Source organism: Mycobacterium sp. IDUB_19, from assembly GCF_055419445.1.
The window spans coordinates 125,275-182,945 of the sequence record NZ_JBVAXR010000006.1 but is presented as its reverse complement, the minus strand read 5'-3'; the positions used below and the strand labels follow the sequence as shown (position 1 = coordinate 182,945).

Below are 57,671 nucleotides of genomic sequence, written 5' to 3'. Positions count from 1 at the left end.
CAGCTCAACGGCGTTGTCGATGTAGATCTGGTTCGCCACACCGAAGTCGGTCAGCCGGGGATAGCGCTCCAGCGGGATGACCAGATGGCGGCTGTTGACTTTGGCGCTGCTGTGCAGCTGCCGAACGATGTCTTCGTAGTCCTCAAAACCCGGAATGCTCAGGAAAAAGTCGGTGAGTTCGCGCTGCGAATAGCGATACGGCGGCAACGCACCGAACACGCCTGCGATGACGCTCATTTTGGTCCCACCCCTTGGTGACGAACATGCAGGTCGACCGGTTCAACCCTAGATGGCTTCGAGCTGCGAGTTTAGTCTGCTTGCGCGGGCCGCGCCGCAATATGCCGCTGACCTGAGACAATGACCACAGCAAACCGGAGTTCCGCGGCGCGAGTCACCTTTGGAATTGTTCGCGCAGTCGCACCCGCAGCCGTTCACAGCTGTCCAGGACGCCACGCAATTGGTCGGCGACTTGGCTGGGCGCGGTGCCCCCGCGGGCGTCGCGCGAGGACACCGAGCCTTCGATGGTCAGCACCGCACGGACCTGGGGCGTCAGCTCGGGGCTGATGGCCGCCAGCTCGTCGTCGGTCAGCTCCTCGAGCCCGACACCGCGGCCCTCGGCGGCGCGCACGGCCGCACCCGCGGCCTCGTGTGCCGACCGAAATGGCACTCCCGCGCGGACAAGCCATTCGGCGATGTCGGTGGCCAGGGTGTAGCCGGCCGGGGCCAACGCCGCCATCCGTTCGACGTCGAACGTCAGGCTGCCCACCAGCCCGGCCATCGCCGGCAACAGCAGCTCCAGCTGCGCCACCGAATCGAACACCGGCTCCTTGTCTTCCTGCAGGTCACGGTTGTAGGCCAGCGGCTGGGCCTTCAACGTGGCCAGCAGCCCGGCCAGGTTTCCGATCAGCCGCCCGGACTTGCCCCGGGCCAGCTCGGCGATGTCGGGGTTCTTCTTCTGCGGCATGATCGAGCTGCCGGTCGACCAGGAATCGTGCAACTTGACGTAGCCGAACTCCGTTGAGCTCCAGATGATGATGTCCTCGGCCAGCCGGGACAGGTCGACGCCAATCATGGCCAAGACGAAGGCCGCCTCGGCAGCAAAGTCCCGGGCGGCAGTCGCGTCGATGGAATTGGCGGCGGCGGCCGCAAAACCCAGGTCCGCGGCGATCGCGTCCGGATCCAGGCCCAGCGACGAGCCGGCCAGCGCCCCCGATCCGTACGGCGACACCGCGGCGCGTTTGTCGAAGTCCGCGATGCGATCCACGTCGCGCAGCAAGGGATGGGCGTGCGCGAGCAGGTGGTGGGCCAGCAGGACCGGCTGGGCCGACTGCATGTGGGTCTTGCCCGGCATGATCGCCGTCGGGTGGGCTTCGGCCTGGGCGGCCAATGCGCCGACGACGTCGAGCGCTCCGGCGGCGACCCGTCGCACCGCGTCGCGAAGCCACATCCGGAACAGCGTGGCCACCTGGTCGTTGCGGGACCGGCCGGCCCGCAGCCGGCCGCCCAAATCCGGCCCGACCCGGTCGATCAGTCCGCGCTCGAGCGCGCCGTGCACGTCCTCGTCGGTCACCAGCGGGCCGAAACTGCCGTCGGCGATGTCCTCGGCGAGGCTGTCCAACCCAACCAGCAGCCCGTCGCGCTGTTCCTCGGTGAGCAACCCGGCCCGGAACAGCACGATGGTGTGCGCCCGCGACGCGATGACGTCGTAGGGAGCCAGCACCCAGTCGAAGTGGGTGGACTTGCTCAGTGCGGCCAGCGCCTCAGACGGCCCGTCGGCGAACCGCCCGCCCCACAGTGATCCCTCGTTGGTGCTCACGTTTCGTCGGAGGCCAGGTCCCGGCGGGCGGCCAACTTCGACGACAACCCGTGCACGTAGACGAAGCCCTTGGCGGCCGACTGGTCGAAGCTGTCGCCCTCGTCGTAGGTGGCCAGGTTGAAGTCGTAGAGCGACTCGGCGCTGCGGCGGCCGTTGACGGCAATGTGCCCGCCGTGCAACACCATCCGGATCTCCCCGGACACGTGCTCCTGGGTCTTGGCGACGAAGGTCTCCAACGCGACCTTCAGCGGCGAATACCACAGCCCGTCGTACACCAATTCACCCCAGCGCTGGTCGGTCTGCCGCTTGAACCGGGCCAGCTCGCGCTCCAGCGTGACGTGTTCGAGCTCGGTGTGGGCGGTGATGAGCACCATCGCGCCCGGAGCCTCGTAGATCTCGCGGCTCTTGATGCCCACCAGCCGGTCTTCGACGACGTCGAGGCGCCCGACGCCCTGGGCCCCGGCGCGACGGTTGAGTTCCTCGATGGCCTGCAGCATCGTCGCCGGCTTGCCGTCGATCGACACCGGGACGCCGCGTTCGAAACCGATGATCACCTCGTCGGGTGTGCTCCAGTTGAGGGTGGGGTCTTCGGTGTAGTCATAGACGTCCTTGGTGGGCGCGTTCCACAGGTGTTCCAGGAAGCCGGTTTCCACCGCGCGACCCCACACGTTCTGGTCGATGGAAAACGGCGAACGTTTGGTGACGTTGATCGGGATGGCGTTCTCCTCGGCGAACGCAATCGCCTTCTCCCGCGTCCAGGCGTAATCGCGAACCGGCGCCAGCACCTCCAAATCCGGTGCCAGCGAAGCGAATCCGACTTCGAATCGGACCTGGTCGTTGCCCTTACCGGTGCAGCCGTGCGCGACGATGCTGCCGCCGTGTTCGCGCGCGGCAGCGACCAGGTGCTTGACGATCAGCGGCCGGCTGATGGCCGACACCAGCGGGTAGCGGTCCATGTACAGCGCGTTGTTCAACACCGTCGGCAGGCAGTAGCCCTCGGCGAACTCGTCGCGGGCATCGACGACGACGGCCTCGACCGCACCGCAGTCCAGGGCGCGCTGGCGGATGACGTCCATGTCCTCGCCGCCCTGGCCGAGGTCGATCGCGACCGCCACGACCTCACGGCCGGTCTCCTTGCCTATCCAGCTGATCGCCACCGAGGTGTCCAGACCGCCGGAATACGCCAGGATGACGCGTTCTGACATGAATCAATCTCCAATCGAAAGTCTATTTGAGGTTTTCCAGAGTTCTGGCCAGCTCGGCGCCGGTCATCGGCTCCCGGGCAGCCACGAAGAGAGTGTCATCGCCGGCGATGGTGCCGACGACGTACGGTAACGCCGCCCGATCGATTGCGCTGGCCAAATAGTCAGCTCCGCCCGGCGGAGTTCGCAGCACAGCAAGGTTGGCGCTGGCATCGGTGGACACCAGCAGCTCGCTCAGCAGCCGCGACAGCCGTGCGGTGCCGCCCGATACGCCGCGCACCGGGCTGCCGTCTTCCGGGACGACGTAGACCCCGACGCCGCCGTCGGCTCCGCGCAGCTTCACCGCACCGAGCTCTTCGAGGTCGCGCGACAGCGTGGCCTGAGTGACGTCGACGCCCTCGTCGGCCAGCAGCCCCGCCAGTTCGCCTTGGCTGCGCACCGGCGCCGACGACAGGATCGCCACGATGCGCGCCTGACGACCGGCGCGGGTGATGTCGGAGGCGTTGCGAGTCATCGGGACCGCTCCAGCAGCCACACCAGCAGCGCCTTCTGGGCGTGCAGCCGGTTTTCGGCCTCGTCGAAGACCACGCTGGCCGGGCCGTCCATCACCTCATCGGTGATCTCGTCGCCGCGATGCGCCGGAAGGCAGTGCAGCACAATGGCTTCCGAGTCAGCCAGGCCCAGCAGCCTGGTGTTGATCTGAAACGGGCGAAACGGTTTGACCCGGTCGAGCCCATCGGCCTCTTGCCCCATCGACGTCCAGGTGTCGGTCACCAAAACGTCGGCGCCGGCGGCGGCCGCGTCGGCGTCGGTGGTCACGGTCACCGAGGCACCCGTGTCCGCCGCGCGTTGCTCGGCGGCGGCCAGCACGGCCGGGTCGGGCGCGAAGCCCGCCGGGGCGGCGACCGTGACGTGGATGCCGGCGGTTACCGCGCCGAGCATCAGGGAGTGCGCCATGTTGTTGGCGCCGTCGCCGAAATACGACATCGCCAAACCGTTCAGCGACCCCTTGTGTTCGGCGATGGTCTGCAGATCGGCCAGCACCTGGCAGGGATGGAACTCATCGGAGAGCGCATTCACCACCGGCACCGTCGCGGTCGCGGCCATGGCGTCGAGCCGGTCTTGCCCGAAGGTCCGCCACACGATGGCGTCGACATAGCGGGACAGCACCTGCGCGGTGTCCTGCAGCGTCTCGTCGCGGCCCAGCTGGGTGCTGCCGCTGTCGACGACGACGGGATGCCCGCCCAGCTGCGCGATGCCCACCTCGAAGGAGAACCGGGTGCGGGTGGAGTTCTTGTCGAAAAGCACCGCAACGCCGCGCGGCCCGTCCAGGGGACGACGGCTGAACGGGTTCTTCTTCAGCTCGGCGGCCAGCTCGAGGACCTCGGCCTGTTCGGCCGGGGACAGGTCGTCGTCGCGCAGGAAGTGTCTAGGCATGTGCGCCCACCGCGTCGAGAACACCGGGCAACGCGGCGAGGAAGCTGTCGATCTGGGCTTCGGTGATCACCAGCGGCGGCGCCAGCCGGATGACGTTGGGCGTGGCCGCGTTGACCAGGAACCCGGCCTCACGCGCGGCGGCCTCGACGTCCTTCGCGCGCGGCGCGGTCAGCACCACTCCGCACAACAGCCCGCGGCCGCGCGTGTGGTCGATCAGCGGGTGGCCCAGCGATTCGATGCCCTGGCGCAACGACTTGCCCAGCACCTCGGCCTGCCGGATCAGGTCGTCGTCGACCAGCACCCGCAGCACCGCCCGCGCTGCCGCGGTGCACACCGGGTTGCCGCCGAACGTGCTGCCGTGCAGGCCGGGTGTCAATAGTTCGGCCGCCGGCCCGACCACCAGCACCGCGCCGATCGGCAGTCCGCCGCCGAGCCCCTTGGCCAGCGTCACCACGTCGGGAGTGATGCCGTCGTGCTGGTGGGCGAAAAATGCTCCGGTGCGCCCGATTCCGGTTTGCACCTCGTCGAGCACCAGCAGGGCGCCGTGCCGTGCGGTGATCTCGCGCGCCGCCGCCAGGTAGCCCGGGGGCGGGACGACGACGCCGCTCTCCCCCATGATCGGCTCGAGGAATACCGCCGCGGTGTCGTCATCGACGGCGGCGGCCAGCGCGTCGGCGTCGCCGTAGGGCACGTGCGTGACGTCGCCCGGCAACGGCTCGAACGGCGCCTGCTTGGCCGGCTGGCCGGTCAGCGCCAGCGAGCCCATCGTGCGGCCGTGGAAACCCTCTTGCGCGGCAACCAGTTTCGTGCGACCGGTGAGCCGGGACAGCTTGAACGCCATCTCGTTGGCTTCGGTGCCCGAGTTGCAGAAGAACACCCGGGTCGTGGTGTCGGTGCCGAGCAGGGCAACCAGTTCCTCGGCCAGCGCGATCCCCGGTTCGGTGGCATACAGGTTCGACGTGTGACCGAGCGTCGACATCTGCTGCGTGACGGCCTCGATGAGGGCCGGATGGCCATGCCCGAGCACGTTGACCGCGATGCCAGCCAGCAGATCGACGTAGCTCTTGCCGTCCACATCGGTGACCACGGCGCCCTCGCCACTGGCCAAAGCCAGCGGCGGGGTGCCGTAGTTGTTCATCATCACGGCTTCCCACCGCTGCCGCATGGTGTCGGTCTGGTTCATGCGGGCACCACCTTGGTTCCGGTGCCCTCGGGAGTGAAGAGCTCCACCAGCACACAGTGTTTGACTCTGCCGTCGATGACATGCGCGCTGGGCACTCCCCCGGTGACCGCGCGCAGGCACGCCTCGACCTTGGGAATCATGCCGGACTCGAATGTGGGCAGCAGTTGGGTCAAGCTCGCGGTGTCAATTTCGCTGACCAACGATTCGCGGTCGGGCCAGTCGGTATATATGCCTTCAACATCGGTGAGCATCAACAGTTTTTCGGCTCCCAGCGCCTCGGCCAACGCCGCCGCGGCGGTGTCGGCGTTGATGTTGTGCACCACACCCTCGGCATCCGGCGCGAGTGTGGACACCACCGGAATACGCCGCGCCGCAATCAGATCCAGCACCGCGGCGGTGTTGACCGTGTCGACGTCGCCGACCAGGCCGATGTCGGTGGCCACGCCGTCGACGGTGACGCTGCGCCGTACCGCGGTGAAGAGCTGGGCGTCCTCGCCGGTGATGCCGACGGCGTACGGCCCGTACGCGTTGATCAGGTTGACCAGTTCGCGGCCCACCTGTCCGAACAGCACCATGCGCGCGACGTCGAGCACTTCCGGTGTGGTGACCCGGAATCCGCCCTTGAAGTCACCCTTGTCGATGCCGAGCCGGCGCAGCATCGCGGTGATCTGCGGTCCGCCGCCGTGCACGACGACCGGGTGGATTCCGCAGTTGCGCAGGAAGGCCATGTCGGCGGCGAAGGCTTGCCGCAGCGTCTCGTCGGTCATCGCGTTGCCGCCGTATTTGACCACGACGATCTTGCCGTGCAGCTGCTTGAGCCAGGGCAGTGCTTCGGCCAGCACCTGCGCCTTGACCTGCGTGGGCAGTTCGTCGGTGTTGATCGTCATGTGCTGTAGGCCGAATTCTCTTCGACGTAGGCGTGCGACAAATCGATGGTGCGGATGGTGGCCTGGCCGTCGCCGAGGCCGAGGTCGACGACGACGGCGATATCGCGGCCCGAGAGATCCACATCGCGCGAGCCCGGAGCGCCGGCACCGTCGAGATAGACCATAAAACCGTTGAACGACACGGTGATTCGTTCGGGGTCGATGGTAACCCCGGGCGCCAGACCGACCGCCGCCACCACCCGGCCCCAGTTGGGATCCGACCCGAACATCGCGGTCTTGACCAGGCTGTCACGGGCGATTGCCCGAGCGGCGCTCTCCGCGTCGGACTCGGAGGAGGCCCCGGTCACCGTCACGGTGACGCGCTTGGTCACGCCCTCGGCATCGGCTTGCAGCTGCAGGCACAGGTCGTCGCAGACCCGCTGCACGGCGTCGTCGAGCTCGGCCTGCGACGGGGCGATTCCACTTGCACCGGAGGCCAGCAGCAGCACGGTGTCGTTGGTGGAACAGCAGCCGTCGATGTCGAGTCGATCGAAGGTGCGCGCGGAAGCGCGGCGCAGCGCCTGGTCGAGTGCCTTGGCGTCGGCGACCGCGTCGGTGGTCAGCACACACAGCATGGTGGCCAGCGAAGGCGCCATCATGCCCGCGCCCTTGGCCATGCCGCCGACCGTCCAGTTGTTTCGATGGTGCAGCGCAGCCTTTTTGGGCACCGTGTCGGTGGTCATGATGGCCTGGGCGGCCTCGTCGCCACCGCTGAGCCCGCCGTGCATTTCGTGCACGATCTGGGTGACGCCGCTGCGCACCTTGTCCATCGGCAGCCGGTCGCCGATCAGACCGGTGGAGCAGACGGCGACCTCGACGGCCCCGGTCTCGGTTCCCCAGTCCGACAACGCTGCGGCGACGGCCTCGGCGGTGGCGTGGGTGTCCTGGAAGCCGCCCGGTCCGGTGCAGGCGTTGGCGCCGCCGGAGTTGAGGATCACCGCGCGCAGTTGGCCAGTGGTGAGCACCTGTTGGGTCCACAGCACCGGGGCGGCCTTGACCTGGTTGCGGGTGAACACCCCGGCGGCGGCGTAGTCGGGTCCTTCGTTGAAGACCAGTGCGAGGTCGCGCGCCCCGGATGTCTTGATCCCGGCCGCGATTCCGGCGGCGCGAAATCCCGCGGCCGCGGTGACACCTTGCGTGCGCACCAGCCGCGTCACACCGTCAGCGTCCGTCACGGTGCCACCCCGACCACCGAAAGGCCTTCTGCCTCCGGCCAACCCAGCGCCAGGTTCATCGACTGCACCGCGGCTCCGCCGGTGCCCTTGACCAGGTTGTCGATCGCGGCGATCGCGACGAACGTCTCGGCGGCCTCATCCACCGCGACGGCGACCTGTGCGGCGTTGCTCCCGATGACCGAGCCGGTACGGGGCAGCTGCCCTTCGGGCATCAGGTAGATGAAAGGTTCAGCGTCGTAAGCCTTTTCGTATGCCGCCCGCAGCTGTGACAGCGGCGTCTTGGTGCGCGCCGTGCAGGTCGCCAGGATGCCGCGGGAGGTCGGGATCAGCACCGGGGTGAACGACACCGTGACATCGCGATCGGTGACGGCCCGCAGCCCCTGGGCGATCTCGGGGGTGTGCCGGTGAGCGCCGGCGATGTTGTATGCCCGGGCCGATCCGATCACCTCGGAGCCGAGCAGGTCGGCCTTGGCCGCGCGGCCGGCTCCGGAGGTGCCGCTGACGGCAACCACGGTGACGGCGGGGTCGACGAGGTCTTCGGCCACGGCGGGCAGCAATGCCAGCAGCGCCGCGGTCGGATAGCAGCCCGGCACCGCGATGCGGCGGGCGCCGCGCAGGCGCTCCCGGGCGCCGGGCAGCTCCGGCAGGCCGTAGGGCCAGCTGCCGGCGTGCGGGGATCCGTAGAACCGTTCCCATGCGCCGGGGTCGGTGAGCCGGAAATCCGCGCCGCAGTCGATGATCAGGGTTTCGGGGCCGAGTTGCTCGGCCAGCGCCGCCGAATGCCCATGCGGCAGAGCCAGGAACACCACGTCATGGCCGCGCAGGACGTCAAGCTCGGTGGGTTCGAGCACCCGCTGGGCCAGCGGGATCAGGTGTGGGTGGTGCTCAGCGAGCGTGCTGCCCGCACTGGCCGCGGCGGTCACCGAACCGATGGCGAGCCGGCCGTCGGCGTACGCCGGGTGCCCGAGCAGCAGGCGCAGGATCTCGCCGCCCGCGTAGCCGCTGGCACCGGCGATCGCCACCCTTTTTGCGTCGGCCATTCGGCCAATTCTGCATGGTTATGCAGACGATTGCAAATCCATTCCGCGGCCTGGCCGCGGCTTCAGGCGCGCAGTTCGGCACCCACGGCCGCGGCGGCGTGCCGCACGGCGGCGTCGCGGGCGGCGCTGGCGTCGTCTTCGGTCAGCGTGCGATCCGGCGCGCGGAACCGCAGCGCGAAGGTCAGCGACTTGCGATCCTCGCCGATCTGCGGGCCGGTGAACACGTCGAAGAGCTGCATGTCTTCCAGTAGCTCGCCGGCCCCTTCGCGCACCGCGTCGGCCACCGCCTGGGCCGGCACATCCGCGGGCACCACCAGGCTCACATCCTGGAAGACGGCCGGGAAAGGCGACACCTGGGGCGCCGGCAACAGCTCGGTGATCGGGAGCGCACCGAGGTTGAGCTCCAGGGCGCAGGTGCCCTTCGGCAGACCGGACCGCTCGACGACGGCGGGATGCAGCTGACCCGCATGGCCGATGACCAGTTCCCCGACGACGACCTCGGCGCACCGGCCGGGATGCCATGGCAGGTACTGGACCGCCCGGAGCGTGACGTCAATTCCGCTGGCGCGCGCGATGATTCGCACCCCCTCGAAGGCGTCGGCGGCATCGGCTGCGCGGCCGGACCCCCAGGGGCCCCGCGGTTCGCGGAGCCCGGCCAGCACCGCGGCGACGTGCTGCGGCTGCCGGGGCAGCGACGCGTCGAGCATGGCGACCTCGTCATCCGTCGGCCGACGGTGCACCGGGATCAGCTCAATGCCGCGGGTCTGCTCGGTCGGCCGCACTACCTGCGCGATAGCATACAGCGCGGCATCAACCAGGCCTCGGGATACATTGCGGCCCAATGCTTCCAGCAATCCGGGCAACAGCGTGGTGGCCAGCTCCGGGCGGTCGGCGTCCAGCGGGTTGAGCACCCGCGTCGTCGTGCGCCGCGGGTCGTCGGCCGGCAAACCCCACAGGTCGAACACGCCGGCGGGCAGGAACGGGGTCGGCAGGATCTCGACGTACCCGGACTGCGCGAGTGCCTTACCGATCGCGCGGCGACGTTTCTGCACCGGGGACAGTCCGCGGCCCGCGGGCGCCGACGGCAGCACCGACGGGATGACCTCGAGGCCCTCCAGCCGCAGCACCTCCTCGACGAGGTCGGCGGGCTGCAACAGATCGGGCCGCCAGCTCGGCGGTGTCACGGTCAGCGCATCGCCGTTTTCGGCTACCACAGCACCGATTTGAGTGAGGCGCCGGACAGTCGTGCCCGGGGCGTATGCCACGCCGGCGAAACGGTCCGGCAGGTCGGCGGCGATCGAGATAGGGGGCAGTGACCAGTCGTCCCGTGGCGGGTCGCCGCGCCAGTCGGTCAGGGTCGGCGATACCGCTCCCCCGGCGATGTCGGCCAGCAGCGCCGCACACCGGTCCAGCGCGGCCACCGAAATCGCGGGGTCGACGGCGCGCTCGTAACGACGGGCGGCCTCGCTGGGCAGGTGCAGCCGCCGCTGGGTGCGCGACACGGCGGCCGGGTCCCACACCGCGGCCTCCAGCAGCACGTCGGTGGAGTCCGCGCGCACCTCGGTGCTCGCCGCGCCCATCACGCCGCCGATCGCCGTCGTCGCGACGTCGTCGACGATCAGCACATCGGCCGGATCGAGTTTGCGCTCAATGTCATCGAGCGTGACGACGGTCTCGCCGGGCTCCGCGAACCGCACGGTGAAGCCGCCGGTGATGCGGCTGCGATCGTGGGCATGCATCGGGTGGCCCAGTTCCAGCATCACGTAGTTGGTCACGTCCACCGCCGGAGACGTCGCCCGGATGCCGGACAGCAGCAGCCGGCGCTGCAGCCACCATGGCGACACCGCGGCGGGGTCGATCCCGGTGACCGGGCGCAGCGCGAACCGTCGAACCTCGGTTTCCGCCTGCACGGTCAGCGGCCACGCCTCGCCGTCGGCCGGCAACGGCTTCACCTGTGCCGGGTCTACGAAATTCAAGCCGTAGGCACAGGCGATCTCGCGGGCCAAGCCGCGTACCGACATGCAATAGCCGCGGTCGGGGGTGATCGCCAGGTTGAAGACCACATCGTCAAGCCCGAGCACTTCGGCGCCGCCGGCGCCCGGTTCGGCGGTTCCCGGCGGCAGCACCAGAATTCCGGAATGGTCGGCGCCCAAGCCGAGTTCGGATGCCGAGCAGATCATTCCATCGGAGTCGCGGCCGTAGGTCTTGCGGGCGGCGATGGCGAAACCGCCGGGCAGCATCGCGCCGGGCAGCGCCACCACCACCAGATCGCCGACCGCGAAGTTGGTTGCACCGCATACGATTCCACGTTCTTCGCCCTCGCCGACGTCCACCAGGCAGGCGCGGATCGGCTTCTTGAATTCGGTGAGCTCCTCGATGGCGGACACCCGGCCCACGGTCAGCGGGCCGTCGACCGGACCCAGGGTGATGACTTCCTCGACTTCGTGGCCGATGCCCACCAGCGTCTGTTCGAGGTCGCTCGCACTGACATCCCAGCCCGGCGCCCCGGCGGCAACGACGTCGCGCAACCAGCTGTAAGGAACACGCATTACAGACCCACCCCGAACGGCAACGAGAATCGGACGTCACCTTCGACCATGTCGCGCATGTCGGGAATGCCGTTGCGGAACTGCAGGGTGCGTTCCAGGCCCATCCCGAATGCGAAGCCCGAATAGACCTCCGGATCAATTCCAGCGGCGCGCAATACGTTTGGATGGACCATCCCGCAGCCGCCCCACTCCACCCAGCCGGCACCGCCCTTTTTGCCGACAAACCACACGTCGACCTCGGCGGACGGCTCGGTGAACGGGAAGAAGTGCGGCCGGATCCGGGTGCGTGCCTCGGGGCCGAACTCGGCGCGCGCGAATGCGTCCAGCGTGCCGCGCAGATGCGCCATCGACAGACCGCGGTCCACCGCCAGGCCCTCGACCTGATGGAAGACCGGCGTGTGGGTGGCGTCGAGTTCGTCGGTGCGGAAGGTCCGCCCGATGGAGACGATGTAGACCGGTAGCTCGCGCTCCAGCAGAGTCCGCACCTGCACCGGTGAGGTGTGGGTACGCAGCAGCTGCCGGGATTCCTCCGGCGCGGCATAGAAAGTGTCCTGCTCGCTACGCGCGGGATGGTCGGGCGGAAAGTTCAGGGCGTCGAAGTTGAACTGTTCGGTCTCGACCTCCGGGCCCTCCGCCAGCTCCCAACCCATCGCGATGAACGTGTCCGCGACGTGTTCGGCCAGGATCGTGATCGGGTGCCGGGCGCCGGGTGGCTGCCGGGTCGACGGCAGTGTGACGTCGATGCTTTCGGCGACCAGTACGGCCGCGTCGCGCTCGGCACGCAGCACCGCCAGCCGTCCGTCATAGCTTCGTTGAACCTCGCCGCGCGCGGTATTGACGCGCTTGCCGGCGTCGGAACGCTCCTCGGTGGGCAACGTCCCCAGCGACTGTCTGGCCAGCGCAATCGGCGAGCGATCACCGAGGTGCTCCGTCTTGACAAGTGCCAGCGCGTCGAGGGTTCCGGCGAGTCCGATGGCCTGCCGGGCAGCATTGACTGCCTCGGCCAACGCTTCCGGCGACAGGTCGACGGGTTGATCACCCACGCGGCGACACTCTCCTTGCTGACGAGGCTGTTCTGGACCGGATCGTCGCCGAACGGGCGGGCTTCAGCGCGGCACGGGTCGAGTGCCGATCATATGTGACCGAGTTCAGTGAACTGAATGCGCTTCGGTGGCCGGCGTTGGATTAGCAGGCGAGCGCCGGCTGCAAGTCGGCGAGCGCTTCTTCGTCGACTGCCGCGGACGTCGGCGGCGTGGTGCGCGCGGCCCTGAGCTGGGCGATCTTGTAAGCCACGAACGCGCCGAGGGCCCCGACGACCGGCGCGGCGGCCATCGTCGCCCAGTGGTGAGCCAGGACCAGGAATCCGAACCCGGAAGACGCGACCAGCATCGCAATCAGCACCGGCGTCCAGCGGATCGGTTGACGGAACCGGGCGGACACCAGCACGCCGAGGATCACGGCCACCGTATGCCCGGCATCGGTGAAGTCTGCGCCGATGATCGCCGACGTCAGGCCCGCCGCGATCCACCAGCCGACCCACGCCGGACGCCACCGCTGGGGTATGGCGGCGGTCATCGCGCCGAGCGCCGCGAGCGCGCCGTAACTCATCCCGACGTCGCTGGCCCGGGCAACCGTTATCGGCATCCAGCCGACCTCAATCGCGGTGGCCAGAGCGCCGGCCACCACCAACGTCGCGCCGATATGACCGACCAGGAATGCGACTACCAGCCGGATGGTGCTCAGATGCAGCTCCGCGAGAGCCAGCAGGCAGGTCAGGAACGGCACCCAGAACCAGAGCGGACCGGCGTCGACGACGAGCGCGCTGCCCAGCAGCGTTCCCACATGTCCGTGCGCCAAGTTGTGCAGGTTGGTGCTCGCGCGCTGGACGATGACGTCATGCGCGTGCTGGCCGAGCGCCAGGATGGCGCAGCTGACCGCAAGCAGCACCGCCACATAGCCAACGGTGAATCGGACCCGGGCGAGCCGGGAAAGGATGCCCCCAAACATTGAATCCATTATGACGGCTAAATTGTTTCGGCTCTGTGATCGGACGCTGTCAACTCCCTAAGAGTATTCGAGACGATATATCGCCAAGTCCGGCGGAATGCCCGGCGTTTTCGGCGCAAACATGGATTTACGTGCACGTTTAGCGACCACGCCCAACGCGTCCAGCTCGCTTTGCGGGATCAAATCCAGCGCCGAACTCGAGACCATGAGCCCGCCTTTTGTGGCGCGTTCCATAACGCGAGCGGCGATATTGACGTCGACGCCGAGCCAGTCGGCGGCCAATCGCTGCGGCCGGCCGGTGTGGATCCCGACCCGCATCCGCGGCCGATAGCCCGCCACCTCGACCGACTTCATCGCTTGGTCGGCGGCCACCACGGCCCGCACCGCGACGTCCGGATGGCGGAACACCGCCATGATGCCGTCGCCCATTCGTTTGACGATGTGCCCGCCCGCATCGAGCAGCGGCGGCTCCACGGCCCGCGCCACCTGGCGCAGCAGGGTCAGCGCCGCGTCGTCACCGGCCTGCAACGACCACGTCGAGAAGCCAACCAGATCGGTGAAAACCAGCGTCACCTCTGGATTCGCCGGCCGCCGCGACACCGCCTCGGTCAGCGCCTGCCAGACCTGCAGCACGCTCAAACTGACCTCGCGCGATGCCGCGTCGCGATCCCCCAGCAGCCGGTCGGCGGCTCGGGCCGCCGCCCGCGGGCCGCCGTCACCCGCCGTCGAGAGCGGGTCACCGAATTCGGGATCCCCGGGCAGCATCCGTCGCGCCCGCCGGATGAACGCCACCACGCCCGGGCTGCGATTTGCGGTCTGCCACCACTGTGCCGCGGTGCGTTTGGACACCGGAGGTCGTTGTCCTGAGGGAGAGGTTGAGCCGGGAGGCGCCACCGTCGTCACCGATTCTGAGTCCTTTTCTAAGGACTCGCCCGGATCCGGATCGCGCGGCGCGAGTTCCACCTGGCAAGGGTAAGTAGTTTCGGGGAAGCCGGGCAATGACGCCCGTCCGGTTGTGTCACACGTCGCACCAAACCTACTGATCACGACGTTGCCACACCACTGTGGAATCTCGGTAACAGCTTCGCGGGCGCGCGCCGAAATCGTAGACAACGTGCGTTGTCAAAGTTATCGTGAGCTCAATCCGGAGTAGGAGGTCGTGATGACTACCGCATCGACCACATCCATCGATCCGCTCGGACCAGATTCCCTTACCTGGAAGTACTTTGGCGACCTGCGCACCGGCATGATGGGCGTCTGGATCGGGGCGATCCAGAACATGTACCCACAGCTGGGTGCGGGCGTCGAGGAGCATTCGATCCTGCTGCGCGAGCCCCTGCAGCGAGTGGCCCGATCGGTGTACCCGATCATGGGCGTGGTCTACGACGGCGATCGAGCGGCCCTGACCGGTGAGCAGATCAAGCACTACCACGACACCATCAAGGGGATTGATGCCGAAGGGCGCCGCTACCACGCGCTGAACCCCGAGACCTTTTACTGGGCGCACGCCACGTTCTTCATGCTCATCGTCAAGGTCGCCGAGTACTTCTGCGGTGGCCTGACCGAGGCCGAGAAACGCCAGCTGTTCGACGAGCACGTGCAGTGGTACCGGATGTACGGCATGAGCATGCGGCCGGTGCCTGGCACCTGGGAGGAATTCCAGGAGTACTGGGACCGGGTCTGCCGCGACGAGCTGGAAATCAACCAGGCGACGCTGGACATCTTCCGGATACGCATCCCCAAGCCGAAGTTCATCCTGATGCCGACGCCGATCTGGGACCAGATGTTCAAGCCGCTGGTGGCCGGTCAGCGCTGGATCGCGGCCGGGCTCTTCGAGCCCGCGGTGCGCGAGAAGGCGGGCATGCGCTGGACACCGGGCGATGAGATCTTGCTGCGGGTTTTCGGCAAGATGATCGCGCTGGCGTTCCTGGCCGTTCCCGACGAAATCCGGCTGCACCCGCGGGCGCTGGCCGCCTACCGCCGCGCCGAGGGCCGGGCTCCGATCAACGCGCCGCTGGTCGAGGCGCCCGAGTTCGTGGCGCCGCCCCGCGACCGACGCGGGCTGCCGATGCACTATGTCCCGCCGCACAAGTCGTTGATCGAGCGGGCCGGGTCGTTGGTGCACACCACGCTCTCGCTGGCCGGGCTGCGCCCCGCCCGGGGCCCCAAAAAAGCCGCGTAGAGCCGCTAGAGGCCGCTAAAAACGCTGCAGCACACCCAGCGCAAGTGCGCTCTGGTACAGACAGATCGCCGCGGCGGCGGCCACGTTCAGGCTCTCCGCACCGCCCGACATCGGGATGCGCACCCGATGGTCCGCCTGGTCGGTGATCTCTTCGGCCAAGCCGTGCGATTCGGGGCCGAACAGCCAGGCCGTCGGCTTGCTCAGCAGCTGGTCTGCCTCGTCCAAGCGGGTCCCACCGTCGACGGTGGTGGCCAGCGCCTGCAGCCCGGCGTCACGTACCGCGGTGAAGACCGCGTCGACGTCCGGAGCGGAGACGACCGGAAGCGAGAAGATGCTGCCGGCCGACGCACGCAGGCACTTGCCGTTGTAGGGGTCGACGCTGCGCCCGGCGAGGATCACCGCCGCGGCGCCCATGGCGTCGGCGACACGGATCAGCGTGCCCGCATTGCCCGGCTCACCGATCTCGACGGCCACCGCGACCAGCCGCGGCGAGCCTGCCAGCGCCTGTTGCAGCCCGGTCGCCGGCAGATCGCACACCGCCACCAACCCCACCGGAGTAACGGTGTCGGACAAGGCTTTTGCCGCACGCTCGGTGACCACATGGACCGGACACTGCTGGGTCGCCAGCAGGGTCGCGTGCCGCTGCCCCGCGAGTTCGGTGACGAACACCTCGCGGACAAGTCCGCGTGCCGACGCGGCCTCGACCAGATTGGGGCCTTCGACCAGGAACTGGTTCGACCGCCGTCGCACGACATGGCGATGCAATTTGACCGCCGCGACCACCCGGGCCGAGCGCTCGGTGAGCACCGGGGTTAAGCAGCTTCTCCGGAGGGCGCGTTGACGTCCTTGGGCAGTGCCGCCCGAGCGACATCGACCAGCGCGGTGAACGCCGCCGGATCGGTGATCGCGATGTCGGCAAGGTTTTTGCGGTCGACTTCCACGCCCGCAGCCTTCAGGCCCTGGATCAGCCGGTTGTAGGTGATGTCGTTGGCGCGCGCCGCCGCGTTGATCCGCGAAATCCACAATTTGCGGAACTCGCCTTTGCGCGCCCTGCGGTCGCGGTAGGCGTACTGCAGCGAATGCAGCTGCTGCTCTTTGGCTTTGCGGTAGAGCCGAGACCGCTGGCCGCGATAGCCTTTCGAGGCCGTCAGGACGCTGCGCCTCTTCTTGTGGGCGTTGACTGCCCGCTTTACGCGTGCCATGGATGTTCCTACTCTCGTTCAGACGTAAATGGTCTCCGGTGCCGGCGGCAGGTATGCCTTCGTCCGGCACTCGGCTTGCTGAAGGTCAGCCGTTCAGCATCGCGTTGACACGCTTGGTGTCGTTGGCTGCGACCGTGGTGCGGCCATCGAGCCGGCGGGTGCGTTTGGTCGCCTTGTGCTCGAGCAGATGCCGACGATTGGCTTTCTGGCGGACGATCTTGCCGGTCCCGGTGCGCCGGAACCGCTTTGTCGCCCCGCTGTGGGACTTGGCCTTAGGCATGTTTCCTCTAGTTCTCGCTTGTTCTCGGTGTCGGGTCAGTTCGGTGAAGCGGCGGTGTCGCCGGTTTCGTCGACGTCGTGCGCCGCCTCGGGTCCCACTTCTTCGGGGTGCCGCGCCCTGGCGCGTGTCTTCGCGCCGCGGTGCGGTGCCAGCACCATCGTCATGTTGCGGCCGTCCTGCTTGGCGGACGTTTCGACGAATCCGTATTCGGCGACGTCCGCGCCCAGACGCTGGAGCAACCGGTAGCCCAGCTCGGGCCGCGACTGCTCACGTCCGCGGAACATGATGGTGACCTTCACCTTCGATCCCGCCTCCAGGAAGCGGATTACGTGGCCCTTCTTGGTCGCGTAATCGTGATCGTCGATCTTGGGTCGCAGCTTTTGCTCTTTGACGACGGTCTGCTGCTGGTTCCGGCGGGATTCGCGCGCCTTTTGCGCCGCCTCGTACTTGAACTTGCCGTAGTCCATGATCTTGCAGACCGGTGGCCTGGCGTTGGGGGCAACTTCGACGAGGTCGAGATCGGCGTCCGCGGCGACGCGCAGTGCGTCTTCGATGCGCACGATGCCTACCTGCTCCCCCCCTGGGCCGATCAGTCGGACTTCAGGTACGCGAATGCGCTCGTTGACGCGGGTCTCAGTGCTGATGGGGCCTCCCTTGTTGGGCTTCTGTCGTCGTCTAGCTACGACCGGTGACTGGGCCCGTCGGGATTCAGCGGTGGAAACACCACAACATCAGCAAAAAAGCCCCGCATAGCAGGGCCCAATGCCGACCGATCACGACCTGAAACGCGTTCAAGTCGTCCGCGCCGAGCGCGAAACCGGCACCTCACGGTGCCGGTGACCGGACCGCTGCACCTTGAAATAATTTCGCGGCGAGCGGTGGGAGTGGGACTCCACTTAACTGTCCCAGGCCTTAGCCGGGATGGTCGTGGAGGAAAGTCTAGCAGCCATCAGGCGTCTTCCAGCATTTCAGCTGCCCGCCATCGTCGAAGCCAGCCGCCTGGCCTGCGCCGTCGCGGTGCGCCCGGACCGACAACTACTCTCGACCAGTCTTGGCGCTTCGCCAGGCATTTCAAGGGTTGAGGGCATATCCTCGCGGTCTGTGACTGTCGCAAAGCCTCGCTCAGGCAGCCGGTCGAATTCCCGGTATCGGTGGGTACCGGCCGCGGCCGGCTGGACCGTTGGCGTCATCGCCACCCTGTCCTTGCTGGCCAGCGTGTCGCCACTGCTGCGCTGGTTGATCAAGGCCCCACGGGAATTCATCAACGACTACCTGTTCAACTTCCCCGACACCAGCATCGCGTGGTCCTTCGTGCTGGCGCTGCTGGCGGCGGCGCTGACCGCCCGCAAACGCATCGCCTGGTGGGTGCTGCTAGGCCAAATGATCCTTGCGGCGTTTTGGAACGCCGCCGATATCGCCGCCGGCGACAACACCGCGGCCGAGACGTTCGGTGAGAACCTCGGGTTCGCGATGCACATCGTCGTGATCGTCCTGCTGGTGTTGAGCTATCGGGAGTTCTGGGCCAAGGTCCGCCGGGCCGCGCTGCTCAAAGCGGCGGCCGTCCTCGTCGCCGGGGACGTGATCGGAATCCTGCTGTCCTGGGGCCTGGTCGAGCTGTTCCCCGGATCACTGGCCCGACAGGACCGGCTACCGTACGTGGCCAACCGGGTGGTCGGGTTCGCCCTCGCGGATCCCGACTTGTTCACCGGCAAACCGCACCTCTTACTCAACGCGATATTCGGGTTGTTCGGCGCCCTCGCGTTGATCGCGGCCGCGATCGTGCTGTTCCAGTCGCAGCGCGCCGACAACGCGCTGACCGGCGAGGACGAGTCGGCGATCCGCGGGCTGCTGGAGCTGTTCGGCAAGAACGACTCGCTGGGTTACTTCGCCACTCGTCGCGACAAGTCGGTGGTGTTCGCCAGCAGCGGACGCGCCGCGATCACCTACCGGGTCGAGGTCGGCGTCTGCCTGGCCAGCGGTGACCCGGTGGGCGACCCCAGGGCATGGCCGCAGGCCGTCGACGCGTGGTTGGCGCTGTGCAAAACCTATGGCTGGGCACCCGGGGTGATGGGCGCCAGTTCGCTAGGCGCCCAGGCTTATCGCGAGCGCGGCCTCAATGCCCTGGAGCTCGGCGATGAGGCCATCCTGCGGACCGCCGATTTCAAGCTGTCCGGCCCGGACATGCGTGGGGTGCGCCAGGCCGTGACGCGCGCGCGCCGGGCCGGGCTGACGGTACGCGTCCGGCGCCACCGTGACATCACCGCAGACGAGATGACCGAGACGATTTCGCGCGCAAATGCGTGGCGCGATACCCAGTCCGAGCGCGGGTTTTCCATGGCACTGGGCCGGCTGGGCGATCCGGCCGACGGCGATTGCCTGCTGGTTGAGGCGCTGGATCGGAACGACCAGGTGGTCGCGATGCTGTCGCTGGTCCCGTGGGGCAGCACCGGGGTCTCCCTGGACGTGATGCGCCGCTCTCCCCAATCCCCCAACGGCACTAATGAATTCATGGTCAGCGAACTCGCCCTGAACGCGGAAGCGCTTGGTATCAACCGTGTTTCGTTGAACTTCGCCATGTTCCGGTCGGCCTTCGAGCAAGGCGCCCAACTCGGCGCCGGCCCGATCGCACGGTTGTGGCGTGGGTTCCTGCTGTTCTTTTCCCGGTGGTGGCAGCTCGAGACGCTGTACCGCTCGAACATGAAATACCAACCCGAATGGGTGCCGCGCTACGCGTGCTACGAGGACGCCCGGTTGATCCCCCGGGTCGGCGTTGCTTCGGCCATGGCCGAAGGGTTCCTGGTGTTGCCGTTCAGCCGGCGCGACAAGGTGCATACCGGACACCACCCCGCAGTGCCGCAAAGGCTGGCGGAATCCGGGTTGTTGCACGAAGACGGATCCGCTCCGGACGTCAGCGGGTTGCAGCGCGGCGACGAAGTCGACTCCGAGGAGTACCGACGCCGACTGCCCGAACAGGTGCGGGTGCGCCTGGCCAAGCTAAGGACGCTGCAGCGCAACGGTGTTGACGCCTATCCGGTGGGGTCGCCACCCAGTCACACCGTCGCGCAGGCTCTCGGCGCCGACGACCAGGACACCGTATCGGTGGCCGGCCGCATCTTGCGGATACGTGACTTCGGCGGTGTGCTGTTCGCCGAACTGCGTGACTGGTCGGGCGAAATGCAAGTGCTGCTGGACAATTCCCGCCTCGAGGCCGGCCGCACCGCCGATTTCACTGCGGCCATCGATCTCGGTGACCTGATCGAGATGACCGGGCACATGGGTTTCAGCAAGCGCGGAACCCGCTCGCTGATCGTGAGCGAATGGCGAATGGTCGGAAAATGCTTGCGGCCGTTGCCCAACAAATGGAACGGGCTGACCGACCCGGAAGCGCGAGTGCGCACCCGCTATGTCGACCTGGCGGTCAATGCCGAGTCGCGCAATCTCGTCACGGCCCGCAGCAGCGTGCTGCGCTCGGTCCGGGAAACGCTGTTCGCCAAGGGTTTCATCGAGGTGGAAACCCCGATCCTGCAACCGATCCACGGCGGAGCCGCCGCCCGCCCGTTCGTCACCCATATCAACACCTATGACATGGACCTCTTCTTGCGCATCGCGCCCGAGCTCTACTTGAAGCGGTTGTGTGTCGGCGGCGTGGAGCGAGTGTTCGAACTGGGCCGGGCCTTCCGCAACGAAGGTGTCGACTTCAGCCACAACCCGGAGTTCACGCTGCTGGAGGCCTACCAGGCGCACGCCGACTACCGGGTGTGGATCGACGGGTGCCGCGAGCTCATCCAAAACGCCGCCGAAGCCGCTAACGGCACGCAAACCGTGCTGCGGCCCCGCGCGGACGACGCGCCGACCAGCGACGCCCGCCTGGAACCGGTCGACATCTCCGGTGTGTGGCCGGTGAAGACCGTGCACGACGCGGTCTCCGAAGCGCTCGGCGAGCACATCGACCCGCACACATCGTTGACCGCGCTTCGCAAGCTGTCCGACCACGTCCACATTCCCTATCGGGACCATTGGGACGCCGGGGCCGTGGTGCTGGAGCTCTACGAGCACCTGGTCGAGGACCGGACCGAGGCGCCGACCTTTTACATCGACTTTCCGACGTCCGTCTCGCCGCTGACCCGTCCGCACCGCAGTCAACCAGGGGTGGCCGAGCGGTGGGACCTGGTGGCCTGGGGCATCGAGCTGGGCACCGCCTACAGCGAGCTCACCGACCCGGTGGAACAGCGGCGCCGGCTGCTCGCGCAGTCGCTGTTGGCCGCCGGCGGCGATCCGGAGGCGATGGAGCTCGACGAAGACTTCCTGCAAGCCATGGAATACGCGATGCCGCCGACCGGCGGGCTCGGGATGGGAATCGATCGGCTCGTGATGCTCATAACCGGCCGCAGCATCCGGGAGACATTGCCATTTCCGCTGGCCAAGCCGCATTAGCCGCCGGCCGGAAAACCCGGCGACCGCACCGAGAACATTGCGTGATTATGTTCCAGGATTGTTAACGATCCATCACACTGGATCGCATGACAGCGCCGGCGCCCGATGTGACCGGGCAGTTGTTGGCAAGCAGTCATACCTCGTTGATGCACGGCTGGGTACCGATAACGGTCCAGGTCGTCACGGCGATCGTGCTGGCGCTGGCCTTCGCCTGGCGATCGCGGCGCTGGCGGATGGTGTGCCTGCCACTGGCGGCCGCGGTCGGCGGCACATTTGCATACGGGACGCACTGGTACATCGCCGATCGGGGCCTGTCCGACGAACCGGCCCCGGCAGGAGTGTGGCTCTGGACCGCGCTGACGGGTATGGCGGCGGCGGTGCTGTTTCTGGGCTGGCGCGGCGCCCGCAACTGGCAACGTAGTACCGCCCTGGCGTCGGTACCGCTCTGCCTGCTGAGTGCCGCGCTGGTGCTCAATCTGTGGGTCGGCTACTTCCCCACCGTGCAGTCCGCCTGGGGCCAGCTCACCTCCGGCCCGCTACCCGACCAGACCGATCAGGCTACCGTTACCGCGATGGCCGCCAAGGGAAGCCGTCCGTCGCACGGCAGCGTGGTGCCGGTGGTAATCCCCTCGTCCGCATCGCATTTCAAGCACCGCGGCGAGCTGGTCTACCTGCCGCCCGAATGGTTCGAGAGTAGCCCGCCGCCGGCTCTGCCGACGGTGATGATGATCGGCGGGCAGTTCAATACCCCCGCGGACTGGACGCGTGCGGGCAATGCGATCAAGACGATCGACGACTTCGCCGCAGCCCACCACGGCGAGGCCCCGGTATTGGTGTTCGTGGATTCCGGCGGGGCTTTCAACAACGACACCGAATGCGTGAACGGGGTTCGCGGTAATGCGGCCGATCACCTGACCAAAGATGTTGTCCCCTATATGGTTTCGAGCTTCGGAGTCAGCCCAGACCGCTCCAACTGGGGCGTCGCGGGCTGGTCCATGGGCGGAACCTGCGCGGTGGACTTGACCGTCATGCACCCGGACATGTTCAGCGCGTTCGTCGACGTCGCCGGTGACTTCTTCCCGAATGCCGGCAACAAGGCGCAAACCATCAGCCGGCTGTTCGGCGGAAACGCCGACGCGTGGGCGGCATTCGACCCGAGCAACGTGATCAACCGGCACGGCCGGTACCACAACGTGTCCGGTTGGTTCGCGATCTCTTCGGACGGCCCGCCGGCAGCACACCGGGACGTCGCCATCGCGGACACCGCCGCGATGCGTCTCGCGGGGCGCGAGGCCGACGCCAACCCGAGCAACCAGACCGCGGCCGCCTACTCGCTGTGTGCGCTGGGCCGGACCAATGGCATCGACTGCGCTGTGCTCCCCCAGCCGGGCAAGCACGACTGGCCGTTCGCCGACCGAGTCTTCGCGGCCGCGCTGCCGTGGCTGGCCGGCCAGCTGGGCACTCCCGGGGTGCCGCGAGCTCCGTTGCCCGGCACGTCGCCTGCCGAGGCGTCGTCGACTGCGCCGGTGGTGATCTCGGCGCAGCATTCCAACACCGCGACGAGGTAATCGCGAGTGCTGTCCATTGCACGGGTCCGGCGTGCGATGTTCGCCCGGCACTGCAATCCGTGGAGCGCGTGGACGCGCTGGGCCAGCACTCCGTTGATACTGGTGCCGGTATGGACGCGACGGCGCAGCCACGCAGCGTGGCTCGCGTTGTGGATGGTGGTCAATCCGTTCGTCTTCGGCAAACCCCATCAGCTACGGGCCTGGTCGACGCGGGCGATGCTGGGCGAGGAACTGTGGATCACCCGTCGCCCGCGGGACGGTGCCGTCGTGGTCAGCGGGCTGACCTCGGCGTCGGCGTTGGTCGCCGTGGTGGCGGCCCGCCGCCATCGTGTATTGCCCGCGGCGGCCGCAACCGCGCTGCAGATGTCGCTGACCCTGCTCTATTGGGAGCTAATGGTGCGCTATCTCGCGCGCGAGCAGCAGGACCCCGTCACCCCGCAGTAGCGTGGCGAACATGGCCGACGAACCAGCAAACCCCGGCACCACGCCACCCGACCCCGGGTACGACAGCGCGGGTGTACCGACCTTCGAATCCGTGCGTGAGAAAATCGAAGGCCGCTACGCGACGTCACTGGGCGACGCGGAACTCGACGCCGAATCCCCGGAGGGGCGCTCGGTCGCCGAACAATACGACGAGCGCCAGCGCGCGGCGGCCGACCGGCTGGCCGAGATCCGCGAGTCGATGCGCGCGGATGAGGCGTAGGCCTGTTGGTTTAACGCCGGGGGGATATCGATGAGTGAAGTGCGGCCCGATTCGCGGGTCGGAAGTCGATTCGGGCATTACCGGTTGCGCCGGCTGCTGGGCCGCGGCGGGATGGGCGAAGTGTACGAGGCCTACGACACCGTCAAAGACCGCGTGGTGGCGCTCAAGCTGGTGTCCGAGCAGGTCGGCTCCGACGACGTCTTTCGGCGGCGCATGCAACGTGAAGCCCAGACGGCGGGCCGGCTGCTGGAACCGCACATCGTGCCCATTCACGATTACGGCGAAGTCGACGGCCAGCTGTTCATCGATATGCGCTTCATCGAAGGCAAAGACGTTGGCGCCGTGCTGAACCGCACTGGGCCGCTGTCACCGCCGCGCGCGGTGGCAATCGTCGAGCAAGTCGCTTCCGCACTCGATGCCGCCCACCGCGCCGGGGTCATCCATCGCGACATCAAACCCGAAAACATCTTGCTCACCGAGGGCGACTTCGCCTACCTGGTGGACTTTGGTATCGCCGCGGCGGCCACAGATCAGCGTGTCACCAAAACCGGTGCCGCTGTGGGTAGTTGGAACTACATGGCACCGGAGCGATTCGGCAAGGACGACGCCACCTACCGGGTCGACATCTATGCTCTGGCCTGCCTTCTGTACGAATGCATCACGGGGGCAACGCCTTTCCAAACCGATAGCCTCAGCGGTCTGATGGCCGCGCACCTGATGGAGCCGGCCCCGCGGCCCAGTCGACGAAATCCGGCCATCCCGGCGGCATTCGACGACGTCATCGCCCGGGGCATGGCCAAAGATCCCAACGACCGCTACCTCACCGCGGGCGATCTCGCTCAGGCCGCCCTGCACGCGTTGAGCACTCCCGATCAGCACCAGGCGACGGACCTGATCCAGCACAGCCAACACTTCGCCCCACCACCGCGAGCCCAGCAGCTCTGGCGCCAAACATCACCCGCACCAGGCCCACCGACATGGGTCGCCAACCCGCCCGTCACGCCGTGGCCGCCGCCCGCTGCACCCAAGCGCAGGCTGGGGTTGATCATCGGCGCTCTCGTGGTCGTCGTCGCGGCCGTCGCGGGCACGGGCATCTTGTTGGCGATTCGCCAATCCGGAAGCCCGCAGCCCGACAGTCCCGTCACCAGCACCATCGCAGCTGCTCCTACCGCCGGCACCGTGACCACTAGCGCTGTCCCCACAGTGGTTCCCGCACAACTGAATTCACTCCTGCTCCCGGTGGAGCAAATCAACACCATAGTCGGCACCACCGGCATGGTCGTCGACCACAGCAACACATCGATGACAGACCCCGACCCCGCCAACACGATGTCGGACGACAAGTGCCTCGGCGCGCTGATCGGTTTCCAAACCCCGACATACAAGAGCAGCGGATACACCGCGATGCTCGCCCAGCTGTTGAAGAAACCACAGAGCAATCCCGGCTACGTCGCGGTCCAGGGTGCGGTGATCTTCGCGTCCGCCGCCCAAGCGCAGGGATTTGTGACGGCCCAGGCGTCTCAATGGCGGACCTGCGCCGGGAGAAGGGTGACTCAGGTCGGCGACAAAACCACATTCGAGTGGACCTTCGGGGAGATCAGCGGCAATCCACCCAATGTCGCCCTCAAGCACACTCTGGCCAACAGCCCGGTGGTGTGCCAGCACGTCCTGAGCGCGGTAGCCAATGTGGTCCTCGACGTCAACGTCTGCGCACCTGGGACCATCAACCAGGCAAGGCAAATCGCCAACCAAATGGCGGACCGGCTCCCCCGTTGAGCAGGGCCCGGAAACCGTTGGAGCAGTGCAGTTCTGCTCGCTCCAAGGGTGACCTGACATCTCAACGATTCGAATCGTTTACCGAGGTGGCTGATCTTGATAGGCCGTCACACGGCTGGCAAATCCGGAAGCACCAGCGCAGTATTGCGTTATGAGACGCGAAGTGGGCGCCGAACTCGAAGTCGAAATCACCGCGGCCACAACGTTGGAGTTTCAGCTGGCTGTTGCACCGCATCCACACACGGAAGTCTTCGAGTCGTTGCGATTCGTCTTGAACGGACAGCAGATCCAGCCGTTGGAAATCAGTGGTGTGCACGGCAACCGCATTCACAAGTTCGACGCCGGAGTCGGCACCCTGAAAGTCGACTACGCAGCGACAATAGTGGGTCAGACCGATCCCGCTCCGGTGACCGAATACGACCAGTCGATGTATCTGCGGCCCAGCCGCTACGCCGAGGCCGACAAGTTCTATGGCTTCGCCGCAACCGAATTCGGCAACGACCATGACTCCGCGACGTTGCTGGAGCATGTGAGCTCGTGGGTGGGTACCCGGCTGAACTATGTGCCCGGCTCCAGCGATCCGATTGACGGCGCGGTGGAGACGTTGCTCGCCGGTGAAGGCGTGTGCCGAGACTTCGCGCATCTCGTAGTGGCGCTACTGCGTGCGGTGAAGGTCCCGGCCCGCCTGGTGTCGGTGTACGCGCCCGGCCTGTACCCAATGGACTTTCACGCGGTGGCCGAGGCTTTTGTCCAGGGGCAATGGCGGGTCGTCGATGCGACGCTATTAGCGCCGCGGCAAACCCTGGTCCGCATCGCCACCGGCCGTGACGCCTCCGACACCGCATTCCTCGATAATCACAAGGGCGCGATCACGCTCAATCAGCTGGTAGTGACCGCGATAGTTGACGGTGACTTGCCCGTCGATTCGATCGATCAACTGGTTTCCGTCCGCTGAGAACCATCGGCTGATCGCGGCGACATTTGGGGTCGTTTTTCGGCCGCCTCCGCGTAGGGTAGGCAGTGTCGGCGATATCTCGTACCTGGCTATTCAAAGCCATGTCGTCGTCGATTTGAACAATTTGGCCGGTTTCGCGGTCAAGACGGGAGCGTCGCGATGACGCTGAAAAATAACCCCACCGATGTCGGGCACCGGCATACCCCACCGATGCACACACCGCGCCTGAGGCTGAAGCCCAAGGCGCCTCAGAACGGGTACGTCGATGGGGGGTGGTGGCCGCACAGTGCGGACCTGACTGCGGAGTTGCCGGATCTGCTGGCGGTGCTATCTGTTCGACTGGGACCGATTGGCCGCGTGATCTACAACGTGAACGAATGGGCAACGCCGCCTGCAAAACTCGAGACCGGGGGGCGAACGGTACGACTCAACGGATACCGCCGCCAACCGATCAACACCGTCGAAGTCCTTGGGCTTAATCGCAACAAAATCGTCTTGCTGGTGATTTCCCCGGATACCGATTCGGACCAGGCACACGCCATCATGATGAGCGCGGCCGGCCCAAGCAATGTCTCGACCGCGGAAAGCCTGCTGACGATCAGCGCGGCAGGTTGACCCGAGCGGGTCTCAATCCTTGCGACCCTTGGATGCCACTGCAACACCAGCTCGCCGCGAGCGACGTACTTCAAACATTCGCTCGCCCCGGGCCGCGCGGAGAACGCATTCGGCGGTCAGGAACGCCCGGGAATCACGATGCACCGCAAGGACGGATAGGCCCGCGGCCCGGCGCAAAAGCATCACGGCAAGGGCCGTCCCGGTTCGGCACGGAACGATCAGAATCTTCGCCCGCGCATCGTGGCCGCCAATCGTCATTAGGTGCGGGCGCACACCCTGCCACCAGGCCCAATTCAAATCCTGCTGGCATTGCAACGATGACCAGTTGACGTTGATGTCGTTGACATGGCCCAAACGGGCCTCCAAAACGGAGACCAATTCCGGGAGCTCCCGCGAGATCACCCCCGTGCGGGGCCACCACGCTCCATCAATCTCATTCCCGAGCATGGGCGCCAGAGTGAGCCGCACCGGGCTCGCAGGGCGCCGCGCCCCTGCCGCACCAACGACGCACGGAGTTGGCTCCGCGGCAAGCATGTCTTCGCGCCCTTGTTGCACAGCAGCCACGGTGACGTCTGTCGTTGGATTCTGCTGAGACGCAATGACATCCATCACCGTGTCTGCGCGATTCATGAAACGGCCCTTCGAAGTGCGAAGCGATCGGACCGCGAGTCGGTCCGATGGAGGAATCGCATTGCCCGCAATCTCGTTCGCGAAATACCGATCGAGGCCAGCGTCGACAACGAAACAGCTCGCTACCGACGTTACGCCACCATCTCTTCGGGTGGTCACCCGCGGTCCTCGCACGTGGGCCTCGGCAACACACCATCGATCGGCTCGCCGAAGCTTCACCTTTCGCGATGACGACTAGCGGATGAACTCGCCGATAATGCCGAATTAGCTTGCCCAAGAGCCTTTTTCTAGTAGTCGTCGTTATCCGATGAGCCCGGAGGTCAGAGGACGAACGAGGTTGCGTCGGTGACAGACCGCGCACCGCTCATCGCCTTTCAGCGATTCGCGCATCGTCTGTGCCACCGACGGGTCTATGCTCTTGGTGTCGTGGGTTTGTCGAGTACCGCTTCGGTGGCCGTCTGCGATGGCAAAAATTGGTAGACGGGAGCGTCGCAGTGGCGCACGTTTTGTCCTCTCCCTCACACCCAACCCGATTAACGCTGTGCGAACGCGACCTCACCAATGCGGCGGTCGACGGCGTTTGGTGGCCCAAAAGCCTGGATCTTGCTTTGGAGCTACCCGACTTGGTTACCGTGTTCAATTTGCGGGTTGGCCGTGTGCGCCGAGTCGTTTACGACCCAACCGCGTGGTTACCCGCCCCGTCGCGAGTTATCCGCCGCAACGAAATGGTTTCACTTGATCCATACCGGCTGGTTTTCAGCGACACGATTTACCTGAAGGGCACCAGGTCTCGCGACGCGGTGTTGTTCGTGTTAGCGCCTTCGGTTTCCGGCGAGGACGCGCAGCGCCTGCTAAGCGAGGTCGCCGCGTCAGCACAACCGATGAACGTCAGCGTGTTACGGGAACTGGTCCGCCGAGGCGCCCTGGATTCAGGGCTTGCGTCGCAGTCGGCGCCTGTCACCAACTCCGGCCAGGAATGGTTGCCGGGACGCTAGGGCAGCTCAGCGTTCTGTCCGGCCCCGGGGACGTCGCGTTCACGTGGCGGATCGTCCCATCGATACCACCGCCGGCGCACGGGGCGTATACTCGGTGAATTGGGACCACACAGGCCCCCATCGAAGGGCCATGATGGCTGATAAATCTCCCCGGCAAACTATGAGCAAGAAATCCGGTAAATCTCTGAAGCAGAAGCGCGCCGACAGCCGCGCCCAGGCCGTGCGAATCTCCGCGGCCGAGACATTATCGCGTGTCAAGAAGCACTAACCGAAATCCAGGCCAATCGTGCCGACGAGGAAAAATCATCCGTCTTATATTCGCCTTTGACGTGCAGCGTTGTTCATTGCAGACACCGTGGCCGGACCCGAGCGGCACAAAAATACTTGGACACATAAAGTGATCGAGCCTGCAGAATCTACTATGTTATGGTTGGTTATAGATGCATCCGAAATTGCATCTAGTTGAAAAGAGAGAGAAATAGTATGACACAGGGAACTGTGAAATGGTTCAATAGCGAGAAGGGCTTTGGCTTTATCGCTCCGGATGGCGACGCAAAGGATGTGTTCGTCCACCATTCCGAGATACAAGGCAGCGGCTTTCGTTCCCTCGAGGAGAACCAACGAGTGCAATTCGAGATCACGCAGGGACCTAAAGGTCCTCAGGCGGTGCAGGTAAGCCCCGTCTAGCGATTCAGCACGAAAACCCCTGGGGCGGAATGGGTGTCGTCCCTGCGCGTCGGTGGGCGACCTTAACAGTCGGTCCCGGGGGTTCGGGCACGCGGGTCGAGCGACTCCCTCTCAAAGAGCGAACGCAGTCGTCGTAGATTGAAAACGCCTGCCTGAGACAATATTTCGCTCGGCCTGGTCGCTGTCATTGCGCGCGTCGAGCACCCGGACGCCATCGTCGGACCGCAGCGATCGCTGTTTTGAGGCCGCGGTGGCGGCCCGTTGCCGGGTCGGTCCCGCCGAAGCCGGGCCCGAGTTCGGCGAACATCCGCTCGCTGCGGGTCTCTGCTGCGTCGTCGGCGGTATCACGCAGGTACTTATTCGGCAGCGACAGTTTGGCGATGGTGCGCCACGTCTTGCCGCACTGCATCAGGAAGGAACCTGTGGTGTAGGGCAAGTCGTACTTGTCGCACACCGCACGCACCCGCACCGAGACCTCGTGCAGCCGGTTGCTCGGCAGATCGGGGTAAAGATGATGCTCGATCTGGTAGCACAGGTTGCCGCTCGTGAACCGCAGCACCGGCCCGGCCTGGAAGTTGGCGCTGCCCAGCATCTGGCGCAGATACCACTCGCCCTTCGTCTCGCCGATCATGTCGCTATTGGTGAATTTCTCTGCGCCATCAGGGAAATGCCCGCAGAAGATCACCGCATCGGCCCAGATGTTGCGGATCACGTTGGCCACCGCGTTGGCCGTCACCGTCGATTTGTAGGTCGCCGCCGGCGACAGCGAGGTGAGCACCGGGAACGCGACATAATCCTTGACCAGCTGCCTTCCCGCCTTGGTCGAAAACTCGCGCGTCCGCTGCAGGGTGATGGCGCCCTCCGGGCCGGCCTTCCAGAGCTTGGACAAATCGACGGTCTGCAGGCCGATTCCCCACTCAAACCCCAGCGCAAGGATCGTGTTGAACAGCAGGTTGCCGACGTTGTATGGCTCCCAGGGCTGGTCACGGGTAACTCGAAGGATGGCGTAGCCGACGTCGTCGTCCATGCCGAGGATGTTGGTGTACTTGTGGTGCTGAAAGTTGTGTGCGGAAATCCAGTGTTTTGAGGCTGCACTCATGTCCCACTCCCATGTCGAGGAGTGGATCTCGGGGTCGTTCATCCAATTCCACTGGCCGTGCATGACGTTGTGGCCGATCTCCATATTCTCGATGATCTTCGCCAATCCAAGCGTCACGGTTCCTGCCCACCACACCGAGCGCTTCGAGCTACCGGCCAGCATGAGACGGCCGGCTACATCCAGGGCACGTTGTGCGGCGATGGTGCGGCGGATGTAGCGCGCATCGTGCTCGCCCAGGGAATCCTCGATATCCAACCGGATCGCGTCCAGTTCAATGGCCAGCGTCTCGATATCGGCGTCGGTCAGGTGGGCGAAGCCCGCAATGTCGGTGATCGCCATGGTTTGCTCCTTTCATGGGGCTTATGTGTCCACCGCAGGCACTAGCGCTGAGCCGCCGACGGGCGCCTTAGCGGCAAGCGAGGCGGCAGCCTTGACGGCTTTGATGCGGTAAATGACCGAGCAGCGACTCTCAGTAGTTCTGGGCGGCTGACTCAGGCGTTCCGGTGTCTGCGCGGGCTAAGCCAATTGATCTGCACGCCAATACTATTCGTTGGTTAGACCGGAGCTGCGGCCGGCTGGGCAGCCGTACCGAGTAACTCTGACTCCTTAGTAGTAGTGGCGGCGGCCACCGACCGAATGTCCCGTCCGTCCCGTCAACTCCAGTGACGGGCCGACGACGAGAAGAATGGCCTCGAAAACCAAGACAACATGGGCTTGGCTGAAAGTCTTCGCGACCACCACGTTACACCCCGCGATACGGCGCAGCCGGTTGAGGATGCGTAAACACGCTGGGGTCCCGAATAATTCGACGCGTCAATTCGCGTCAATTCGGTTGTTGCCGCTGCGTTGGGGCTTGATGGGTTAAGTTCCGTAGCGCACGATGACCGGATGGCTGCTCTCGATGAAAGTCGTCCGGTCGGTCAGGTGGTGGATCAACCACTTGCCAGCACGGAACGCGCCCCCGGTAACCGGTCCGGCGGCGGGCGAAGCCGCTCCGCGGCAGGGATGGCGCGACCGGTGGTCCAGGAGGCGAACGCACGATGACCGAATCCGGCACCACCCGCGTTGCCGTCTACCTCGACTTCGACAACATCGTGATCTCCCGCTACGACCAGGTGCACGGACGCAACTCCTTCCAGAAGGACAAGACCAAGGGGCTCGAGACGGACCGGCTGCAGTCGGCGACCGTCGACGTCGGCGCCATCATCGACTTCGCGTCGTCGTTCGGCACGCTTGTGCTCACCCGCGCCTATGCGGACTGGTCGGCCGATGTCAACGCCGCCTACCACGGCCAGCTCGTCGGTCGCGCGGTCGATCTCGTTCAACTGTTTCCGGCTGCCGCGTATGGCAAGAACGGTGCCGACATCCGGCTAGCCGTCGACGCGGTCGAGGACATGTTCCGATTACCCGATCTGACCCATGTCGTGATCGTCGGCGGCGATTCCGATTACATCGCGCTGGCTCAGCGGTGCAAACGCCTCGGCCGCTACGTGGTGGGGATCGGTGTAGCCGGCGCCAGCAGCCGGTCCCTGGCTGCGGCATGCGACGAGTTTGTCACCTACGATGCGCTGCCCGGGATACCCACTGCCGTAACGCAATCCTCCGAATCCAAACAGCGTGGCCGGCGGCCGAGCACCGCCGCTGAGGCCGACGACGCGCCGGCCGATCCGCAGGCCGCCGCCACCGGATTGCTCGAACGCGCGCTGCGCATCGGCCAGGAGAAGGACGACACCGAGTGGCTGCACAACTCAGCGGTCAAAGCCCAGATGAAACGGATGGATCCGTCGTTCAGCGAGAAGTCCTTGGGCTTCAAATCGTTCAGCGATTTCCTGCGGTCCCGCGGCGACGTCGTCGATCTCGACGAGACCAGCACCACGCGTTTGGTGCGGCTGCACAGCGAAACGGTCACGTAGTCCGACGATTATCGTGCACCCGCTCAGCTCTGCTGCCTGTGAACCGGTCATTGACCGGTGCCGTTGAGCGGAGGATCCTGGAGGCGATCCAGGGGACGATCCCCGGATGGTCAAGCAGCCGACCGCGAGACCCGGGAGTGCAATGAGTTCGGAACATGCAACAGAACAGGTGCCGCTGTCGGAGATCCGTGAAGGTGACATGCTCCAAAACCCCAACTCTGGCAACTGGATCAAAGTCACCAACACGTGTGTGGCCGAGGACAGCACCGTCGTCGAGTCGTACCGCGTGTACTACGGCGACGGAGGTGAAGAGATCGATTCCCGGTTCGTTGCGGGTTTGGTCAATCGCCAGGTGAGGGAGTAATCCCGAACGCTAATTGGGTTGTGCTGCAGAGTAATCCGCTCACAACTGACGTTGACTACTTGTGGGCGAGTATCGCTGTCGCTAAGCCACGTCGCGCCATGCCGTTGCCCACGCCCGGGACGTGTGATCGCTGCGGGGTGTTCCGGAACCTGTGCTCGGACGCGGTCTCTGGCGCGTCATCGGACGTAGCGGTCAGAAACCGGTCCGGCAGCGCCAGTTTGCAAATCGTGCGCACGGTCAGCAGGTACTGGCGATGCAACGGGCCGGTCGTGTACGGCAAGTCATAGGTGGCACACAAAGCGCGCACCCGCTCCGCGATCTCGGGGTACCGATTGCTCGGCAGATCAGGGAAGATGTGGTGTTCGATTTGGTAGCAGAGGTTTCCGCTCATGAACGCCATCACCGTCCCGGCCCGGAAGTTCGCGGTACCCAGCATTTGCCGCAGATACCATTCGGGCTTCGTCTCGCCCTCCAGTGCTGACGGGGTGAACTTTTCCGCTCCGTCGGTGAAGTGGCCGCAGACGATGACAACGTACGCCCATATATTGCGCAGCCCATTGGCCACGATGTTGGCTCCCAATGTGCGCCGCCACCGTCGGCGACTCAGCGCGGGAAACAGCACATAGTCCTTGCCGACCTGCCGCGCGATCTTGCGGAGAAGCGCTGTTTTGTGCGCAGCTTTACCGGCGTCCGTCGTCTCGCGCTCCTGCACCGAATACAAGCAGTGCAGGGCGACGCCCCACTCGAATAACAGCGCCAGCAACCCCGCACGCAACGGCTGCATCAAGGCGCTCGGCCGCCAGTTTTCGTCTCGAGTCACCCGCAGGATGCCGAAGCCGAGGTCGTCGTCTACGCCGACGACGTTCGCGAAGACGTGGTGCTTGTAGTTATGGGAGTTCTGCCATTGGGATGTCAGACCGGCCATATCCCATTCCCAGGTGCTGGAGTGGATTTCCGGATCGTTCATCCAATCCCATTGACCGTGACTGATGTTATGGCCGAGTTCCATGTTCTCGATGCACTTGGCGGCGGCCAGAGCGGAGGTCCCCACGGCCCAGCTGAATTTGCCTTTGCCGGCGCCGATGACAAGCCTTGCCGCGACCTCGAGAATTCGGTGAAAAGCGATGGCGCGCTTGATGTATGCCCGATCTTCGGCACCGCGCGAAGACTCGATGTCGCAACGGATCGTGTCCAACGCCGCCGCGAACTCGTCGAGGTCCTTATCGCTCAGATGGGCATATTCGGGAACATCAGTGATGGCCATCGGCGCTCAACGCAATTCGCGCGCCGTGGCGCGGCGCGTTCGCGCCGGAAGGTTCGCCAACCGCAGCATTATGGGTAACGTCCGATCTATTTGGGTGGTTCGTTGCGCACGCGAGACAAGAATGGACGCGAGCTCAGCCGAGCGAGAAAGTCTCAATTGGCACAGCAGAACCGCGGCACCAAGCCACCTATGTTGGGCGGCAGGGCGATGCGCAGCACCGGTCCCTTTCCCGAACGTGCTGGTCCGACAGACGGCTGAAGCATCTGGTCGAGCACCTGCGGCACCCCCCTGGGCGTTGGTTGACCTCAGACGCTACATGAGCCGCAAGACATGCGGTTATGCGCATGCTGCCGCCGCCCGGACATGAATTCCTCGGAAGCAAGATGACCGGCCTACGCTGGCCGCAGGAGCTAGCGCGAGGGGGCGCGAATGCGGCAACTGAGTTGGACCGACGACATGATGTTGCGGGCGGAGACGCCGGCGACGCCGCTACAGATTCAGTTGCTGCTGATCTATGACCCGTCGACCGCCCCGGGCGGCAAGGTGACCTTCAAGGGGATCCTGGAGGAACTCGACGCCCGGCTGCATCTCGCGGACGTCTTCCGACGGCGGTTGATCGAGCTGCCCGGTGGTTTGCACAGGCCCTACTGGGTGGACGACCCGAACTTCGATCTGGAATATCACGTCCGCCATATCGGGCTGCCGCAGCCCGGCGACTGGCGACAACTCTGCATCCAGATCGCGCGGCTCCATGCCCGGCAGATCGACCTGCGCCGCCCGCCCTGGGAAATCACCGTCATCGAGGGGCTGAATTCCGTCCCGGGGGTACCGAAGGGCTCGTTCGCAATGGCGTTGAAATTGCACCACTGCGCGGTCGACGGGATGGCGAGCGTTCAGATGATCGCCGCATTGCATGACCTTGCCGCTGACAGTCCCCGCCCCGCGGGACCAGACGGCCCCTGGCAGCCGGGCCCGCTTCCCTCGACCGCAGAACTACTCTCGCGCACGGCGATCAACGCGGCGCTGCACCCGTTGCGGGCCAGCAGCATTCTCGCCTCCAGCACCCCGAAGGCAGTACGCGGCCTGGCCGGCCTGCCGGGCAAGCTGATCGGAGGCGTCGTGCGCACTGCCGCGCGCGGCGGTGTGCCTTCTTTCCCACCGAAGACCCGTTTCAACCAGACCGTGTCGCCACACCGGGTATTTGAGGCCCGGTTTCACGATCTCGCCGACTTCAAACGGATCAAGGCCAGCGTGCCCGGCTCGACGATCAATGATGTGGCACTGGCCTACGTCGGCGGCGCACTTCGCGCGTATCTGGACGGCCACGGCGAGCTTCCCGACGAATCACTCGTCGCGGCATGCCCGATGTCGCTCCGTAAGGCAGGCGACACGACCAGCAAGGGAAATGCGTTGTCCGGCCGGCTGCAAACGCTCGGTACCGATATCGCCGATCCGCTCAAGCGGCTCACCGCGATCGCCGAAGCTACCGGGGGAAGCCGTACCGGGTCCGAATCGGCGACCACCACCCAGGTCCTCGAATTGATTGGCACCGTGCCGACTTCACTGCTCGGGATGACGGCAAAGGCCGCCGGCGCGCTTCCGTTCTCTGGCCCGACGATCGCCAACACGACGGTAACCAATGTTCCGGGCCCCACCGAACCGCTCTTCTTCAGCGGTGCCCGACTCGTCCGCGCCGCCGGTCTTGGACCCCTGATGGGCGGCTTGAACCTGATCCACGTCGTTGCCAGCTACAACGGGACGTTGTCGATAAGCGCCACTGCGGATCGCGACGCGTTGCCGGACCCGGCCAGGTATGCCGAATGCATGCAGGAGGCTTTTCACGAGTTGCTAGCCGCCGCGGACGGTGCGCCGGGGGCTTAGGCGCTGACCTTGCGCCGCCGGCGCGGTCGCGACGACGTACTGGCGGAGGGGGTGCTGCGCCCGACGACCTCGGCGAGAAATTTCCCGGTGTAGCTTTCCGGCACCGCGGCGACATCCTCCGGAGTGCCTTCGGCGACAACGGTTCCGCCTTCGGCGCCACCCTCCGGGCCCATGTCGACGATCCAGTCCGCCGTTTTGATCACATCCAGGTTGTGCTCGATCACGATGACCGTATTGCCTTTGTCGACAAGACCGTTGATCACACTGAGCAGCTTGCGGATGTCGTCGAAGTGCAACCCGGTGGTCGGCTCGTCGAGGATGTAGACGGTGCGCCCGGTCGAACGCTTCTGCAGTTCGGACGCCAGCTTGACCCGCTGTGCCTCGCCCCCGGACAGGGTCGGCGCGGGCTGACCCAGCCGGACATAGCCGAGGCCGACATCGACCAGCGTACGCAGGTAGCGGTGGATACCGCTGATCGGTTCGAAGAACTCCGCCGCTTCCTCGATCGACATGTCCAGCACTTCGGAGATGGTCTTGCCTTTGTAGTGCACCTCCAGGGTTTCCCGGTTGTACCGGGCGCCCTGACACACCTCGCACGGCACATACACGTCGGGCAAGAAGTTCATCTCGATCTTGATCGTGCCGTCGCCGGTGCACGCTTCGCAGCGACCGCCTTTGACGTTGAACGAGAATCGACCGGGTTGGTAGCCACGGACTTTCGCCTCGGTGGTCGCGGCGAACAGGGTGCGGATCTTGTCGAACACTCCGGTGTAGGTTGCCGGATTGGATCGCGGCGTGCGGCCGATCGGCGACTGGTCCACCCGAACCAGCTTGTCCAGATGGTCCAGCCCGGTGACCCGGGTGTGCCGGCCCGGAACCTGCCGAGCGCCGTTGAGCCGGTTGGCCAGTACGGCCGCCAGGATGTCGTTGACCAGAGTCGATTTGCCGGAACCGGAGACACCGGTCACCGAGGTCAACACACCGAGCGGGAACGACACGTCGATGTCGCGCAGGTTGTGCTCGCGGGCACCGACGACGGTGAGCTGACGCTTGCGGTCGACGCGACGCCGATGCGTAGGCGTGGCAATGCTTTCCCGGCCCGACAGGTAGGCGCCGGTGATCGAGTCCTGGTTGCTCAGCAGCTCCTGATAGGTACCGCTGTGCACGATTTGGCCGCCGTGCTCACCGGCGCCCGGGCCGATGTCGACGATCCAGTCGGCGTGCGCGATCGTGTCCTCGTCATGCTCGACGACGATCAGTGTGTTACCCAAAGCCCTTAACCGCGTGAGGGTTTCGATCAGGCGACGGTTGTCGCGCTGGTGTAGACCGATCGAAGGTTCATCGAGCACGTAGAGCACGCCCACCAGGCCGGAGCCGATCTGGGTGGCCAGCCGAATGCGTTGCGCCTCACCGCCGGACAGCGTGGCGGCCGCCCGGGACAGCGACAGGTACTCCAGCCCCACGTCGAGCAAAAACCCGAGCCGCGACTGGATTTCCTTGAGCACCTGCCCCGCGATCGCCTGCTCGCGCACGCCCAAGGTGAGCGCGTTGAGGAAATCGGCACAGTCCGAGATGGACAGCTCGCACACTTCGGCGATGGACTTCGCGCCCCGGTTTCCCGCGGCCAGCGACACCGCCAGAATCTCGGGCTTGAGCCGCGTCCCCTCACACACCGGGCAGGGCACGTCACGCATGAAGCCCTCGTAGCGCTCCTTCATCTGCTCGGACTCGGTCTGCTCCATCTTGCGCTGCAGAAACGCCAGCACGCCTTCGAAATCGGCGTAGTACGAACGGGTTCGGCCGTACCGGTTGCGGTACCGCACGTGCACCTGATGATCGGAGCCCTCGAGAATCGCCTTGCGGGCCTTGGCCGGAAGCTTGCGCCATGGCGTGTCGACGTCGAATCCCAGCTCCTCGCCGAGTCCGGCCATCATCCGGGTGAAGTACTCGGCGGTATGCCCCGTCGACCACGGCGCCACCGCGCCTTCGGCCAGGGTGCGCTCCGGATCGGGCACCACCAGATCGGGGTCGACCTCTTTGCGGATTCCCAAGCCGACGCATTCGGGGCAGGCGCCGTAGGGCGAGTTGAACGAGAACGAGCGCGGTTCCAGGTCGTCGACCGCCAGCGGGTGCCCGTTGGGGCAGGCCAGTTTCTCGGAGAACCGCTGCTCGCGCGGGTGGTCGTGCTCTTCTCCACTAGGCAAGCGGTCGTCGGGGAATTCCAGCACCACGATGCCGTCGGCCAGGTTCAGCGCGGTTTCCACGGAGTCGGTGAGGCGCTGCTTGGCGGCCACCTTGACGGTGAGGCGATCCACCACCACCTCAATGTCGTGCTTCTCCTGCTTTTTCAGCTTCGGCGGGTCGGCCAGCGGATGCACCACACCGTCGACCCGCACCCGGCTGTAGCCCTGCGCGTTGAGCTTGTCGAACAAGTCGGCGAACTCGCCCTTTCGGGTGCGCACCACGGGAGCGAGCACCAGGAACCGGGTGCCCTCGGCCATGGCCAGCACCTGGTCGACGATTTGCTGCGGTGTCTGACGGGCGATCCGCTCGCCACAGACCGGGCAGTGCGGCGTGCCCGCGCGGGCATACAGCAACCGCAGGTAGTCGTACACCTCGGTGATGGTGCCGACCGTCGATCGCGGGTTGCGGTTCGTCGATTTCTGGTCGATGGACACCGCCGGCGAAAGACCTTCGATGAAGTCGACGTCCGGCTTGTCCATCTGGCCCAGGAACTGGCGCGCGTACGCCGAGAGGGACTCCACGTAGCGGCGCTGACCCTCGGCGAAGATCGTGTCGAAGGCCAGCGACGACTTGCCCGATCCGGATAGCCCGGTGAAGACGATCAACGAGTCGCGCGGCAGGTCGAGATCGACACCGCGCAGGTTGTGCTCACGGGCACCCTTGACGATCAGGCGGTCAGCCACGCTGCCCCTCTCCGAAACTATCTGGCAACTTTTGCTCGCCTAACGGCGGTTACTGCGCACGGCGCATTCCATGCTAGGTGCCCCCACCGACAAGGCACCCATCCCTGCCCGTCGACCAGTAACGTGGCCGCTATGACAGCCCCGGACAAGCTCAGCGACAACTACACCGGACACGTCGACCCTGGTAACGCCGCCCGCCGCACCCTGCCCGGGGCGACGATCGTCAAGGCGTCCGTGGGTCCAATGGACAACAACGCCTACCTGGTGACATGTTCGGAGACCGGGGAAACACTTCTGATCGATGCGGCCAACGACGCCGACATTCTGATCGACCTGGTCCAACGGTACGCGCCAAACGTGACGCTGATCGTGACCAGCCATCAGCACTTCGACCACTGGCAGGCGCTGGAAGCCGTGGCCGCCGCCACGGGGGCGCCGACCGCGTCCCACGAGGTCGACGCCGAACCGCTGCCGGTCAAACCAGACCGCTTGCTGGCCAACGGCGACACCGTGCAGATCGGCGAGCTGACCTTCGACGTCATCCACCTGCGCGGGCACACCCCCGGATCGATCGCGCTTGCCCTGGACGGGCCGGCGACGGGCGGCGTCACGCAGTTGTTCACCGGCGACTGCCTCTTCCCCGGCGGGGTGGGCAAGACGTGGCAGCCGGGTGACTTCACCCAGCTGCTCAACGACGTCACCAGCCGGGTGTTCGAGGTCTACGCGGATTCCACCGTCATTTATCCCGGCCACGGCGACGACACCGTGCTGGGTACTGAACGCCCGCATCTGAACGAATGGCGCGAGCGGGGCTGGTAGCCGCCGGCTTCGGCTCCTGTGGGCCAGAGGAACCGCGCAAAAGCGAAAAGGTGTCCGTTAGGTCGTGGTGTGCACGATCAACACGTCGACCTTGGCCCGACGTGAGACGTTGGCCGGCACCGAGCCCAACAAGCGGCCCGCGATCGTGCTCAGACCGACGTTACCGACGACCAGCAGGTCGGCTTTCACTTCTTCGGCGAGGCTGACCAGGGCGTCAACGGGCGCACCCTCGATTGGGCGCTCCTCGACGTCTTTCGCACCGGCCTTGTGCGCCCGCTCTTTTGCGTCCTGCAAGATCGCGTAAATCGGGGCCGTGCCCGACACCTTGTAGCTTTCGTCCTTCAGGACGTCGGCGGCCCGGCCATCCTGATGCTGAGGCAGGTACGCCGACGCGATGATCAGCTTGGCGTCGGCCCCAGTGATGGCGGCCGCCCGTTCGACGGCACGCAATGATGAGTCCGAGCCGTCAGTGCCGACCACCACGGTCCGATAAGCGGACATTTACCCTCCCAGTGTCGTTTGCCAGGCCAACCCCAAGACAGTAGCGCGTTGTCCGATCTAGATGGGTCAGATTAACCACACAGCTAGGGTGTGGCGCAACCCTCCATTACGTCGCCACGCTGCGGTAACGGACGCCATTCGAAGATAATGAGGCCATGGAGCGCCCCTACCCAGGCCCGAAGGCCTTGCATTGCGGCGCTTTCCACGAACTACGCACGCCGCGAACGAGCGCGTCGGGCCGAGTATGGCCCGTTTCCATCCCACCGCCGGACTGCTGGTGACCAGGTCGATCAGGTGCGCCTTACAGTGACAAGCATCATGGCTGCGCCCACGCTCGAGCAGGGCTCCCCGGATGTCATCGCCGCATCCGGGTCCGCACGCGCGCGTGGGAGGTTAGTCGACCCGTGGGTGATCGCCGTCCTGGCAGCCCTGATCAGCGGCGCCTGGGCCTGCCGGCCTTCGCTGTGGTTCGACGAAGGTGCGACGATTTCGGCAGCGGCGAGCCGAACTCTGCCCGAACTGTGGCGGCTGCTGGGCCATATCGACGCCGTGCACGGCCTGTACTACCTGCTGATGCACGGCTGGTTCGCGATCTTTCCGCCGACCGAGTTCTGGTCGCGGGCTCCCAGTGCGCTGGCGATCGGAGCTGCCGCCGCCGGTGTCGTCGTGTTCACCAGGCAATTCGCACCGGGACGCGGCACCGCGGTGTGCGCGGGCGTCGTCTTCGCGATCCTGCCGCGCACCACTTGGGCGGGTATCGAAGCCCGCTCGTATGCCCTTTCGGTGGCCGCGGCCATCTGGCTGACCGTCTTGTTCCTCGTCGCGGTGCGGCGCAATCGACCCTGGCTGTGGGTGGGCTACGCCGTGGCGCTGATGGTGTCGATTCTGCTGAGCCTCAACCTGGTCCTGCTGGTCCTGGTCTACGCGGCGACGCTGGCACTGCTGACGCCCAAGGGATCCCGGAAGTCCCCGGTTATCTGGTGGGCGGCCAGCACGGCCGTCGCGCTGGGCGCCATGACGCCGTTCATCGTGTTCGCGCATGGTCAGGCATTCCAGGTCAACTGGCTTTTCCCGGTCAGCTGGCACTACGCCTTCGACATCACCCAGCGACAGTATTTCGACCACAGCGTTCCGTTCGCGGTGCTCAGCGCGGTCACCATGGTGGCCGCGATCGTCGCCCGGCTGATCGGCGCGCCGGCCCCGTTGGGCGATATGCGCCGCCTCCTGATCATCTGCGTCGGGTGGGTCGTGCTGCCCACCGCCGCCGTCGTGCTGTATTCGGCGATCGGCGAGCCGATGTACTTTCCGCGGTACCTGATTCTGACCACCCCAGCGATGGCCGTCCTGTTGGCGATCTGCATCGTCACCGTCGCGCGCCGGCCGTGGCTGATCACTGGTCTGGTGGTGCTTTTCGCGGCGGCCGCGGTCCCCAACTACCTGTTCGTGCAGCGCTGGCCGTATGCCAAGGAAGGCTGGGACTACAGCCAGGTGGCCGACGTGATCAGCTCGCACGCCGCACCAGGCGACTGCTTGCTGGCGGATAACACGGTGCCCTGGCGGCCCGGCCCCATTCGTGCCGTGCTCGCCACTCGACCGGCGGCGTTTCGCCCGCTGATCGACGTCGAACGCGGCGTGTACGGCCCGAAAGTCGGTTCGCTGTGGGACGGTCACGTCGCGGTGTGGCTGACGACGGCCAAGATCAACAAGTGCACCACGCTGTGGACCATCACCAGCTACGACAAATCGTTCCCCGATCATCAAGTCGGGCAATCATTGCCGCCGGGCGCATTCGGCCGCGCCCCCGCGTATCGATTCCCGGGCTATCTCGGCTTCCACATAGTCGAGCGTTGGCAATTCCACTACTCGCAGGTCGTCAAATCGACGCGCTGACGAGAGTGAAAATAGCGAGGATGACGTGGAGTAGGTCAGCCCTTAGCGCGAACCGCGCGATACGACGCCAAGACGCCGCTCACGGCCAGCACCGCGAAAACCAGATACAACCAGCGAGCCGCCGCCACGTCCCCACCCTGCGCGTTGTTGACCACCACGCCCGCCAGCCCGGCACCGAAGGCCGCGGAGATCAATTGGACGGTATTGATCGCCGCGGCCGCCGCGCCACCCTCGGACGGGTCGTCGACCGAGTCCATGGCGCGCATCGAAAGATGTGGCCAGGTCATCCCGATACCGATTCCGGCGACCAGGAGTCCGGCCGCCCATAGCAGAACGACCCCGATTGACGCGTCAGCGCGCTGTGTTGCTGCGGCCAAGACCAGGCCCGACGCCATCACCAACGGCGCTGCCGCGATCACCCGGCCGACAACGCGTGGGTCGCTCAGCGATGCGCTGGAGATCTCGGCGATCGTCCAACCCAGTGCCAACGCCGCACCCAGAAATCCCGCCGCGACCGGTGTCAGGTGCGCCAACCGCTGACCGAACAACGGCACGTAAGTGTCGACCATCACGGCGCCCATCTGCACCGCCATCGCCAGGTAGATCCATTTCAACGGTCCGCGGCCAAATACGCTGGGCGGCAACACCGCTGCGTGCATCCGCCAGTCGACGAACACGAATGCGCCGATCAGCAACGCACCGGCGATTAGGAGCCCCACGGTTGCGAAGACGTTGCGCGGCAACTCCGCAACGCTGACCGCCAGGGCGGCGGCGCCCATCAACACGAGCGACCGCACCGGCACCTTGTTAATCGGAGTCGCCGTCCCCTCGCCGGGGGCGACGTCGCGGTTGGTGAGTGCCATCGGCACCAACAGGGCCATCAGTGCGGTGAGAATGGCCATCGCACCAAATGCCCACCGCCACAACCCAAACTGCGCGAAAAGGCCGCCTATCGCGGGCCCGACCAAGGTCGCGACCCCCCACATCGCCGACACCAGCGCGGAGCCACGGGTCCACAGCGAACGCGGGAGGGCAGTATTGATGAGCGCGTAGCCCAGGCCGGCCAGCAGCCCGCCGGCCACCCCTTGCAGGGCACGTCCGGCTATCAACACCTCCATGTTCGGCGCGAGCGCGCACACGATGCTCGCGATGCCGAAGACGGCCAGGCCCCAGAGGAATGAGGAGCGCGCACCTATGCGCAGTCGCAAGGTGTTCACCGTGGCCGCCGCAACCACCGACCCCACCAGATACAGAGTGATCACCCACGCATACAGGCGGGCGCCGCCGATTTCGGCGACCGTGCTCGGGAGCAGGCTGGTGGTCAGAAATTCGTTGGTGGCGTAGAGCAGAACACCACCGGCCAGGATGGTGGACGTTCCCAGGTAGCTGCCCAGCAGTTCGCGCCAACTGCCGGTGTCGCTTCCCGTCTTCGTCACCCCTACACCGTATGAGGTGCCGCGCGTCACTTCAGACCGGCAGCGTCCATTCCGCGCAATTCCTTTTTGAGGTCGGCGATTTCGTCGCGGAACCGCGCGGCCAGTTCGAATTGCAAGTCGCGGGCGGCAGCCATCATCTGCGCGGTGAGATCTTTGATCAGGTCGGCCAGTTCGGCGCGCGGCATGCTGGCGGTGTCGCGCCCCTCGATGATGCCGGCGCTGACGGCGCGACCGGGCTCGCCCTGTGCGCGCCGGCCGCGCGAGGCGTTGCGCCCCGATCCCCCGATCTGAACGTTTTCGGAGTCGTCCGCCTCGCGATAGACCTGATCGAGGATGTCGGCGATCTTCTTGCGCAGCGGCTGCGGGTCGATGCCGTTGGCCTCGTTGTAGGCGACCTGCTTTTCGCGTCGCCGTTCGGTCTCGTCGATGGCCTCTTTCATCGAATCGGTCATCTTGTCGGCGTACATGTGCACTTCGCCGGAGACGTTGCGTGCGGCGCGGCCGATGGTCTGGATGAGGCTGCGCGACGACCGCAGGAAGCCTTCCTTATCGGCATCGAGGATCGACACCAGCGATACCTCGGGCAGGTCGAGGCCCTCGCGGAGCAGGTTGATGCCGACGAGCACGTCGTAGTCGCCGAGACGCAGCTGGCGCAGCAGTTCCACCCGGCGCAGCGTGTCGACCTCGGAGTGCAGGTAGCGCACCCGGATTCCCATCTCCAACAGGTAGTCGGTGAGGTCCTCGGCCATCTTCTTGGTCAGGGTCGTCACCAGCACCCGCTCGTCGGCCTCGGCCCGTTTGCGGATCTCCGCGATCAGGTCGTCGATTTGCCCCTTGGTCGGCTTGACCACGACCTTCGGGTCGACCAGCCCGGTGGGGCGGATCACCTGCTCGACGAACTCCCCGGCGGCCTGGCTGAGCTCGTAGGGGCCGGGGGTGGCCGACAGGTACACCGTCTGCCCGATCCGGTCGGCGAACTCTTCCCAGGTCAGCGGGCGGTTGTCGCACGCCGACGGCAGCCGGAACCCGAAATCGACGAGGTTGCGCTTACGCGACATGTCGCCCTCGTACATACCGCCGATCTGCGGCACGGTCACGTGCGACTCGTCGATGACCAGCAGGAAGTCCTCGGGGAAGTAGTCCAGCAGCGTCGCCGGCGGCGAACCGGGTCCCCGGCCGTCGATGTGCCGCGAATAATTCTCGATGCCCGAGCAGAAGCCGACCTGGCGCATCATCTCGATGTCGTAGTTGGTGCGCATCCGCAGCCGCTGGGCTTCCAGCAGCTTGCCCTGGCTCTCGAATTCGGCGAGCCGCTCGGCGAGCTCTTCCTCGATGGTCGAGATTGCCTGCGCCATCCGCTCGGGTCCGGCGACATAGTGGGTGGCCGGGAAGATCCGCAGCGAGTCGACCTGCCGGACCACCTCACCGGTCAGTGGGTGCAGGTAGTACAACGCCTCGATCTCGTCGCCGAAGAACTCGATACGCACCGCGAGCTCTTCGTACGACGGAATGATCTCCACGGTGTCGCCGCGCACCCGGAACGAGCCGCGGGTGAAGGACAGGTCGTTGCGGGTGTACTGCACGTCGACCAGCAACCGCAGCAACCCGTCGCGCGGCACTTCCGTGCCGACCCGCAACTCGACCGAGCGGTCCAGGTAGGACTGCGGCGTGCCCAGGCCGTAGATGCAGGACACCGAGGCCACCACCACCACATCGCGACGGGACAACAGGGACGAGGTCGCGGAGTGCCGCAGCCGCTCCACATCGTCGTTGATCGAGCTGTCCTTTTCGATGTAGGTGTCGGTCTGCGCGATGTACGCCTCCGGCTGGTAGTAGTCGTAGTACGAGACGAAGTACTCGACTGCGTTGTGCGGCAACATCTCTCGCAGTTCGTTGGCAAGCTGGGCGGCCAAGGTCTTATTCGGGGCCATCACCAATGTGGGCCGCTGCAGCCGCTCGATCAGCCAGGCGGTGGTGGCCGACTTTCCGGTGCCGGTCGCCCCGAGCAGCACGACATCGCGCTCCCCCGCCAAGATCCGCCGCTCGAGGTCGTTGATGGCGCCCGGCTGGTCACCGGCAGGATCATGCGGGCTGACCACCTCGAACTGGCCGCCGGCGCGCATGACCTGCTCAACCGCGCGGTACTCCGAATGCGCGACGACTGGATGTTCGGTGGCGAAAGCCATGCCACCAGGGTAGAGGCGCGCACCGACAAGCGCCCCGATGCCGGCCGGGCAGGCGCTGGTCGCAACCACATCCGCCACACGGGTACCCCGCGGGAACGCAGCACTCGGTCCGCAGACTCGATATCGCCGGCGATATCGAGTTCCAAAGTCGCCCATCGATGCGCGTTCGTCACGACCCCGGTCAGTGCCGGGTCCACATCCGGGTCACCGGATCGCATTGCAGCAGGTAGCCGTCGTTCGAGGTGGACGTGGCGAACGCCGGGACGTCGGGCAGGTCGCACGAGCTGCCCGCGGCATGCACGCCCGTCGCGATCGGCGCTTTGTCCCACGTGTTGCCTTCACACACGACCTGCTGGTTGCTGGTCGGGTCGTAGGCGAGTTTGTCGACGTCGGTGCACAACCCGCCGACGACGGCCGGTGCCGGGTGCGCCGGTGTGGTCGAGGTGCTTATCACCTGGTTGGGATCGCCCAAGGTCACCCCCGCCGGCGCGTCGCCGACCCGGGTGGCCACGACGGGCAGCCGCACCACGGCACCTTGCGCCGCGCACTCGTTGCTCAGCACGGTTTCGGTTTCGGTGCCCCGCAGTGTGCCGTCCGGCTGGGGCGCCAACGACCACGCGACGGTCTCCTGCTGAGTCGCCCTGACCTGCCCATTGGGTTGGCGGCAGCCGACCCGCTTCTGTTGCGGCGCACCCTGCCAATACCCGCCGACGTAACGCAGAGTGTCGGTTTCGCCGCCGTCGGCGGTGCTGGCCACTTGGTGATTGGTGTCGTCCAGCTTGGTACCGGTGGCCGCGCATCCGTCGGTGGTGCATGCCGAACGGAACGCCCACCAGTTGGTGTCGGAGCCGTCGTGCCGGATCGCGACGCCGTTGGTGGTCCGCTTGGTCCGGTCGTAGGTCAACTGATAGCTGCCGTTGAGGACCGGTCCGCCGGGCCTGGGCGCGGCACTTGCGGCCGGCGCGGACGGCCTCGAAGCCAGCGTGGGGTTGGGTTGCGGACTTGCCGGCTGGAACGAATACAGCGTCGACCAGGTCGCCGCGACGGCGACGAGCACCGCACACACCAGTGCGGCCGACCACCGGACCCTGGACGAGAACCGGTCTTTGGCCGCCGCCACCAGACCGCGAGCTCCGCGGCGCCGGTGTGGCGCGATCGCGGCGCCACCGGTCTGCGTCTCCGCCACAGCCGCGACCCGCTCAGCGACGGCGGCGGCCAGCGCACGACACCGCTCGAACCGCTCCGCGGGTTGCTTGCCAAGGGCTTTGAAGAACACGTCGTCGAGGTGCGCCAAGTCGGGGCGGTAGTCGCTGAGCCGGGGCGGATCCTCGTGCAGATGCTGGCTGATCACCGCGATCGGGTTGGAATGCTGGAACGGTGGAGCGCCGGTGAGTAGGTGAAATGCCGTGGCGGCCAATGCATATTGATCCGCGCGGCGGTCGATGTTGGATCCGGTCAGCTGCTCGGGCGCCGCGTACGCGACCGTCCCGACGGCGACATTGGTCTCGGTGATCCCGCTGATGTTGCCCAGGTGTCGCGCTACACCGAAGTCCGCCAACAGGATTCGCTGATCATCGTCACCGGGATGAGTGAGCAGGATGTTGGCGGGTTTGACATCGCGATGCAGGAGGCCGCGATCGTGCGCGTAATCGAGTGCGCCCGCAACGGCTTCGAGAATGGCACACACCTGACCGATCGGCATCCCGTCTTGGTAGCGCTCTTTCACCAGCCGGGACGCGTCGGTGCCCTCGACGTAGTCCATCGAGATCCACAGCTGGCCGTCGAATTCTCCGCGGTCGTGGACGCCGACGATGTGCGGGTGCCACAGCGTGGCGGCGAGATCGGCCTCCCGGTTGAACCTTTCGCGGAACTCGCTATCCGCGGTGACGGCCTCGGCGAGGACTTTGATCACGTCGCGACGCGGCAGCCGGGGATGCAAAGCCAGATAAACCTCGGCCATCCCGCCCGCGCCCAGCGGCCGCAGGATGGTGTAGCCCGCGAAGGACGCGCCGTTGGCCATCGCCAGGCGCGATCCGCTGGCCTCGCTGCGCTGCTCGTCGGCCAGGCCTTGCGGGGTTTCGACGCTCGGAGCCGAATTGACCGGTGGGACACGGCGAAACAGATGTGCGACGGTCGCTGAAGGAAGCGATTGAAACCCCGCGCGCAGCGCTTCTCGGGCCAGTCGCGGATTAGTCAGCAGCCGCCGGCCGCTGCCGAGGCGCCTGGTTGGGCGCTTCAGCTCATCCATGTGTGATTGCCCCCTCGTGTGTCGGCATTCGTGCGCGTGTCAGCACGGCGCGGTACCGCGCGGTAGCTCGCACTACGGGGCGCCTCATTGCGTTGTCCCGGCACGCCAAATCTTGTCGCGTTGGCGGTTTGAAGTTCGGACAGATCCCCCTCTGACCCCTCCGGTTCGAATCATGCCGGATGTGCATAGGCGGAAGGCTGCTGGACGCTATGAACCAGCTATGAAGCCGCCGAATAGAAACAAAGGCAAGTCACAGGCGAGTCCAATGGAAGGCACTGACTCGGCGGACCGATACTTGAGTAGTGAGTCGACCCGCCCCTCCTGTCCTGACAATTCGGCACGACGGGTCTCAAAGAACCTTCGCCGCAGGTAACGAGGTGACCGTCGGCCGAGATCAGCACGCAGACCTGCGCATCGCCGACCCGCGGATATCACGTGCACACCTGATCCTGCGCTTCGACCAAGGCCGCTGGCTGGCCATCGACAACGGCTCGCTGAACGGGACTTACGTCAACGGCTACCGGATGCCGGTCATCGACATCCACGACGGTCAGAGCATTAACGTCGGAAATCCCCAGGGCCCGCGGCTGACCTTCGTCATCGGACCGCAACAGGGTCAGATCAGCGGGCCGTCCCAACCGAGGTCGACGCCGGATTCCGGGCCACCGACCATCGCCTGGTCCGCGATTCCGGACCAGCCCACGACGCCCGCGCAGCCGCTCCCACCGCTGCCGCGGCAGGCCGGGAGCCAGCAGCGCAGCGGCCCCCACCCGGCGCCCCGCATGCCACCGCGGCAGCCTCAAATGCCTGGCCCGCCAAGGCATCCCGGCACGCAGCCGCGCAAGGCGCCACCACGGATGCCGCCGCGCGCGACACCGCCCGAGGAGTTGACCGTCGTCAACGCCGGGTCGCTGGGCGAGGCGGACTCCCCGCCGCGCGCCGAATCGACCGTGATCGACGCCAAGACGGCCGACGTGTCGAACCTCGCCACACGTTTTGTGAAGTTGCTCTCACCGCGCGCCTCGTCGGCCGCGGGCACCGTTGGCGCCATGACGATCGGCCGGGCCCCCGAGAACGACATCGTCGTCGCCGACGTCCTGGCCTCGCGCCAGCACGCGACGTTGATTCCCACGCCGCTGGGCTTGGAGGTCCGGGACAACAGCATCAACGGAACGTTCGTCAACGGCACCCGGGTCGGATCGGCGATCTTGAGCGACGACGACGTGGTCACCATCGGCAACGTCGACCTGGTCGTCCGCGACGGCACGCTGATCAAACTCAGCGAAGCCGCCACCCGAGCCGGCGGCCTGGAGGTGCGCGACGTCAAGTACGTGGTCGACAATGGCAAACAACTGCTGGACAACATCTCGCTGACCGCGCGCCCCGGGACATTGACCGCCGTCATCGGCGGATCAGGCGCCGGGAAGAGCACCCTGGCCCGGCTGGTCGCCGGATACACCACTCCCAGCTCCGGCTCAGTCACCTTCGAGGGTCACAACATTCACTCCGAGTACGCCTCGCTGCGCAGCAGGATAGGCATGGTCCCGCAAGACGACGTCGTGCACCGCCAGCTGACTGTCAACCAAGCGCTGGGCTATGCCGCCGAACTTCGGCTGCCACCCGACACCAGCAAAGCCGACCGTGCCAAGGTCGTCACCCAGGTGCTCGAGGAACTCGACCTGACCAAGCACGCGGAAACCCGCGTCGACAAGCTCTCCGGCGGCCAGCGCAAACGCGCCTCGGTGGCGCTGGAACTGCTGACCGGCCCGTCGCTGCTGATCCTGGACGAGCCGACGTCGGGCCTGGATCCCGCCCTCGACCACCAGGTCATGATGATGCTGCGTCAGTTGGCCGATGCCGGCCGCGTGGTGATCGTGGTGACGCACATGCTGTCCTACCTCGAACTGTGCGACCAGTTGCTGTTGGTGGCGCCGGGCGGCAAGACGGCCTACTGCGGCCCGCCGGACCAGATCGGTACGGCAATGGGCACCAGCAACTGGGCCAAGATCTTCACCAAGGTGGGCGCCGACCCCGAGGAAGCCAACCGGCGCTTTCTGGAACGAAGCGAGGCGCAGCGGCGGCCGCAGAAACCGTTGGCGGCCATGGACGATGAGCCCGACGAACTGGGTGAACCGGTCCACACCAGCGTGCGGCGCCAGATCTCGACGATCGCCCGCCGACAGATTCGTCTGGTCGTCGCGGACCGCGCGTACTTCATCTTCCTGGCACTGTTGCCGTTCATCCTGGGGTCGCTGTCGCTGACGGTGCCGGGCTCGAACGGGTTCCACCTGCCCGGCCCGAACGCGGGCACGCCCGACGAAGCCGCCCAGATACTGGCGCTGCTGATGCCCGCCGCGGCGTTCATGGGTACCGCGCTGACGATCCGCGACCTGGTCGGTGAACGCGCCATCTTCCAGCGCGAGCAAGCGGTCGGGCTGTCCACGACGGCGTATCTGCTCGCCAAGACGGCGGTCTATTGCGGGTTCGCGATCGTGCAGTCGGCGATCATCACCGCGATCGTGGTGATCGGCAAGAGCGCCCCGTCGCGCGGCGGCGTGCTGATGGGCCACGGCACGGTGGCGGCAACCGTCGAGCTGTTCGCGACCGTCGCGGCGACCTGTGTCGCGTCGGCCATTCTGGGCCTGGCCATTTCGTCGGTGGTCCGCTCCACCGAGCAGATCATGCCGCTGTTCGTGGTGGCGGTCATGGCGCAGTTGGTGTTGTGCGGCGGCATGGTCCCGGTGACCGGGCGGCTCGGGCTCGACCAGCTGTCGTTCGTAATGCCGGCGCGCTGGGGTTACGCCGCGGCCGCCTCGACGGTCGACCTGCGGCACCTGGTTCCCGATTCGCTGCTCTCCCAGGACCGGTTCTGGCAGCACACGTTGAAGACCTGGCTGCTCGACATGGGCATGCTGGCCGCTCTGTCGTTGGTTTATCTCGGCTTCGTCCGGTGGAAGATCCGGCTGCGCCGCTGACCGTCGCGATCCTCCGAAAGGTGACACCATCCATCTGCCGAAGCACGAAACGTTCGACCTGGCCGCCCGCACCAACACCGACCCCAAAGGCATCGTCCGGGCGGTCGACGAGTACGCGGTGCACCCGTGGGGGCTCTACGTCGCCCGGCCCACTCCGGGCCGAGCCCAGTTCCACTACCTGGAATCCTGGCTGCTGCCGTCGCTTGGACTGCGCGCCACGGTGTTTCACTTCAATCCGGGCCATGAACGTGACCACGACTACTACCTCGATGTGGGCGAATACACGCCCGGGCCGGACGTGTGGAACGCCGAGGACCACTACCTCGACATCGAGGTTCGGACCGGCTCCGGCGCGGGACTGGCCGATGTCGACGAGCTGCTGGATGCGGTGCGCCAGGGCCTGCTGACTCCCGAAGTTGCCGAGCAGGCGGTGCGTCGCGCCGTGCACGCCGTCGAAGGTCTGGCCCGAAACGACTATGACCTGCACCGCTGGCTGGCCGGCAACGGCATCGAGCTCACCTGGCGCCGGCCAACCCGATCGTTTTCGGATCCTGCGCCGGGGTAACTCTCCGGTATGCCCTTGAGCGAATACCGGCGCAAACGACGGTCCGGCCTTCAATCCGGAAACAGCCCCGAGCCACACGGACGACTGGGACGTAAACGCCGCGCCCGCAAGAACGGGCCCCGCTTCGTGATCCAGCATCACGCGGCCCGCAGCGACCATTACGACTTTCGCCTGGAGATCCAGGGGGTGCTCGTGTCGTGGGCGTTAGCCGACGGGCCGTCGACCAACCCGAAGGACAGGCGGATGGCGCGCCGTACCGAGGATCATCCGCTGGACGCCGCCGACTTCGAAGGCGAGTACGGAGCCGGCCCGATGACCGTCTGGGACCGCGGCAGCTATGCCAACGCGACCGAGCGTGAGATGGCGGAATGCCTGGACCGCGGCTACCTTTCGTTCCGCTTGCACGGCGAGAAGCTGTGTGGCGGCTTTACTCTCACCAGGATTCGTGCGGGCACAGACGAAACCTGGCTGCTGATCAAGCGCAAAGACGAGGAAGTCGACGCGCGACGCAAACCCGTTAAGAGCCAACCCGAATCGGCCCTGCCCGACCCGACACCGGACGATCTGGCCGAATCGTCCTGACGGGGAACTCGTGTGGTTCTCGGATCGCGCTGGGCGTAATCTCAGCAGCTATGAGCCCCGATAAGCGCAGGTGGATGCCGGCGGTCGTGGTGACCGTGATCGGCTCGCAGTTGGTTCCCGCAACCGCGCATGCGGACCTGCACAACATCGCCTACCGAGCCAGGATTGACGCCCTGACGACCGGCAGCCAGGCCACCTTCATCACCAACGGTGGCCAGACGAACACCACGAACCTTCCGTCGATGCCGGGCAACGCGTTCGAGGCCAACACCGTGTTGCCCGATCCTGCTCAAGCCGGCCTGCGGATTGTGCTGCATTTCCCGTACGCGGCGAACGTGCACTGCGAGATCGATGTCGACGACAACGTTTTCACCCAGGCCGATCAGATGGTCCGGCCGGTGCCCGGCAGTTCCGACCCCAATAACGGTGCGCTGCAATGCGGAGCGCCGCTGCCCAACTAGCAGACCCGGTTAGGGCCGCCAGCCGATGAAATCGGCCCACTCCCAGGCCCGGCGGTAAGCGTCGGCGAACCACGGTTCCTTTGCCTCGACATAGATCGCCGTGTCGCGGTCCGCGGGCGTTTCGGCCTCGTGTTTGACGGCCAGGTAGTTCACCCGCTCCGCGGGGTTGGCGGCCAGCCAGTCAACGAACAGCAAGGCAAACTGCTGATTGGGCCAGCCGGCCACCCTGATATGCACGTTCGTCGGACGACCAGGGTCGGCCGAGGCGTGAATTCGCTTGCGCCACAACGTCGGATCATCCTCGTGGTCGTAGTCGCTGACCGTGCTGCGGGCATCGGCCTTGGCGTCGTCCTGCTCGATGTGCTCGATGCGCGGGTAGCCGGCCGATAACAACGCCTCGCCGAGTTCGTCGGCCACGGCCAGTGATTCGACGGTGATCTGGATGTCGATGACGTCCTTGGCGTCGAACTCCGGAACCGCTGTCGATCCAATGTGGTCGATGCGCAACGCCTTATGGCCGCACGACGTCGCCAGCCGGTTGACGATGCGCCGCGCCTGGTCCGGCCAGGTCGGATCGGCCGACACCACTTGCGCCGGTGCGCGGACGAACCGTCGCTCGGTCAGGTTGTGCGCGAACGGCACGATCCGGTCGTTCCAGACCTCACGGGCCCGCTTGACCAAATCCTCTTGGCGGCCCGAGTTGTCCAGCCAGATGTCGGCGACGGCACGACGCTGCTCGTCGTTGGCCTGCAGCGCGATCCTGGCGCGGGCGTCGTCCTCGGACATGCCCCGCAGCTCGACCAGCCGCCGCACCCGCAGCTCGACGTCGGCGTGCACCACGACGACCAACGGGAACAGCGGCGCCATACCGGATTCCACCAGCAGCGGAATATCTTCGACGACAACCGCGTCCTGCGGCACCGACGCGATGATCTCCGCGCGCCGCTGCCCCACCAACGGGTGAACGATTGCGTTCAGCTTCTGACGCGACTCGTCGTCAGCAAAAGCCTTGGCCGCCAAAGCCGGACGATCCAGCGACCCATCCTCGGCCAGGATGTCTTCACCGAACTCCTCGACGAGCGACGCCAACCCTTCGGTGCCCGGCTGGACGACCTCTCGAGCAATGACGTCGCCGTCGACGACGATCCCACCGCATTCCGCGAATGTGGCAGACAGCGCCGATTTCCCGGCGCCGATGCCACCGGTCAAACCGATGCGCAGCATCCGTGGCGAAGGTTAGGCGTTACCGGCGAGCTTTTCGCGCAGCGCGGCCAGTTGTGCGTCGCTGGCCAGCGAGCCACCCGCCTCCTTCGGCGAGGACGCACCGTTGGCCGGCGCGTGATCGCTGTCGGCGTGCCCGGCAGCTTCGGCAGCGGCGAACTTCTCCATCTGCGCGGTGTGCATCTTGTGCCGGCGCTCGGCCTCCGCGTAGCGGGCCTCCCACTCGTTGCGCTGGGTGTCGAATCCTTCGAGCCATTCGTTGGTCTCGGCGTCGAAGCCCTCGGGGAAGATGTAGTTGCCCTGCTCGTCATAGCTGTCGGCCATGCCGTACTTCGCCGGGTCGAACTCGTCGGTGTAGTCCTCGTTGGCCTGCTTGAGCGACAACGAGATTCGGCGGCGCTCCAGGTCGATGTCGATGACCTTGACCATCGCGTCGTCGCCGACGGCCACCACCTGGTCGGGCACCTCGACGTGGCGTTCAGCCAGCTCGGAGATGTGCACCAGGCCCTCGATGCCCTCCTCGACACGAACGAACGCGCCGAACGGAACGAGCTTGGTGACCTTGCCGGGAACGATCTGACCGATCGCGTGGGTGCGGGCGAAGTGGCGCCACGGGTCTTCCTGAGTCGCCTTGAGCGACAACGAAACCCGCTCGCGGTCCATGTCGACGTCGAGCACCTCGACGGTGACTTCGTCGCCAACCTGGACGACCTCGGACGGGTGATCGATGTGCTTCCAAGACAACTCGGAAACGTGCACCAGACCGTCGACACCGCCGAGATCGACGAACGCGCCGAAGTTGACGATCGACGAGACCACACCCTTGCGGATGGTGCCCTTCTGCAGCTGGTTGAGGAACTCGCTGCGCACCTCGGACTGGGTCTGCTCCAGCCAGGCGCGGCGGGAGAGCACCACGTTGTTGCGGTTCTTGTCCAGCTCGATGATCTTGGCCTCGATCTCCTTGCCGATGTACGGCTGCAGATCGCGGACACGACGCATCTCGACCAGCGAGGCGGGCAGGAAGCCGCGCAACCCGATGTCGAGGATCAGGCCGCCCTTGACGACCTCGATGACGGTGCCCTTGACGGCCTCGTCCTTCTCCTTGAGCGCCTCGATGGTGCCCCAGGCGCGCTCGTACTGTGCGCGCTTCTTGGACAGGATCAGACGGCCTTCTTTGTCCTCCTTGGTGAGAACAAGGGCCTCGACCTCATCACCGACGGTAACGACCTCGTTGGGGTCGACATCGTGCTTGATGGAGAGTTCGCGGGCGGGGATGACCCCTTCGGTCTTGTAGCCGATGTCGAGGAGCACCTCGTCCCGGTCAACTTTGACGATGGTGCCTTCGACGATGTCGCCATCGTTGAAGTACTTGATCGTTTTGTCTATTGCTGCGAGAAAATCCTCGGCGGAGCCAATGTCGTTGACGGCTACTTGCGGCGAGGTGACGGCGGGACTCGGCATGTTGTTGGGTTGCTCCGGACAGGTTTGGTCGTAGGGACAAATCAGGGATTTACCTGTCAAAGGTTACTCGACTGGGCACACGCTGGCCAAACTCGGCCTCTTATCGCCGTTGCCTATCTGACGCGAAAGTTACGCCTCGGCAAATTCCGGCACGATTCACCGCTAGTGCGCCGCGGCGTCCCAGCTGCGGCCGTAGCCGACGGAAACCTCGAGCGGGACGTCAAGCGGGTAGGCGGCGCCCATCTTGTCGCGCGCCAGCGCTTCGACCTGCGCACGCTCGCCCGGCGCGATTTCGAACAGCAATTCGTCGTGGACCTGCAACAACATCCGCGACGTGAGCCCGGCCTCGCTGATCGCCTTATCGACGTCGATCATCGCCACCTTGATGATGTCGGCCGCGCTGCCCTGGATGGGAGCGTTGAGCGCCGCCCGCTCGGCGGCCTCCCGAACCTGGCGATTGCTGCTGTCCAGCTCCGGAAGGTAACGCCGACGACCGAAAACCGTGGAGGTGTAGCCGTCCTTGCGAGCCTGCTCGACGACGTCCATCAGATAGTCGCGGACCCCGCCGAACCGGGCGAAGTATTGGTCCATCTGGACCTTCGCCTCCTCGGTGGAGATCTTGAGCTGGGCGGCCAACCCGTAGGCGCTCAATCCGTAGGCCAGGCCGTACGACATCGCCTTGACCCGGCGCCGCAGCTCGGCGGTGACCTCTTCGATCGGCACGCCGAACGCCCGGGAGGCGACGAACGAATGCAGGTCTTCGCCGGTGTTGAACGCCTCGATCAGGCCCTCATCCTTGGACAGGTGCGCCATGATCCGCATCTCGATCTGGCTGTAGTCGGCGGTCATCAGCTCGGCGTAGCCGTCACCGACGACGAAGGCGTCGCGGATGCGCCGGCCGGCTTCGGTGCGAATCGGAATGTTCTGCAGATTCGGCTCCGTCGACGACAATCGGCCCGTCGCCGCGATGGTCTGGTTGAACGTGGTGTGGATGCGCCCGTCGGAGGCCACCGAATTCAGCAGCCCGTCGACGGTCACCTTGAGCCGGGTGGCGTCGCGGTGGGCGAGCAGATGCTGCAGGAACGGATGGCCGGTCTTGTCGAACAGCGACTGCAGGGCATCCGCATCGGTCGTGTAGCCGGTCTTGGTGCGTTTGGTTTTCGGCATGCCCAGCTCGTCGAACAGCACCGCCTGCAACTGTTTTGGCGAGCCCAGGTTGATCTGCTTGCCGATCACCTCGTAGGCCGCCTCGGCCGCGTCACGGATCTGGTGGGCGAAATCGCTTTGCAGCTCGGACAGTTGCGGCAGATCCACCGCGATGCCGACGTGCTCCAGTCCGGCCAGTACCCGCTGCACGGGCAGCTCCATGCCGCCCAACAGCGAGGTGGAGTTGATCCGGGCCAGCTCCTCGTCGAGCGCGTCGGCCAGATCCAGCACCGCCACGGCCCGCAGGATCAGCGTCTGCACCGCCTGGTCGTCAACGCCTTCGGAATCGTCGAGAAGCGAAAGCTGTTGCTGCTCAGCTGTTTCAGCGCGCAACTCGCGGCGCAGGTAGCGCAGCGAAAGGTCGTCGAGGGAGAAGCTGCGCTGCCCCGGCCGCACCAGGTACGCCGCCAGCGCGGTATCGGAGGTGACGCCGGCCAGCGCCCAGCCCCGCCCGGCGAGGTCGTGCATCGCCAGCTTGGCTTCGTGCAGCGCCTTGGGCGGACCGGAGTCGGCCAGCCAGGACGCCAGCGCCGCCTCGTCGTCGGGATCGAGCACCGAGGTGTCGATGTAGCGACCCTCGCCGTCGGAGGACACGATGGCCAGCGCGGTGGCATCGGCGTCGTAAGCAAGATGGGTGCCGACGACGGCCAGGCCGAACCGCTTGCCGGAGCTGTGCTCGGCCAGCCACACGGCCAGCTGACCGGCCTCGAGCGCGCCGCCACGCACGTCGAATCCCTCGTCCACTTCCGGCTCGACGGCCGCCAGCGTGTCGAACAGCCGGTCCCGCAGGACCCGGAATTCGAGGTCGTCGAAGAGCCGGTGAATCTGGTCGCGATCCCACGGCAACAGCCGCAACGTGTCCGGCGTTTGGGCCAGCGGCACGTCTTTGACGAGGTCGGTGAGCTCCCGATTGCGAATGACGTTGGCCAGGTGGGCCCGCAGCGCGTCGCCCACCTTGCCGCGCACCGAGTCGACGTTGTCGACCAGGCCCTGCAGCGACCCGTACTCGACGATCCACTTCGACGCGGTCTTCTCCCCCACGCCGGGAATCCCGGGCAGGTTGTCGCTGGGATCGCCACGCAGCGCGGCGAAGTCGGGATATTGCGTGGGAGTCAGTCCGTACTTCTCGACGACCGCGTCCGGGGTGAAACGGGTGAGTTCGCTGACGCCTTTGACCGGATAGAGCACCGTCACGTCGTCACTGACCAGTTGCAGGGAGTCGCGGTCGCCGGTGACCACCAGCACCCGGTAGCCCTCGTTTTCGGCCTGCGTGGCCAACGTCGCGATCAGGTCGTCGGCTTCGAATCCCG

Annotated in this window: 48 protein-coding genes (2 of these 48 only partly in view); 19 read left to right on the top strand and 29 right to left on the bottom strand. The window is 66.0% G+C overall.

The genetic code is table 11. The features are described 5' to 3' along the window. The 13 genes from ACZY0B_RS08065 to ACZY0B_RS08005 all read right to left on the bottom strand — a co-directional run. Positions 1–237, bottom strand: the start of a protein-coding gene (locus ACZY0B_RS08065; protein WP_463763537.1) for a type III polyketide synthase. The gene continues 825 nt to the left of window position 1, outside the view; the window shows 237 of its 1,062 coding nt (coding positions 1–237); the start codon lies at positions 235–237; its stop codon lies off the left edge, out of view. Positions 238–391: 154 nt separating this feature from the next. After that, positions 392–1,816, bottom strand: coding sequence for an argininosuccinate lyase (gene argH, locus ACZY0B_RS08060; protein ID WP_463763536.1), 1,425 nt, complete (start codon positions 1,814–1,816; stop codon positions 392–394). After that, positions 1,813–3,021, bottom strand: a complete 1,209-nt coding sequence (locus ACZY0B_RS08055; protein ID WP_463763535.1) for an argininosuccinate synthase — start codon at positions 3,019–3,021, stop codon at positions 1,813–1,815. Before ACZY0B_RS08055 ends, argH begins: the two co-directional genes overlap by 4 nt. 22 nt (positions 3,022–3,043) lie before the next feature. Then, on the bottom strand, positions 3,044–3,532 hold the full coding sequence (locus ACZY0B_RS08050; RefSeq protein WP_463763534.1) for an arginine repressor: 489 nt from the start codon (positions 3,530–3,532) through the stop codon (positions 3,044–3,046). Continuing rightward, the gene (argF, locus tag ACZY0B_RS08045) at positions 3,529–4,455 is read right to left on the bottom strand and encodes an ornithine carbamoyltransferase (RefSeq protein WP_463763533.1); all 927 of its coding nucleotides are present in this window, start codon (positions 4,453–4,455) and stop codon (positions 3,529–3,531) included. Before argF ends, ACZY0B_RS08050 begins: the two co-directional genes overlap by 4 nt. Further along, positions 4,448–5,638, bottom strand: a complete 1,191-nt coding sequence (locus ACZY0B_RS08040; protein WP_463763532.1) for an acetylornithine transaminase — start codon at positions 5,636–5,638, stop codon at positions 4,448–4,450. Before ACZY0B_RS08040 ends, argF begins: the two co-directional genes overlap by 8 nt. Continuing rightward, positions 5,635–6,525: an acetylglutamate kinase gene (argB, locus tag ACZY0B_RS08035; protein ID WP_463763531.1), complete on the bottom strand. Its 891-nt coding sequence runs from the start codon at positions 6,523–6,525 to the stop codon at positions 5,635–5,637. The genes ACZY0B_RS08040 and argB overlap by 4 nt, the downstream gene beginning before the upstream one ends. Continuing rightward, positions 6,522–7,739, bottom strand: coding sequence for a bifunctional glutamate N-acetyltransferase/amino-acid acetyltransferase ArgJ (gene argJ, locus ACZY0B_RS08030; RefSeq protein WP_463763530.1), 1,218 nt, complete (start codon positions 7,737–7,739; stop codon positions 6,522–6,524). Before argJ ends, argB begins: the two co-directional genes overlap by 4 nt. Beyond that, a complete protein-coding gene (argC, locus tag ACZY0B_RS08025; protein WP_463763529.1) occupies positions 7,736–8,779 on the bottom strand; it encodes an N-acetyl-gamma-glutamyl-phosphate reductase in 1,044 nt (347 codons plus the stop codon). The genes argJ and argC overlap by 4 nt, the downstream gene beginning before the upstream one ends. Before the next feature lie 62 nt (positions 8,780–8,841). Next, positions 8,842–11,328, bottom strand: coding sequence for a phenylalanine--tRNA ligase subunit beta (pheT, locus tag ACZY0B_RS08020; protein ID WP_463763528.1), 2,487 nt, complete (start codon positions 11,326–11,328; stop codon positions 8,842–8,844). Further along, positions 11,328–12,371, bottom strand: a complete 1,044-nt coding sequence (pheS, locus tag ACZY0B_RS08015) for a phenylalanine--tRNA ligase subunit alpha (protein WP_463763527.1) — start codon at positions 12,369–12,371, stop codon at positions 11,328–11,330. Before pheS ends, pheT begins: the two co-directional genes overlap by 1 nt. Positions 12,372–12,513: 142 nt before the next feature. Beyond that, the gene (locus ACZY0B_RS08010; RefSeq protein WP_463763526.1) at positions 12,514–13,335 is read right to left on the bottom strand and encodes a rhomboid-like protein; all 822 of its coding nucleotides are present in this window, start codon (positions 13,333–13,335) and stop codon (positions 12,514–12,516) included. 57 nt (positions 13,336–13,392) lie between these two features. Continuing rightward, a complete protein-coding gene (locus tag ACZY0B_RS08005; RefSeq protein WP_463763525.1) occupies positions 13,393–14,184 on the bottom strand; it encodes an adenylate/guanylate cyclase domain-containing protein in 792 nt (263 codons plus the stop codon). Between the two features lie 313 nt (positions 14,185–14,497). On the opposite strand from ACZY0B_RS08005, the gene ACZY0B_RS08000 reads away from it, so the two are divergent. Further along, a complete protein-coding gene (locus ACZY0B_RS08000) occupies positions 14,498–15,517 on the top strand; it encodes an oxygenase MpaB family protein (RefSeq protein ID WP_463763524.1) in 1,020 nt (339 codons plus the stop codon). A 15-nt stretch (positions 15,518–15,532) separates the two neighbouring features. On the opposite strand, the gene ACZY0B_RS07995 is transcribed toward ACZY0B_RS08000, so the two are convergent. The 4 genes from ACZY0B_RS07995 to infC form a co-directional block, all read right to left on the bottom strand. After that, positions 15,533–16,324 (bottom strand): TrmH family RNA methyltransferase, encoded by a 792-nt coding sequence (locus tag ACZY0B_RS07995; protein WP_463763523.1) that lies wholly within the window; start codon positions 16,322–16,324, stop codon positions 15,533–15,535. Between the two features lie 5 nt (positions 16,325–16,329). Then, positions 16,330–16,719, bottom strand: coding sequence for a 50S ribosomal protein L20 (rplT, locus tag ACZY0B_RS07990; protein WP_036468879.1), 390 nt, complete (start codon positions 16,717–16,719; stop codon positions 16,330–16,332). A gap of 85 nt (positions 16,720–16,804) precedes the next feature. Continuing rightward, complete coding sequence (rpmI, locus tag ACZY0B_RS07985; protein WP_463763522.1) at positions 16,805–16,999, bottom strand: 50S ribosomal protein L35; 195 nt, start codon at positions 16,997–16,999, stop codon at positions 16,805–16,807. A 35-nt stretch (positions 17,000–17,034) separates the two neighbouring features. After that, complete coding sequence (gene infC, locus ACZY0B_RS07980; RefSeq protein WP_463763559.1) at positions 17,035–17,643, bottom strand: translation initiation factor IF-3; 609 nt, start codon at positions 17,641–17,643, stop codon at positions 17,035–17,037. A gap of 457 nt (positions 17,644–18,100) precedes the next feature. On the opposite strand from infC, the gene lysX reads away from it, so the two are divergent. The 7 genes from lysX to ACZY0B_RS07945 all read left to right on the top strand — a co-directional run bounded on the left by lysX (position 18,101) and on the right by ACZY0B_RS07945 (position 27,050). Continuing rightward, entirely contained in the window at positions 18,101–21,433 is a 3,333-nt protein-coding gene (gene lysX, locus ACZY0B_RS07975) for a bifunctional lysylphosphatidylglycerol synthetase/lysine--tRNA ligase LysX (RefSeq protein WP_463763521.1), read from the top strand. Positions 21,434–21,519: 86 nt separating this feature from the next. Next, positions 21,520–23,001 carry an alpha/beta hydrolase gene (locus ACZY0B_RS07970; protein WP_463763519.1) on the top strand — a complete coding sequence of 494 codons (1,482 nt, stop codon included), beginning with the start codon at positions 21,520–21,522 and terminating at the stop codon, positions 22,999–23,001. A gap of 6 nt (positions 23,002–23,007) precedes the next feature. Beyond that, complete coding sequence (locus ACZY0B_RS07965) at positions 23,008–23,445, top strand: DUF6653 family protein (RefSeq protein WP_463763518.1); 438 nt, start codon at positions 23,008–23,010, stop codon at positions 23,443–23,445. Between the two features lie 10 nt (positions 23,446–23,455). Then, positions 23,456–23,704: a hypothetical protein gene (locus ACZY0B_RS07960; protein WP_463763517.1), complete on the top strand. Its 249-nt coding sequence runs from the start codon at positions 23,456–23,458 to the stop codon at positions 23,702–23,704. A gap of 30 nt (positions 23,705–23,734) precedes the next feature. Beyond that, entirely contained in the window at positions 23,735–25,480 is a 1,746-nt protein-coding gene (locus ACZY0B_RS07955) for a serine/threonine-protein kinase PknH/PknJ (protein WP_463763515.1), read from the top strand. Between the two features lie 151 nt (positions 25,481–25,631). Further along, positions 25,632–26,435, top strand: coding sequence for a transglutaminase-like domain-containing protein (locus ACZY0B_RS07950; protein WP_463763514.1), 804 nt, complete (start codon positions 25,632–25,634; stop codon positions 26,433–26,435). 159 nt (positions 26,436–26,594) lie between these two features. After that, complete coding sequence (locus ACZY0B_RS07945) at positions 26,595–27,050, top strand: DUF5994 family protein (protein WP_463763513.1); 456 nt, start codon at positions 26,595–26,597, stop codon at positions 27,048–27,050. A gap of 12 nt (positions 27,051–27,062) precedes the next feature. Here ACZY0B_RS07945 and ACZY0B_RS07940 read toward each other — a convergent pair whose 3' ends face one another. Further along, a complete protein-coding gene (locus ACZY0B_RS07940) occupies positions 27,063–27,680 on the bottom strand; it encodes a DUF5994 family protein (protein ID WP_463763512.1) in 618 nt (205 codons plus the stop codon). 395 nt (positions 27,681–28,075) lie between these two features. Between ACZY0B_RS07940 and ACZY0B_RS07935 the strand changes: the two genes are divergently transcribed. Beyond that, on the top strand, positions 28,076–28,675 hold the full coding sequence (locus ACZY0B_RS07935; protein ID WP_463763511.1) for a DUF5994 family protein: 600 nt from the start codon (positions 28,076–28,078) through the stop codon (positions 28,673–28,675). Positions 28,676–29,158: 483 nt separating this feature from the next. Beyond that, a complete protein-coding gene (locus ACZY0B_RS07930) occupies positions 29,159–29,362 on the top strand; it encodes a cold-shock protein (protein ID WP_463763510.1) in 204 nt (67 codons plus the stop codon). Between the two features lie 184 nt (positions 29,363–29,546). On the opposite strand, the gene ACZY0B_RS07925 is transcribed toward ACZY0B_RS07930, so the two are convergent. Further along, the gene (locus ACZY0B_RS07925) at positions 29,547–30,800 is read right to left on the bottom strand and encodes a fatty acid desaturase family protein (protein ID WP_463763509.1); all 1,254 of its coding nucleotides are present in this window, start codon (positions 30,798–30,800) and stop codon (positions 29,547–29,549) included. Between the two features lie 267 nt (positions 30,801–31,067). Next, positions 31,068–31,199, bottom strand: coding sequence for a DUF6131 family protein (locus ACZY0B_RS07920; protein ID WP_463763508.1), 132 nt, complete (start codon positions 31,197–31,199; stop codon positions 31,068–31,070). A gap of 302 nt (positions 31,200–31,501) precedes the next feature. Here ACZY0B_RS07920 and ACZY0B_RS07915 point away from each other — a divergent pair, with 302 nt between their 5' ends. Together ACZY0B_RS07915 and ACZY0B_RS07910 are read left to right on the top strand one after the other, a co-directional pair. Beyond that, positions 31,502–32,374, top strand: coding sequence for an NYN domain-containing protein (locus tag ACZY0B_RS07915; RefSeq protein WP_463763507.1), 873 nt, complete (start codon positions 31,502–31,504; stop codon positions 32,372–32,374). A gap of 142 nt (positions 32,375–32,516) precedes the next feature. After that, entirely contained in the window at positions 32,517–32,738 is a 222-nt protein-coding gene (locus ACZY0B_RS07910; RefSeq protein ID WP_463763506.1) for a hypothetical protein, read from the top strand. Positions 32,739–32,793: 55 nt separating this feature from the next. Here the strand turns inward: ACZY0B_RS07910 and ACZY0B_RS07905 are convergent, their stop codons facing one another. Next, positions 32,794–34,002 carry a fatty acid desaturase family protein gene (locus ACZY0B_RS07905; protein WP_463763505.1) on the bottom strand — a complete coding sequence of 403 codons (1,209 nt, stop codon included), beginning with the start codon at positions 34,000–34,002 and terminating at the stop codon, positions 32,794–32,796. Positions 34,003–34,431: 429 nt separating this feature from the next. Here ACZY0B_RS07905 and ACZY0B_RS07900 point away from each other — a divergent pair, with 429 nt between their 5' ends. Further along, positions 34,432–35,883 (top strand): WS/DGAT/MGAT family O-acyltransferase, encoded by a 1,452-nt coding sequence (locus tag ACZY0B_RS07900; RefSeq protein WP_463763504.1) that lies wholly within the window; start codon positions 34,432–34,434, stop codon positions 35,881–35,883. On the opposite strand, the gene uvrA is transcribed toward ACZY0B_RS07900, so the two are convergent. Then, positions 35,880–38,810, bottom strand: a complete 2,931-nt coding sequence (uvrA, locus tag ACZY0B_RS07895; protein ID WP_463763503.1) for an excinuclease ABC subunit UvrA — start codon at positions 38,808–38,810, stop codon at positions 35,880–35,882. The genes ACZY0B_RS07900 and uvrA overlap by 4 nt on opposite strands. 132 nt (positions 38,811–38,942) lie before the next feature. Here uvrA and ACZY0B_RS07890 point away from each other — a divergent pair, with 132 nt between their 5' ends. Continuing rightward, on the top strand, positions 38,943–39,629 hold the full coding sequence (locus tag ACZY0B_RS07890; RefSeq protein WP_463763502.1) for an MBL fold metallo-hydrolase: 687 nt from the start codon (positions 38,943–38,945) through the stop codon (positions 39,627–39,629). 57 nt (positions 39,630–39,686) lie between these two features. Here the strand turns inward: ACZY0B_RS07890 and ACZY0B_RS07885 are convergent, their stop codons facing one another. Beyond that, complete coding sequence (locus tag ACZY0B_RS07885) at positions 39,687–40,130, bottom strand: universal stress protein (RefSeq protein ID WP_463763501.1); 444 nt, start codon at positions 40,128–40,130, stop codon at positions 39,687–39,689. 318 nt (positions 40,131–40,448) lie between these two features. Here ACZY0B_RS07885 and ACZY0B_RS07880 point away from each other — a divergent pair, with 318 nt between their 5' ends. Then, positions 40,449–42,020 carry a mannosyltransferase gene (locus ACZY0B_RS07880; protein ID WP_463763499.1) on the top strand — a complete coding sequence of 524 codons (1,572 nt, stop codon included), beginning with the start codon at positions 40,449–40,451 and terminating at the stop codon, positions 42,018–42,020. Positions 42,021–42,055: 35 nt separating this feature from the next. On the opposite strand, the gene ACZY0B_RS07875 is transcribed toward ACZY0B_RS07880, so the two are convergent. The 3 genes from ACZY0B_RS07875 to ACZY0B_RS07865 form a co-directional block, all read right to left on the bottom strand. After that, positions 42,056–43,456: an MFS transporter gene (locus ACZY0B_RS07875; protein WP_463763498.1), complete on the bottom strand. Its 1,401-nt coding sequence runs from the start codon at positions 43,454–43,456 to the stop codon at positions 42,056–42,058. Between the two features lie 26 nt (positions 43,457–43,482). Continuing rightward, complete coding sequence (uvrB, locus tag ACZY0B_RS07870) at positions 43,483–45,642, bottom strand: excinuclease ABC subunit UvrB (RefSeq protein WP_463763497.1); 2,160 nt, start codon at positions 45,640–45,642, stop codon at positions 43,483–43,485. A 181-nt stretch (positions 45,643–45,823) separates the two neighbouring features. Next, the gene (locus tag ACZY0B_RS07865) at positions 45,824–47,890 is read right to left on the bottom strand and encodes a serine/threonine-protein kinase (RefSeq protein WP_463763496.1); all 2,067 of its coding nucleotides are present in this window, start codon (positions 47,888–47,890) and stop codon (positions 45,824–45,826) included. Between the two features lie 302 nt (positions 47,891–48,192). On the opposite strand from ACZY0B_RS07865, the gene ACZY0B_RS07860 reads away from it, so the two are divergent. Genes ACZY0B_RS07860 through ACZY0B_RS07845 form a run of 4 tightly spaced genes read left to right on the top strand, consistent with a single transcriptional unit; the run spans position 48,193 to position 52,473 of the window. After that, positions 48,193–50,865: an FHA domain-containing protein gene (locus tag ACZY0B_RS07860; RefSeq protein WP_463763495.1), complete on the top strand. Its 2,673-nt coding sequence runs from the start codon at positions 48,193–48,195 to the stop codon at positions 50,863–50,865. A gap of 58 nt (positions 50,866–50,923) precedes the next feature. Continuing rightward, entirely contained in the window at positions 50,924–51,430 is a 507-nt protein-coding gene (locus ACZY0B_RS07855) for a ribonuclease FAU-1 family protein (RefSeq protein WP_463763558.1), read from the top strand. Positions 51,431–51,439: 9 nt separating this feature from the next. Further along, positions 51,440–52,012, top strand: a complete 573-nt coding sequence (locus ACZY0B_RS07850; protein WP_463763494.1) for a DNA polymerase ligase N-terminal domain-containing protein — start codon at positions 51,440–51,442, stop codon at positions 52,010–52,012. Positions 52,013–52,062: 50 nt separating this feature from the next. Continuing rightward, on the top strand, positions 52,063–52,473 hold the full coding sequence (locus tag ACZY0B_RS07845; RefSeq protein WP_463763493.1) for a hypothetical protein: 411 nt from the start codon (positions 52,063–52,065) through the stop codon (positions 52,471–52,473). Between the two features lie 9 nt (positions 52,474–52,482). Here ACZY0B_RS07845 and coaE read toward each other — a convergent pair whose 3' ends face one another. The 3 genes from coaE to polA form a co-directional block, all read right to left on the bottom strand. Beyond that, complete coding sequence (gene coaE, locus ACZY0B_RS07840) at positions 52,483–53,697, bottom strand: dephospho-CoA kinase (RefSeq protein WP_463763492.1); 1,215 nt, start codon at positions 53,695–53,697, stop codon at positions 52,483–52,485. A gap of 12 nt (positions 53,698–53,709) precedes the next feature. Continuing rightward, positions 53,710–55,155, bottom strand: coding sequence for a 30S ribosomal protein S1 (gene rpsA, locus ACZY0B_RS07835; RefSeq protein ID WP_463763491.1), 1,446 nt, complete (start codon positions 55,153–55,155; stop codon positions 53,710–53,712). Between the two features lie 162 nt (positions 55,156–55,317). Then, positions 55,318–57,671 carry the 3' portion of a DNA polymerase I gene (gene polA, locus ACZY0B_RS07830; RefSeq protein ID WP_463763557.1) on the bottom strand. It continues 307 nt past the right edge of the window, so only the last 2,354 of its 2,661 coding nucleotides appear in the window; its start codon lies beyond the right edge, outside the window; its stop codon occupies positions 55,318–55,320.

Excerpts from the sequence above, each read along its gene's own strand:
- ACZY0B_RS08055 (WP_463763535.1), bottom strand. The coding sequence starts at position 3,021 with ATGTCAGAACGCGTCATCCTGGCGTATTCCGGCGGTCTGGACACCTCG.
- ACZY0B_RS08050 (WP_463763534.1), bottom strand. The coding sequence starts at position 3,532 with ATGACTCGCAACGCCTCCGACATCACCCGCGCCGGTCGTCAGGCGCGC.
- argF (WP_463763533.1), bottom strand. The coding sequence starts at position 4,455 with ATGCCTAGACACTTCCTGCGCGACGACGACCTGTCCCCGGCCGAACAG.
- ACZY0B_RS08040 (WP_463763532.1), bottom strand. The coding sequence starts at position 5,638 with ATGAACCAGACCGACACCATGCGGCAGCGGTGGGAAGCCGTGATGATG.
- argB (WP_463763531.1), bottom strand. The coding sequence starts at position 6,525 with ATGACGATCAACACCGACGAACTGCCCACGCAGGTCAAGGCGCAGGTG.
- argC (WP_463763529.1), bottom strand. The coding sequence starts at position 8,779 with ATGGCCGACGCAAAAAGGGTGGCGATCGCCGGTGCCAGCGGCTACGCG.
- pheT (WP_463763528.1), bottom strand. The coding sequence starts at position 11,328 with ATGCGTGTTCCTTACAGCTGGTTGCGCGACGTCGTTGCCGCCGGGGCG.
- ACZY0B_RS08010 (WP_463763526.1), bottom strand. The coding sequence starts at position 13,335 with ATGTTTGGGGGCATCCTTTCCCGGCTCGCCCGGGTCCGATTCACCGTT.
- ACZY0B_RS08000 (WP_463763524.1), top strand. The coding sequence starts at position 14,498 with ATGACTACCGCATCGACCACATCCATCGATCCGCTCGGACCAGATTCC.
- rplT (WP_036468879.1), bottom strand. The coding sequence starts at position 16,719 with ATGGCACGCGTAAAGCGGGCAGTCAACGCCCACAAGAAGAGGCGCAGC.
- rpmI (WP_463763522.1), bottom strand. The coding sequence starts at position 16,999 with ATGCCTAAGGCCAAGTCCCACAGCGGGGCGACAAAGCGGTTCCGGCGC.
- ACZY0B_RS07970 (WP_463763519.1), top strand. The coding sequence starts at position 21,520 with ATGACAGCGCCGGCGCCCGATGTGACCGGGCAGTTGTTGGCAAGCAGT.
- ACZY0B_RS07960 (WP_463763517.1), top strand. The coding sequence starts at position 23,456 with ATGGCCGACGAACCAGCAAACCCCGGCACCACGCCACCCGACCCCGGG.
- ACZY0B_RS07955 (WP_463763515.1), top strand. The coding sequence starts at position 23,735 with ATGAGTGAAGTGCGGCCCGATTCGCGGGTCGGAAGTCGATTCGGGCAT.
- ACZY0B_RS07950 (WP_463763514.1), top strand. The coding sequence starts at position 25,632 with ATGAGACGCGAAGTGGGCGCCGAACTCGAAGTCGAAATCACCGCGGCC.
- ACZY0B_RS07945 (WP_463763513.1), top strand. The coding sequence starts at position 26,595 with ATGACGCTGAAAAATAACCCCACCGATGTCGGGCACCGGCATACCCCA.
- ACZY0B_RS07940 (WP_463763512.1), bottom strand. The coding sequence starts at position 27,680 with ATGAATCGCGCAGACACGGTGATGGATGTCATTGCGTCTCAGCAGAAT.
- ACZY0B_RS07930 (WP_463763510.1), top strand. The coding sequence starts at position 29,159 with ATGACACAGGGAACTGTGAAATGGTTCAATAGCGAGAAGGGCTTTGGC.
- ACZY0B_RS07925 (WP_463763509.1), bottom strand. The coding sequence starts at position 30,800 with ATGGCGATCACCGACATTGCGGGCTTCGCCCACCTGACCGACGCCGAT.
- ACZY0B_RS07915 (WP_463763507.1), top strand. The coding sequence starts at position 31,502 with ATGACCGAATCCGGCACCACCCGCGTTGCCGTCTACCTCGACTTCGAC.
- ACZY0B_RS07910 (WP_463763506.1), top strand. The coding sequence starts at position 32,517 with ATGAGTTCGGAACATGCAACAGAACAGGTGCCGCTGTCGGAGATCCGT.
- ACZY0B_RS07905 (WP_463763505.1), bottom strand. The coding sequence starts at position 34,002 with ATGGCCATCACTGATGTTCCCGAATATGCCCATCTGAGCGATAAGGAC.
- ACZY0B_RS07900 (WP_463763504.1), top strand. The coding sequence starts at position 34,432 with ATGCGGCAACTGAGTTGGACCGACGACATGATGTTGCGGGCGGAGACG.
- ACZY0B_RS07890 (WP_463763502.1), top strand. The coding sequence starts at position 38,943 with ATGACAGCCCCGGACAAGCTCAGCGACAACTACACCGGACACGTCGAC.
- ACZY0B_RS07885 (WP_463763501.1), bottom strand. The coding sequence starts at position 40,130 with ATGTCCGCTTATCGGACCGTGGTGGTCGGCACTGACGGCTCGGACTCA.
- ACZY0B_RS07880 (WP_463763499.1), top strand. The coding sequence starts at position 40,449 with ATGGCTGCGCCCACGCTCGAGCAGGGCTCCCCGGATGTCATCGCCGCA.
- uvrB (WP_463763497.1), bottom strand. The coding sequence starts at position 45,642 with ATGGCTTTCGCCACCGAACATCCAGTCGTCGCGCATTCGGAGTACCGC.
- ACZY0B_RS07865 (WP_463763496.1), bottom strand. The coding sequence starts at position 47,890 with ATGGATGAGCTGAAGCGCCCAACCAGGCGCCTCGGCAGCGGCCGGCGG.
- ACZY0B_RS07850 (WP_463763494.1), top strand. The coding sequence starts at position 51,440 with ATGCCCTTGAGCGAATACCGGCGCAAACGACGGTCCGGCCTTCAATCC.
- ACZY0B_RS07845 (WP_463763493.1), top strand. The coding sequence starts at position 52,063 with ATGAGCCCCGATAAGCGCAGGTGGATGCCGGCGGTCGTGGTGACCGTG.
- coaE (WP_463763492.1), bottom strand. The coding sequence starts at position 53,697 with ATGCTGCGCATCGGTTTGACCGGTGGCATCGGCGCCGGGAAATCGGCG.
- rpsA (WP_463763491.1), bottom strand. The coding sequence starts at position 55,155 with ATGCCGAGTCCCGCCGTCACCTCGCCGCAAGTAGCCGTCAACGACATT.